This window comes from Stenotrophomonas geniculata, from assembly GCF_034508895.1.
Classification (GTDB): domain Bacteria; phylum Pseudomonadota; class Gammaproteobacteria; order Xanthomonadales; family Xanthomonadaceae; genus Stenotrophomonas; species Stenotrophomonas geniculata.
The window spans coordinates 1,358,932-1,413,986 of sequence record NZ_CP140571.1 but is presented as its reverse complement, the minus strand read 5'-3'; the positions used below and the strand labels follow the sequence as shown (position 1 = coordinate 1,413,986).

Sequence of the window (55,055 nt, the reverse complement as noted above, 5' to 3'; positions counted from 1 at the left end):
CCTGCCGCTGTTCCTGCCTGATGGCAGTGCGTTCCCGGCACGTGACCTGGTGATCTTCCTGGCTGCGTCGGTGATCCTGTTCTCGCTGCTGGGCGCCAGCATCGCGCTGCCGCAGCTGCTGAAGGGCCTGCAGCTGCCGGCCGACTCGGGCGAGCGCAAGGAAGAAGACCTGGCGCGCCGGCTGTCGTCGAAGGCGGCGCTGGCCGGGGTCGAGCGCATGCGCCAGCAGATGGTGATGAACCAGAACACCGAGAACGTGCAGCTGTACAACGACGCCGCCTCGCGGGTCAGCCTGCTGTACCAGCGCCACCTGGAGAAGGACAGCGACGGGCCCGACGTGGACCCGGAGAAGGTGCGACGCATGGAAATGGGCTACCGCCAGCTGCGCAGCGCCGGCCTCAATGCCGAGCGCGAGGAGCTGTTCCGGTTGACCCGGCGCGGGGTGATCTCCGATGAGATCTCGCGGCGCCTGATCCGCAACCTGGACCTGCTGGAATCGCGCAAGCGCGAATGATGCCTGGGACCGGGCGTTGCTGACGCTGACGCGGATTCCGCCCTGGCATGTAGAGCCGAGCCCATGCTCGGCTACGCTTGCTTCAGGCGTCATGAACCCGGAACGAAAAGCAGCCGAGCACAGGCTCGGCTCTACATGCCGGTGCCGGTTATTCCGGTTTCTGGTCCAGGAAATACGCCTCGACCTTGCCCTTGACCTTGATGGTCATCGGGTTGCCGCGGCGGTCGCGGGCCTTGCCGGCCTGCACGCGGATCCAGCCTTCGCTGACCGAGTATTCCTCGACGTTGTCGCGCTCGACGTCGTTGAAACGCACGCCGACGCCGCGCTCCAGCGCCTGCGCATCATGGAAGGGGCTGGCCGGGTTGATCGCCAGGTGGTCGGGAGGGGTATCGCTCATCGCTTCATTCACAGTGACGGCCACCAAGGCCGGCTTCAGCGGCACAGGATAAACCGTAGAATGCCGGCCTGCCCCAGAGGAAGTTCCGCCATGCCCGACAACAGCGACTATTTCGACTTCGAGGAAGACATCCACGACTTCGACGAAGACGGCTTCGAGGCCCGGGTCTGGAACCTGCTGGTGCTGATCAACCCGGGCGACGAAGAGCTTGCCCTGCAGCAGTTCAACCGCTGGCGCGAGCACCTGGCCGAGGACGGGCAGCCGCTGGAGGCAGACAGTGACTGGCTGCCGGCCCTGTTCACGGCCATCGCCTGGCAGTCCGGTTTCGAGGTGGAACGTGATGATCTGGATTCGCTGCAGTCGGCGGTGAACGAGCTGTCTGCGCGCTTCAACCTGCAGCTGGACTGGGGTGGCGACCTGGACGACGAGGATTTCGCCGAAGACCTGGACGGCGTGCAGCTGATGTCCACCGCCTTCGACCGCCTGCGCGAGCACAACTACACGCTGTGGAGCGTGGATGCCGGCAGCGACGGCTTCACCGGTGTGATGGCGCTGACCCGCGACGACGACGCGATGCTGGCGCTGTGCTCGCTGCTGAACGTGGAAATCCGCCTGGGCAGCGACCCGTTCTGAACGGGCCGGCAGCGCTGCGCATGTAGAGCCGAGCCCGCGCTCGGCTGCAGTCCGCGTAGAGCAGCCGAGCATGGGCTCGGCTCTACAGGAGGCAAACGGCAGCGCGCCTACGGCCGGTACTGCGCCCTGGCGTTGGCAATCACCGCTTTGACCAGGTCACGGTCGGCGTGCCGGGAAATCGCCCGCGCACCGAGCGCGATGGCCTGCGCGCGCAGCTCGGCGGTGACGTCGTAGTGGGCACCGCTGGCCTTGTTCTGGAAGGCCAGCGGTGGAATGCCGAGCTGCGCCGCCATCGCGTGCAGCTCGGCCAGGGTGTCGGCCATCAGGTGCGCCCAGCGCTGTCCGCGCCAGGGATGCACCGCGTCATCGACGTAGACCGTCACCGCCGCGGCCGGTTCAGGCCTGCGGCTTGCTGTCGCTGTCAGCGGCCGGGGTGGCCTCGGCAGCAGCTTCAACCACTTCGCCTTCGGCGGCCTCAGCGGCTTCTTCGCCTTCTTCGGCTTCCACGGTCTCGAACTCGGCGACCAGCTTGTCCAGGTACTCGTCAGCGGTCTGCTCGGATTCGGCTGCCAGGGTGTCCAGCAGCTTCTGCAGCAGCTCGGAGTACTCCAGGTTGACCTTGCGGCCTTCCTTTTCCTGCACGTTGGACAGGTGCTTGAGCATGGCCAGCATCGGCACCGGGTTTTCGGCGTTGCCCATGGTCTGGCCGCCGATGGCCAGCAGCCACTCACGGCCCTGCAGGCCGATGGCGGCGACCACCTGGCCGTCTTCGTTGGTCAGCACGGCATGGTTCTGCACCTGCTGCTGGGCGTTCAGGCGCAGGAACGGACGCTTGGCCTGCTGCTTCTTGCGCTTGTCGCGCTTGGCCTTGGAGTTCTGGGACATGGGGTGGGGTCACCTGGAAACGGAAAGACCGCCATTGTAGCGGCCGCACGCAGGTGGGGTCAGATCCCTTTCCAGGGGAAAGGGATCTGACCCCGGTTCAGTGCGCCTCACCCTGCGCGGCCTGCACGTCCGGGTCGGCGGTCGGCGCCGACAGCCCCACCTGTGGCCCGGCACCGGCCAGGGCGGCCGCTTCGGCGGCCTGGGTCATCACCACGATGCTGATGCGGCGGTTGATCGGGTTCTGCGGGTCGACCTTGTCGAACAGCACTGACGAAGACAGGCCGACCACGCGGGTGATCTTGCTGTCGTCCAGGCCACCATCGATCAGCGCGCGGCGTGCGGCATTTGCACGGTCGGCGCTCAGTTCCCAGTTGCCATAGCCGCGAGCGGCGGAATAGGCGGTGATGTCGGTGTGACCGGTCAGGCTGATCCGGTTCGGCACATGGTTCAGGTACTCGGCCAGCTCGTGCAGGATCTGCTGCGTGTACGGCTTCAGCGTGGCGCTGCCAAGGTCGAACATCGGCCGGTTCTGCTTGTCCACGATCTGGATGCGCAGGCCCTCCGGGGTCAGGTCCAGCAGCAGCTGGTCCTTGAACGGTTCCAGCGCCTGGCTCCTGCTGATCGCTTCCTGCAGCTCCTTCATCAGCTGTTCCAGCTGCTGCTTGTCGCGCTGCTGCTGGTCCACCGGCTGCGGTACTGCTTCCTTCTGGTTCTGGAAGGGATCGTTGCTGTTGCCACGCGAAACGTCGGTGGCACCGCCCAGCTTGATCATCGAGGTGCTGGCGCCGCCCGGGCCGGCCATGCCGGGTGCCGGCGTGGCGTTCTGCCCGCTCAGCGGGCTGGGGTTGCGGAAGTACTCGGAAATGGCGGCACGGTCGTTCTTGTTGGTGGTGGCCATCAGCCACAGCACCAGGAAGAACGCCATCATCGCAGTCACGAAGTCGGCATAGGCCACCTTCCACGAACCGCCATGATGGGCGGCGTGGCCGGCCTTCTTGACCCGGCGGACGATGACGGTGGGCTTGGTCTCGGCCATGGCTTACTTGACCGTCTTCAGGTGCTGCTCGAAATCGGAGAAGGCCGGGCGCACGTTCGACGGCAGCGTCTTGCGGGCGAATTCCAGCGCGATCTTCGGGTTGTAGCCGCGCAGGCAGGCCAGCAGGGCGGTCTTCACCGATTCGTAGATGCGGCTGTCCTGCTCGGCGCGGGCCTCCATCGCCGCTGCCATCGGGCCGACGAAGCCATAGCCCAGCAGGATGCCGAGGAAGGTGCCGACCAGCGCGCCGGCCACGTGGCCACCGACCTCGACGATGTCGCCACCGATCGAGCCCATGGTGATGACGATGCCCAGCACCGCCGCCACGATGCCGAAACCGGGCAATCCGTCGGCGACCTTGGTCAGCACCTGCGACGGCGCCATGGCCTCGGCGTGGTGCTTTTCCAGCTCCAGTTCCAGCAGCGGCTCCAGCTCGTGCGGCTCGATGTTGCTGCCGATCATCAGGCGCAGGCAGTCGGTGATGAAGTCGATCAGGTGGTGGTCGGCCTGCACCTTGGGGTAGTTGCCGAACAGCGCGCTCTCGGCCGGCCGCTCGACATGGTCTTCCAGCGCCATGAAGCCTTCGCGGCGGGCCTTGTTGAGCAGTTCATAGAGCAGGCTGAGGACATCGATGTAGTCCTGCTGCTTGTAGCGCGGGCCCTTGAACACGCCGACCATGGCCTGCAGGGTCTGCTTGACCGTCTTGGCCGGGGTACCGACCAGGAAGGCGCCGAGCGCGGCGCCGCCGATGATGACCAGCTCGTAGGGCTGCCAGAGGGCACCCAGGCGGCCGTGGGCACCGAGATAGCCCCCGATCACGCTGATGATGACGACCAGGAATCCAACGATGATGAGCATGGGGCGACGCAAGGAGAGGGGATATCTCCTTGTCGGCCCGTCGCCCGGTTTTCTGAAGAGGGAATTCTGTGAAACCGGTCAGCGGAATGTTTCAGCCCGCCACGCCGCTTTCCGCGCCGCCACGCTGCAACGGGTCGGGCCAGGGCTCGCCATTGCCGGTGAACGAAAGTGAGACGGAGTTCAGGCAGTGGCGCTCGTAGGTGGGCGGCGGACCGTCCGGGAACACGTGGCCCAGATGGCTGCCGCAGCGCGCGCAGGTGATCTCGGTGCGCACCATGCCGTGGCTGGTATCGCGGATCTCGCGCACGTGCGCCGGGTCGAACGGGGCAAAGAAGCTGGGCCAGCCGGTGCCGGAATCGAACTTGGTGCTGGAGCGGAACAGCGGCAGTGCGCACAGACGGCAGCAGTAGACGCCCTCGCGCTTGTTGTCGAGGAATACGCCGCAGAACGGCGCCTCGGTGCCGTGCTGCAGCAGCACGCGGCGTTCCTCGCCGCTGAGACCGGCGACCAGCGCCTCGGTCTGGGTGGCGGTGGGGGGCGTCAGGTCGAAGGCGGTCATGGCGGCGCTCCGTGGGGTCGATGGCCTGGGGATGCCGGAAAACGTGGGGGTGCCGGCGCGCGCTTGCAAGTGTGATGGCCGTTCATGGGCGGCACACAGGTGCAGGCGCAAGGTGAATGCGATCCACGCCGGAGCGTGACATGAAACCGAGCCTTCCCCTGCTGTTGATGGGCCTGCTGCCCCTGGTTGCGCAGGCCCAGGTACCGACGTCGTCGAGCCCGACCGCCACCCGCAGTGCCACCACCGTGGCACCGCAACCGGTGGCACCTCCGCCACAGGCTGCCCGCCCGCAGCCGCAGGTGCTGCCGTCGCCGCAGCCGGCACAGCCGATCAAGTCCACCGGCCCCGCCCGGATCGCGCCGGCGCCGGTACCGAAGCCGGCCGACAAGGTCTATGACCGCAATGGCCGCATCGTGCCTGGCGTGCGCCCGGCCGGCCCGAACCGCGTGTTCGACTCGCGTACAGGCCGTTATTACGACAGCGTGCCTGCCGGTGATGGCCAGCAGATCAAGCGCTGACCTATGGGCCAAGCAAGGTTGGCAGCTCCTGCGCGTCGTGCGGGCTGAACGCACGAAAACAGCCTCTTGGCGATCACTGCTTTTTCGCCTGCGGTTAACCGTTCCGGGACCACCGTGGCCCTGCGCTGGCATTCCGCCGCCGCATGTCCTTCGTCCACTGGATCGCGATCATGAAAAACCAGCAGAACCGTCATCCCGGCAAGGAACCGCAGGGCCGCAACCCGCAGCAGCAACAGCAGCAACAACAGCAGCAGATGGAGCCGCAGCCGCACAAGGGCGGCAAGCAGCAGGAACAGCGCTCGCAGAAGCATCCGCAGCAGCGCTGAGGGACTCCGGGGGTCGGATCCCGCACCGCGGGCTCTGACCCCATCCTGCGAGCGCCTCAATCCGGAATCGGCAGGCTCAGCGTTTCCTTCACTTCTTCCATCACGATGTAGCTCTTCGACTCACGTACATGCGGCAGCGTCAGCAACGTGCTGCCGAGCAGCTTGCGGTAGGAGGCCATTTCGCTGATCCGCGCCTTCAGCAGGTAATCGAAGTCGCCCGATACCAGGTGGCACTCCAGCACGTTGGGCAGCTTCAGCGCCGCGCGCCGGAACTCCTCGAAGATGTCGCCGGACTTGTAGGCCAGGCTGATCTCCACGAACACCAGCAGGCTGGCCTTCACCGCGGCCGGGTCGAGGTGGGCGTGGTAGCCGGTGATCACCCCTTCGCGCTCCAATCGACGCACGCGCTCAGTGCATGGCGTGGTCGACAGGCCGACCCGCTCGCCCAGTTCGGTGAAGGAGATGCGGCCCTCGGCCTGCAGGATGCGCAGGATCTTGCGGTCGATCTTGTCCAGTTCGCGGGTACGGGTGGCCATGGCCGTCAACCTTGGGGAATGAATTGCAGGAGAACATCCTGCCGGTTGATTTCAAAACAGGCAAATCAACTGGTAATGGCTGTCTATACTTCCCCAATTATGGTCCCGGCACGCTCCAGTGCAGGGAATGATCGGGTTGGAGAAGTCCCATGCGAGTCCTAGTTCTCGGCAGCGGCGTGATCGGCACCACCAGTGCCTGGTACCTGCGACAGGCCGGGTTTGAAGTCACGGTCATCGACCGTCAGCCCGGCCCGGCGCTGGAAACCAGCTTCGCCAATGCCGGCCAGCTGTCGTTCGGCTACACCTCGCCGTGGGCGGCCCCGGGCGTGCCGAAGAAGGCCATCGGCTGGCTGTTCGAGAAGCACGCGCCGCTGGCGATCAAGCCGGGCATGGACCTGGCCCAGTACCGTTGGCTGTGGCAGATGCTGCGCAACTGCACCCATGAGCGCTACGCGATCAACAAGGCGCGCATGGTGCGCATGTCCGAGTACAGCCGCGACTGCCTGAACGAGCTGCGTGCGCAGATCGGCATCGAATTCGAAGGCCGCGACCTGGGCACCACCCAGCTGTTCCGTACCCAGCAGCAGCTGGATGCCTCGGCGCAGGACATCGAGATCCTGGCCCAGTACGGCGTGCCGTACGAGGTACTGGACCGCGCCGGCATCATCCAGGCCGAACCGGCCCTGGCCCACGTCGATGGCCTGGTCGGCGCGCTGCGCCTGCCGCGTGACCAGACCGGCGACTGCCAGCTGTTCACCCGCCGCCTGGCGCAGATGTGCGTGGATGCCGGTGTCGAGTTCCGCTTCGACCAGGACATCACCGGCCTGGAGTTCAATGGCGACCGCATCACCGGCGTGCGCATCGACGGCAAGCTGGAAACCGCCGACCGCTTCGTGGTCGCGCTCGGCAGCTATTCGCCGGCGCTGGTCGCATCGCTGGGCATGCGCCTGCCGGTGTACCCGCTGAAGGGCTACTCACTGACCCTGCCGATCACCGACCCGGCGATGGCGCCGACCTCGACCATTCTCGACGAGAGCTACAAGGTGGCGGTGACCCGCTTCGACGACCGTATCCGCGTCGGTGGCATGGCCGAAGTGGCCGGCTTCGACCTGTCGCTGTCGCAGCGCCGCCGCGAAACCCTGGAGCTGGTGGTCAGCGATCTCTACCCGAAGGGCGGCGACCTGTCGCGTGCGCAGTTCTGGACCGGCCTGCGCCCGGCCACGCCGGACGGTACGCCGGTGATCGGCGCCACGCCGTTCCGCAACCTGTACCTCAACACCGGCCACGGCACGCTGGGCTGGACCATGGCCTGCGGCTCGGGTCGCTACCTGGCCGACCTGATGAGCGCGCGCCAGCCGCAGATCAGCACCGAAGGCCTGGATATTTTCCGCTACGGCCAGTACGGTCACGCGCCGCAACAAGAGAACCGCACATGCGTCCTGCCCGCGCGCTGATCGATCTGGGCGCCCTGCGCAGCAACTACCGGCTCGCCCGTGAACTGGGCGGTGGCAAGGCCCTGGCGATCATCAAGGCCGATGCCTATGGGCATGGCGCGGTGCGCTGTGCGCAGGCGCTGGAAGGTGAGGCTGATGGTTTCGGCGTGGCTACCATCGAAGAGGCACTGGAGCTGCGCCAGGCCGGCATCCGTGCGCCGATCCTGCTGCTGGAAGGCATCTTCGAGCCCAGCGACATGGCGCTGGTGGCCGAGCATGACTTCTGGTTCGCCGTCGGTTCGCCGTGGCAACTGGAGGCCGTTGCTGCCTACGACAGCCCGCGCCCGTTGACGGTGTGGCTGAAGCTGGACAGTGGCATGCATCGCCTTGGCCTGGACGTGGACAGCTTCCGTGCCGCGCATGCACGCCTGTCGGCGCTGCCGCAGGTCGAGCGCATCGTGCTGATGACCCACCTGGCGCGCGCCGATGAGCTGGACAGCGAACGCACCCACGAACAGGCCGCGACCTTCGCGCGGGCCATCGACGGCCTGGACGGCGAGACCAGCGTGTGCAACTCGCCGGCGCTGCTGGGCTGGCCGGATGTACGCAGCGACTGGGTGCGCCCGGGCCTGATGCTGTATGGCGCCAATCCGCTGCCGGACAACACGGCACTGACCGAGCGCCTGCGCCCGGTGATGACGATGCAGTCGAAGGTGATCGCCGAGCGCTGGATCGAGGCGGGTGAGCCGGTGGGTTATGGCGCACGCTTCGTGGCCAAGGCACGCACCCGCGTGGGTGTGGTCGCGCTCGGCTATGCCGACGGTTATCCGCAGTTCGCCCCGAATGGCACCCCGGTGCTGATCGACGGCCAGCCCGGTGCGCTGATCGGGCGCGTGTCGATGGACATGCTGACGGTGGACCTGACCGCACATGCGCAGGCCGGCATCGGCAGCGTGGTGGAACTGTGGGGCAGCGCACCGACGCTGTCCGAACTGGCGCCGCGTTGCGGCGTGAGCGCGTACCAGCTGCCGTGCGCGGTCAAGCGCGTGGCCAAGGTGTACGTGTAGAGCCGAGCCCACGCTCGGCTTCGGTAGCGGCCGACCTTGGTCGGCGCCGTCTAATGCGTGTCGACCAAGGTCGACACCTACCGGTGGGTCGCGTTGCCAGGCATTGCCGCGGCAGCCCGGTGGGGCGCGTCGCCCGGCATTACCGCGCAGCGGTGGCCTGGCTGGCCAGCTGGCGCTTCACCCAGTCATCGATCAGGCGCTTCTCGTAGCGCAGCGGATCACTGTCGCTCTTCAGCCCCAGGTTGTGCAGGTAGCCGGTATCGCTGAGGCGCGCATCGCCCTCGCTGACGATACGGCCGCTGGCGTCCTTCAACGTGTACTGCAGGCTGATCCGCGGCGGGTAGATGTCGCGCATGATCCGGATGTCGCGGCCACGCGGGCCGTGCCACGGCTCGTAGTCACCGGCACGCTTGATGTCCACCAGGGTCACATCGAGGGTCTGCCCAGGCTGCAGCGGCTTGGCAGCGGTGGTCTGCAGGTAGCGGGCCAGCTGCTGTACCCAGTCACCGCGTTCGGCCTCGAAGCGGTTGGTGCTCTGGCGGATCTCGGTGAATTTGGCCGGATCCTCCCATTTCACGCTGACCGGGCCATCGGCCTGCAACGCGCGCGGCGCGTCCGCATCGGTCACGGTGCGCGGTGCAGCGTTGGCGCCGCCCGCCACCAGGGCGCCTGCCAGCAGGGCAATCGCGAGTGAGCGTTTCATGACGGTCTCCTGCGTCCCCGCGCTGGGGACGATGTTGATCACAGATCGAGTGTGATCCTGTGGCCGGGCCACCGCAATGGCCGATTGCGTCGTGCGCAAGGGTGGTTGCCGCCAATTCATCGACGTCAACCATGACTGACGGCGCTTGACGCTGTGAATACGCGCTTTGGAAGATGCTGTGCTTCCAATCCGGCCTGCACAGACGCCCCTTGTCCACACTGCCGCCCCTCGTGGAGCGCCCACCGATGATGGTGCCAGCGCCCGAACCCGACCTGCATCATGGCGTGCTTGAGCGCATCAACGCCGGTTTCTGCGTGATCCAGGTGCTGTTCGAGGGCGATCGCGCGGTGGACTACCGTTTCATCGAGGTCAACGATGCGTTCGAGCGCCACACCGGCCTGAAGGACGCGCGTGGCCAGCGCATGACGGCGCTGGAACCGGGCCACGAGCAGGACTGGTTCCGCATCTACGGCGAGGTCGCGCGCAGTGGCCGCCCCGCCCAGTTCGAGATGGAAGCGCGTGCGCTGGGCCGCTCGTTCGCGGTTGATGCGGTGCGCGTGGGCCGTCCGGGCGAAGACAAGGTCGGCATCCTGTTCTTCGACATCACCGCACGCAAGCAGATGGAAGTGGAGCTGGGCGAAAGCGAAGCCCGCTTCAGCGCACTGGCCGACGGCCTGCCGATGCCGGTGTGGGTGCTCGACGAGCGCGGCCATGCCCGTTTCGTCAACAGCGCTTTCAGTGAGTTCTTTGGCGGTGACGAAACACGCGTGCCGGAAGATGTCTGGCGCGGCCTGGTGCATCCGGACGATGCATCGGTGTTCGAGTACGAACTGCAGGAAGCACTGAAGGCGCAGCGGTCGATGCATGCGCTGGTGCGGGCCCGACGCGCCGATGGCGAGTGGCGTTGGCTGGAGATGAACGCACGCCCGCGTTTCTCACGGATGGGCCGCTTCATCGGCCTGGCCGGCAGCAGCCCGGACGTGACCGAACGCCGCGAGATCGAGCTGGCCCGCGAGGAGCTTCTGCAGTCCGAGCGTGCCGCGCGCAGTGCCGCCGAGAACATGGCGCGGTTGAAGGACGAGTTCCTGGCCACGCTGTCGCACGAGCTGCGCACGCCGCTTACCACCATCCTCGGTTGGAGCGAGCTGCTGCTGCAGCGCGTGGACAACACCAGCCCGCTGTACAAGGGCCTGAATGTGATCGCCAACAGCGCCGGTGCGCAGAAGCGGCTGATCTCGGACATGCTCGACCTCAGCAGCATGCTGCTGGGCAAGGTGCAGCTGGAGGTGGAGATACTGGACCTGCGCGACCTGCTGGGCGAAGCCATCGGTGCGCAGGAACTCGTCGCCGAAGGCAAGGCGCTGGACGTGAGCCTGCTGCTGCCGGAGCAGCCCAGCCTGGTGCTGGGCGATGCCACCCGCCTGCAGCAGGTGTTGTGGAACCTGCTGTCGAATGCGATCAAGTTCACCCCGGCCGAAGGCCGCATCGAGCTGCGGCTGCAGGCCGATGGCAACCACTGGGTGATCACCGTGCGTGACACCGGCGACGGCATCGCGCCCGAATTCCTCAATCATCTGTTCAGCCGCTTCCGCCAGGCCGATGGCACCACCACCCGACGCCATGGCGGCCTCGGCCTGGGCCTGGCGATCGTGCAGCAGCTGGTCGAACTGCATGGCGGTACCGTCACCGCCGCCAGCGAAGGCCATGGCCACGGCGCCACCTTCACCGTGCGCCTGCCGCAGCACATTCCCGATGCCGAGCGACGCCCGCTGCGCGAAGTGATCAGCGGGCCGATCCTGGAGCCGGTGATCGTCGAACCGTACCCGCTGCGTGGCATGCATGTGCTGGCAGTGGAAGACCAGCCGGAAGTGCTGGAGTACCTGCGGCGCATGCTGGAAGAGCAGGGCGCGAGTGTGTCGGCCGCCAGCTCGGCCGGTGAAGCGCTGGCGTTGCTGGCCGATACCGGGCATCTGCAGTACCACGTGATGCTGACCGACATCGGCATGCCGGGCATGGATGGCTATGGTCTGGTGCGCACGCTGCGCGAGGACATGGGCGTGGATGCGATGACCCTGCCGGCGGTTGCCGTGACCGCGCTGGCACGCGCCGATGACCGGCGCCGAGCGCTGGCGTCAGGCTTCCAGGAACATGTCGCCAAACCGTACTCGGTGGCACAGCTGGTGGCTGCGGTACGCAAGGTGCAGGTGCCACGCGCGGACAGCGCGCTGCACTGAGCATTCACGTCCGATCGGCGACCCTGCACGCAGGAGGTCGCCGATGTCCCGTATAGCTCCCCGCATCCATACCGATCCGGCGCAGATCGCGCGCCTGGAAGCCCTGTTGCCGCAGCTGGAAGGCGAAACGCAGGTGCAGCTGACCCTGCACGATGGTCGCCGCCTGCTCGGCACCGTGGCGGTGAAACCGACCGTGCAGCAGTACCGCAACGACGCCGGCGACGAAGGCAGCAACGGCCAGTTGCGCCTGGATGACTACGACACGCCGGTGCAGCAGCACCATGTGTGGCTGGACGAGATCGCCAGCGTCAACCGTCTGCCACCCAGGGCGCCTTGATCGGATGTAGAGCCGATCCCACGCTCGGCTGCGCCGTCGCCCGAGCGTGGGCTCGGGCGCTACCGGTGTGTCAGTGCTCGAACAAGGTCGGTGTCGCCTCGAACCGGCGCGCATAGGCGCGTTCTTCCGCCACCCGGGCCACCTCGTCATCGGCCAGGTCCGGTGCGCCGTACACCGCATAGGCCACGCTGCCGTCGGCGCCATGACCGACCTGGTGCAGCCGATAGCGCGAGTGGCCGCCGCCGGTGTCCTCGGGGTAATGCACGGGCGGATGGCTGCCTTCCAGGTCCATTTCACTGTTGTCGACCACGCCACCGACGAACAAGGCTCGCATGCAGGTTCTCCTGGGTTTCCGGGGGAGCCTCTACCCTGAACGTTTCAATGTTGCTGGCAGATCAAGGCCCCGTTCGGGTTTCGCAAAGCGGCATACCGGGGCCGGTCCGGCCAAGCCGGTACAATGGACGGCCCTCACGCTTGAAGTACCCGCGCCGATGGCCTCCAGCGACGACGCCCCCCTGCAGACCCTGTTCCTGCCGTTCTCCCAAGGCGACCTGCGCTGGCCGGAGGGCCCGGTGGCCTTCCTGCGTGCCCGCGACGGCTGGCCGCTCCGTGAAGCGGCCGGCAGCCGCGAGGTCCACTGCGAGCAGAGCTTCGCCCCGTTCGCGCAGCCGCTGCAGCAGGCCGCCGGCTGGACCGTCAGTGGCCAGCTGGATGATGTGGCCGGCAAGGGCCGTTACCCGCTGGTGCTGGTGCTGCCGCCGCGCCAGCGTGAAGAAGCCCGCGCGCTGTTTGCCCGTGCGCTGGCGCTGGTCGCCGACGGCGGCCGCATCGTTGCCTGCCAGTCCAACAACGAAGGTGCACGCTCGGGCGAGGGCGACCTCAAGCAACTGACCGGCCTCGGCGGCAGCCTGACCAAGAACCACTGCCGCGTGTACTGGACCGCCCCGATGCAGGGCCAGCACGACGCCGACCTGGCCAAGCGCTGGTCGGCACTGGATGCGGTGCGGCCGATCGTCGGCGGCCGTTTCCTCAGCCGCCCGGGCGTGTTCGCCTGGGACCGCATCGATCCGGCCTCGGCGCTGCTGGCCGAGCACCTGCCGGCCGACCTGGCCGGCCGCGCCGCCGACCTCGGTGCCGGCTACGGCTACCTGTCGCGCGAGCTGCTGGAGCGCTGCCCGAAGATCACCGCGCTGGACCTGTACGAAGCGGAGCAGCGCGCGTTGGCACTGGCCGAGCTGAACCTGGCACCGCCGCCGCGTCCGCTGCCGCTGCGCTTCCTGTGGCAGGACGTCACCGCCGGCATCGAGCCGGGCTACGACGTCATCATCAGCAATCCGCCATTCCACACGCCCTCGCGCGCCGATCGCCCGGACATCGGCCAGCGCTTCATCGCCGTGGCCGCGCAGGCGCTGCGCCCGGGCGGACGCCTGTACGTGGTGGCCAACCGCCACCTGCCGTACGAGTACACGCTCAACGAGAGCTTTGGCGCGGTGCGCGTGATCGCCGAGCGTGATGGCTTCAAGCTGGTGGAAGCGGTGAAGGGGAAGGGCAAGTGAAGCTGGTCAAGCACATCGCCAACCTGGGCTATGGCAGCCGCAAGCAGGTGCAGTGGATGTTCCGCGAAGGCCGCGTCACCGACGCCGACGGCGAGGTGCTGTATGCCGACGACCAGGTGCCGCACGAGGCGATCCGCGTCGACGGCGAGCCGCTGGACCCGCCGGTGGGCCTGTCGATCGCGCTGCACAAGCCGGCCGGCTACACCTGCTCGACCAAGGACACCGGCCGCCTGATCTACGACCTGCTGCCGCCGCGCTTCCGCGACCGCGATCCGGTGCTGTCCACAGTGGGCCGCCTCGACCGCGAGACCAGTGGCCTGCTGCTGCTGACCGACGACGGTGGCCTGCTGCACCGGATCATCTCGCCGAAGTCGAAGCTGCCGAAAGTCTATGAGGTCGAGTTGAGCGAGGACCTGCGCGGCGACGAGGTGGCGCTGTTCGCCAGCGGCACGCTGATGCTGGAGTCCGAGAAGACGCCCCTGCTGCCGGCTGAACTGGAAGTGGTGGATGCGCGTCGCGCGCGCCTGGTGCTGCATGAAGGCCGCTACCATCAGGTACGCCGCATGTTCGCCGCCACCGGCAACCACGTGCAGGCCCTGCACCGCAGCCGCGTCGGCGGGCTGGACCTGCAGGGGCTGGACGAAGGGCAATGGCGGCAGCTCACTTCCACCGACTTGGATACGCTGTTCGCTCCATGACCACCATCGCTGCGCTGCCGTTCCTCCCCGACGCCGTCATCTTCGACATGGACGGCCTGATGATCGACAGCGAGCGGGTCTCGCTGGCCTGTTGGAGCGAGGCCGCCGACGAATTCGGACTGGGCCTGGACGAGGCAGTGTTCCTGCGCATGGTCGGCCTCGGTGACCGCGACACGCACGCGCTGCTGCGTGCGCAGGGGATCGATGACAGCGTGATCGAGGCGGTGGCTGCACGCTGCCATGAGCTGTACGAAGCACGCACGCAGACCGGCCTGCCGCTGCGGCCGGGCATCCTGGAGCTGCTGGAGCTGTTGAAGGCGCACGCGGTACCGCGTGCGGTGGCAACCACCACGCGGCAGCCGCGGGCCAACCGCAAGCTGACGGCCGCTGGCCTGCTGCCGTACTTCGATGCGGTGATCACCAGTGGCGACGTGGCGCGGCCGAAGCCGGCGCCGGATATCTACCTGCTGGCCGCGCAGCGGCTGGGCCAGGCCCCGGAACGCTGCCTGGCGCTGGAAGACTCACCGGCCGGTACGCGCGCAGCATTGGCGGCCGGCATGACCGTGATCCAGGTGCCGGACCTGGTGCATCCTGATGAAGAGCTGCGCGCACTGGGCCACCGCATCGTGGGCTCGTTGGTGGACGCGCACGCATTGCTGGTGCCGTTGTTGCCGAAATAAGCGGTAGGTGCCGACCGTTGGCCGGCACTGAGCCGAGCATGGCTCGGCTCTGCATCTATTGGTGGGTGCCGACCGTTGGTCGGCACACCTGCCCCCATCACACCCGCCCGAACACCAGCGCGGCGTTGGTGCCACCGAAGCCGAAGCTGTTGGACATCACCGTATCCAGCTTCTGCTCGCGGCTTTCGCGCAGGATCGGGAAGCTCTCCACCTTCGGGTCCAGTTCGCCGATGTTGGCCGAACCGGCAACGAAGCCATCGCGCATCATCAGCAGGCAGTAGATCGCCTCGTGCACGCTGGCCGCACCCAGCGAATGGCCCGACAGCGCCTTGGTCGAGGACAGCGGCGGCACCGCATCGCCGAACACTTCGCGGATCGCATTGAGCTCGGTGACGTCGCCCAGCGGCGTGGAGGTGCCGTGGGTGTTGAGGTAGTCCAGCGGACGATCGACGCCCTGCAGCGCCATCTTCATGCAGCGCACCGCACCTTCGCCGGACGGGGCGACCATGTCGGCGCCGTCGGAGGTGACGCCATAGCCGATCAGTTCGGCGTGGATGTGTGCGCCGCGTGCAACGGCGTGGTCGTAGTCCTCCAGCACCAGCATGCCGCCGCCGCCGGCGATGACGAAGCCGTCGCGGTCCTTGTCGTACGGACGCGAGGCGCTGGCCGGGGTCTCGTTGAAGCTGGTCGACAGCGCGCCCATCGCATCGAACATCACACTCATCGACCAGTGCAGGTCTTCGCCACCACCGGCGAACATGATGTCCTGCGCGCCATGGCGGATCATGTCCGCGGCAGCGCCGATGCAGTGCGCCGAGGTCGCGCAGGCGGCCGACAGCGAATAGCTGACGCCCTTGATCTGGTAGGCCGTGGCCAGGCAGGCCGAAACGGTCGAGCACATCGTGCGCGGCACCATGTACGGGCCGACCTTGCGTACGCCACGTTCGCGCAGCAGGTCGACCGCGCCGATCTGCCACTCGCTGGAGCCGCCACCGGAACCGGCGATCAGGCCGGTACGCAGATTGCTGACCTGCTCGGCGCTGAGCCCGGCATCGGCGATGGCATCGCGCATGGCCAGATAGGCGAAGGCCGCCGCATCGCTCATGAAGCGCTTCTGCTTGCGGTCGATCAGCGCGTCCAGATCGAGGTCGACGCGGCCGCCGACCTGGCTGCGCAGGCCCGCTTCGGCGTGGTCGGCCAGGGCGGTGATGCCCGAGCGCCCTTCGCGCAGCGCAGCCGAAACGGTATCCAGATCATTGCCGAGGCAGGACGTGATGCCCATGCCAGTGATGACGACGCGACGCATCAGAAGCTCCCGGTTTCAGTGAACAGGCCGACGCGCAGGTCGCGCGCGCTGTAGATTTCGCGGTCATCCACGTACATGCGCGCGTCCGACTGGGCCATCACCAGCTTGCGGTTGATGACACGGCTGATATCGATCTCGTAGCGCACCAGCTTGGCGTCCGGCAGCACCTGGCCGGTGAACTTCACTTCGCCACAGCCCAGCGCGCGGCCCTTGCCGGGGGCGCCCAGCCAGGTCAGGAAGAAGCCGGTCAGCTGCCACATGGCATCCAGGCCCAGGCAGCCGGGCATCACCGGGTCGCCGATGAAGTGGCAGCCGAAGAACCACAGGTCCGGGCGGATATCCAGTTCGGCGCGTACCATGCCTTTGCCATGCGGTCCGCCGTCCTCGCGGATGTCGGTGATGCGGTCGAACATCAGCATCGGATCGTTGGGCAAACGGCCGGCGGCGGCGCCGAACAGTTCACCGCGTGCGCTGGCCAGCAGCTGTTCGCGGTTGAACGCGTGGAGACGGGTCATGAAGCACAATCCTGGAAGCGGGGAAACAGGGAAACAAGCGCTCGAGGATGCCCGTGGAAACTGCGCCGATCAAACATTTCAACCGTACGCAACCGTAGTGTTTTCAATGGAATACGCGCATCCTGTTGATGTGCAACGACCATACTTCGGCGTGTGGCCCGTCCGGCACGCCCCCGCCCTTTCCGCCTGACATGACCCGACTGCGCAAGATCATCCACGTCGACATGGACGCGTTCTACGCGTCGGTGGAGCAGCGCGACGATCCGTCACTGCGCGGCAAGCCGGTGGTTGTGGCATGGCGTGGCGCGCGTTCGGTGGTGTGCGCGGCCTCGTACGAGGCACGCGTGTTCGGCGTGCGTTCGGCGATGCCCGCCGTGCGTGCCGAGCGCCTGTGCCCGGATGCGATCTTCGTGCCGCCGGACTTCGCACGTTACAAGGCGGTGTCACAGCAGGTGCGCGCGATCTTCCTGCGGCATACCGACCTGGTCGAACCGTTGTCGCTGGACGAGGCCTACCTCGATGTGACCGAGCCGAAGAGCGGCATCGAACTGGCCACCGACATCGCCCGCACCATCCGCGCGCAGATCCGCGAGGAAACGAACCTGACTGCTTCAGCTGGCATCGCGCCAAACAAGTTCCTGGCCAAGATCGCCTCGGACTGGCGCAAACCTGATGGCCAGTTCGTGATCCCCCCGCAGCGGGTGGACGCGTTCCTGCAGCCGTTGCCAGTGAACCGGGTGCCCGGCGTCGGCAAGGTGATGGAAGGAAAACTTGCCGCGCGCGGCATCGTCACCTGCGGCGATCTGCGGCAGTGGGCGCTGATCGACCTGGAAGAAGCATTCGGCAGCTTCGGCCGCAGCCTGTACAACCGTGCACGCGGCATCGACGAGCGGCCGGTGGAGCCGGACCAGCAGGTGCAGTCGATTTCCTCGGAGGACACCTTCGCCGAAGACCTGCCGCTGGAAGACCTGGGCGAAGCGATCGTGCAGCTGGCGGAGAAGACCTGGAAGGCCACGCGCAAGACCGAACGCGTCGGCCACACCGTGGTGCTGAAACTGAAGACCGCGCAGTTCCGCATCCTCACCCGCAGCTTCACCCCGGAGCGCCCACCGGAATCGATGGAAGAACTGCGCGACATCGCACTGGCCCTGCGCGCCCGCGTCGACCTGCCGGCGGAGACCCGTTACCGTTTGGTCGGCGTCGGGCTCGGCGGCTTCCGCGAGAAGGAGCCGGTGGTGCAGGGGGAATTGTTCGAGCACGACATGAACAAACCCACAGATACCTAATCATCAAACAGTGGGGTCAGAGCCCGTTGCGCAGCAACGGGCTCTGACCCCGTGCCGACCAACGGTCGGCACCCACCATCAGCAGCAGGTTCCGACAGATAGCGGGAAACTGTCGAAGGCGGGGTGGGTCCGGTTGCGGGGGCGTGAGCCGCATGGATGCGGCGACCGAGCTTACATGGACGTACTTGCAGCGCCCCCCGCAACCGGACCCACCCCGCCAACCCTCAGGAGACCAGCTTTTGCTGTTGCTTCGGCTGTTGCCGTTGCATTGAGCAGGTGCAGGGCGCAGCCCTGCAAAAGAAAACTCCCTACCTCATGGCCACTGCATCTCGCCCTTGGCCACCTTCGCACTCAGCTCCAGCGATGCGACGCCATCCAGCTTCGGGTAGCGCGACTGCATTGCTTTCACCAGTGCCGCACTGTCCTTGGCCTTCGCCGCCTCGGCATCGAACGCGCGGATGTAATCTGCGGTGAAGCGCAGCGCACTCGAATCCAGTGCGGCACCCGGTGCGTAATGCCCCGGTACCACTACTTTCGGCTTCAACGCCTGCAACCGCTGCAGGGTCTGCAGCCAGTCGGTGTGCGACTTCGGCGTCTGCGTGTCGGCCATCCACACGTGCTCGCCCGCCACCACCGGAATGCCACCGACGATCGCACGCAGCGACGGCACCCACAGCACCGTGCGGTCCGGGGTCGGTCCGTCCAGGCCGATCAGCGGCAGGCGCTGGCCTTCCAGCTGCAGGGCATCGCCATCCAGCACCTGCGGCACCACGATGCGGGCCGGCACGTCGGCACCCATCTTCGGGCCCCAGTAGGCCAGCTTGCCGGCCTGTGTCTGCTGGATGTGGGCAACGGTCTGCGCGGTAGCGACGATGCGCGCCTTCGGGAACGCATCCTGCAGCGTGGCCAGGCCGAAGTAGTAGTCCGGATCGCCGTGGCTGATGTAGATCGTGGTCAGCTGCTTGCCGCTGGCGCGGATCAGCTCGACCAGCTTGCGCGCGTCGCTGGCACCGAACTGCGCATTGACCAGGATCGCGTCGTGGCGGCCTTCGATCAGCACCGAGGACACCGAGAACATTGCCTGCGGACCGGGATGGAAGGTCTGCAGGTGCAGCTGGGATTTCGTTGCCGTGGCCGGCACCGGGGTGGCCGATGCGGCCATCAGCGGCGCACTGGTGAAGCTGGCGGCCAGGGCGAGGGGAAGCAGCAGGGCAGCGGTACGCATGGGAATTCCTTGTGTAGAGCCGGGCCAATGCCCGGCTGCATATTCGCGTAGAGCCGAGCGTGGGCTTGGCTCTACAAGGGGCGTAGCTGGATCAGTACGCGGCGGTGATGATCTGCTTCGGGTACTGGTGCGCTTCCAGCTCGGCGACGAACGCCGCGCCATAGTCGGCGTAGCTGATGCGGCTGTGGCCGCTGGTATCGGCCAGGAACGCTTTGGGCTGCACGCGGTACTGGCCGCGCTCTTCGCCCGGGCCGATTTCTGCGGCCGGCGAGAAGAAGGTCCAGTCCAGGTCGTCCACTGCCTGCAGGCGGTTGAACGCCTCGCGATGGGCCAGCGCGTACGGCTTGTAGGCCTCCGGGAAGTCGGGGGTATCGACCAGCTGCACGCCGGGCGCGACTTCCAGGCTACCGGCACCACCGACCACCACCAGGCGCGGTACACCGGCCTTGCGTGCGGCGGCGGCCAGCTGCGCGGCGACCTCGCCCACACGGCCGATGTCATCGCCGGGGCGCGGGCCATAGGCACTGGCCAGCACGTCGTGGCCGGCAATGGCGGCGACCAGCGCATCCAGGTCGTCCAGCGAGGCGACCACCGGATGCGCACCGGCCAGTTCAGCCGGAAGGTCCTGCGCGCTGCGCACGATGACAGTGAGTTCGTGGCCGCGGGCCAGCGCGTGGCGGGCGATCTGGCGGCCGATGTTGCCGGTGGAACCAACGAGGGCGATTTTCATGGCAGGACTCCGTGGGGTGGTGTGGGGTGGGAATGGGGCCACTCTAGGCTGCTGCAGTTGATCGAAAAACAGCGTATAACGCGCTTGTTTGTTGCATGAATCGAGCAGATGGACCGACTGACCGCCATGACCGTGTTCGTCGAGGTCGCCGAGCGCGGCAGCCTCACCGCCGCTGCCGAGGTGCTGGACATGTCGCGGGCGATGGTCACCCGCTACCTGGCCGAGGTTGAAGGGTGGCTGGGTGCGCGCCTGCTGCACCGGACCACGCGCCGGATCAGCCTGACCGGCCCCGGCGAGGCGGCGCTGGCGCGCTTCCGGCAGATGTTGGCGATCGGCGAAGAACTGCAGGGCGAGCTGGCCAGTGATGATCCCGAGCCGCACGGAACGCTGCGGGTGACCGCCAGCGTCTCATTCGGGCAGAGTCACCTGGCACGGGCCGTGGCCGGCTTCGTTGCGCGCCATCCGGCGGCACGCATCGAGCTGCTGCTGGTCGACCGCACGGTGAACCTGGTGGAAGAGCGGGTGGACCTGGCCGTGCGCATCGCGCGCCAGATCGACCCCAGCCTGATCGCACGGCGCCTGGCCACCTGCCGCTCGGTGTTGTGCGCGACGCCGTCCTACCTGCAGGCGCGTGGCACGCCGACCGCCCCCGAGCACCTGGCCGCGCACAACTGCCTGACCCACCATTACGTCGGTAAAAGCCTGTGGCAGCTGCACCGCGATGGACGTTCGCTGTCGGTGGCGGTGGGCGGCAACATCAGCGCGAACGAGGCCTCGCTGCTGCTGGAGGCGGTGCGGGCCGGTGCCGGTATCGCCATGCTGCCGACCTACCAGGTGGCGCCGCTGCTGCGCAGTGGCGAGCTGATCGAACTGCTGCCCGAATTCAGCCTGGACGAACTCGGCATTCATGCCGTGTACGCGTCACGGCGCCAGCAGCCCGCTATCATGCGGCGATTCCTGGATTTCCTGGGCGAGTGTTTCGCCAGCCCGGCCTTCCAGGATCTGGATTGGCGCCCACCGGGCAAGGAGAACACATGAACCATGGACAGGCCTTGATCGACCACAACCGTGCTGCCTGGGACCGCCAGGCCAGCGAAGTGCGCGAATGGTCGCGCCCGGTGGAAAGTTCAACGATTGCCGCCGCGCGCGAAGGCCGCTGGCAGGTGCACCTGACGCCCCGCGCGCTGCCGCTGGACTGGATGGGTGATGTGCGCGGCCGTCGCATCCTGTGCCTGGCCTCGGGCGGTGGCCAGCAGGCACCGGTGCTGGCCGCTGCGGGCGCTGACGTCACCGTGTTCGACCTGTCCGACGGGCAGCTGGAACAGGACCGCAGGGTCGCTGCGCGCGATGGCCTGCAGCTGCGCACCGTGCAGGGTGACATGCGCGATCTGCACGTGTTCGCCAACGACAGTTTCGACGTGGTGTTCCACCCGATCTCGAACCTGTACGTGCCTGACGTGCGCCCGGTGTGGACCGAATGCCGCCGTGTGCTGGCACGCGATGGCATGCTGATGGCCAGCTTCTACAACCCGGTGCTGTTCGTCGGTGCGCGCGATCCGCAGCTGGATGCACAGGGCCTGATCCGGCCGCAGTACGCCATTCCCTATTCGGACCTGGAAGACCTGCCGCCAGCCGAGCGCGAGGCGAAGCTGGCACGGGGCGATGCACTGACCTTCGGCCACAGCCTGACCGAACTGATCGGTGGCCAGCTGGATGCCGGCTTCATCATCGATCGCTTCATGGAGGACTGGCAGCCGCAGCCGCGTTTCCTGATCGACCGTTACCTGCCCACGTTCCTGGCTACCCGCGCGCGCCGGATCGGCTGAGGCGGATCGGTGCAAAAACCAGCGGCGTACAATGGACGGCCCCACGTCATGCAGGTGCCGTCCCTTGTCGTATCCGTATCCACTGGTCGTGTTCGACCTTGATGGCACGCTGGTCAACAGCGCAGCTGATATCGCCGAAGCGCTGAACCGCACGCTGGAGGGCATCGGTGTGTCACGCGTACCGGAAGCCACGGTGCTGGGCTGGATCGGCGACGGTGTGCGCCGCCTGGTCGAACAGGCCGTGCATGCCACCGGCCGCGAAGTCGACCTGGCCGAGGTCATGCCGGTCTTCATGGTGCACTACCGCGAATGCCTGCTGCGCAGCCCGCGCCTGTTCGATGGCGTGGGTGAAGCGCTGGCGCAACTGCGTGCACGCAACGTGCCGCTGGCGATCTGCACCAACAAGCCCGAAGCGCTGGTGCCACCGCTGCTGCAGCACCTGGGCATCGGTGATGCGTTCGCGCTGATACTGGGCGGCGATTCGCTGCCGCAGCGCAAGCCCAGTGGCGAACCGCTGCGACACATCGCTGCGCACTTCGGGCTGCCGGTGGATGCCTGCCTGATGGTGGGTGATTCGTTGACCGACTACCGCGCCGCCGAAGATGCAGGCATGCCGATCGCGCTGGTGCGTTACGGCTACCCGCGCGGCCTGGACATGGCCACCGCGCATGCCGTGGCGGTGATCGACGATCTGCGTGAATTGCCGGGGTTGGCCGCCGGCGTCCCGGTGTAGAGCCGAGCCCATGCTCGGCTGCTTTGCTGCCTGAGCCGAGCATGGGCTCGGCTCTACAGAGAAAGCGCCGGGAATGCCCGGCGCGTTTCCTCATTTCGGCTGGTAACGCACGCTCAACTGGTACTCACGGCCCGGCTGGTTGAACCACGCCACCGTCTCATACCTGCGGTCGAAAACGTTGGCGGCACGCGCCAGCAGCGACCACTCCGGTGTCAGCGCGTACTCGGTGCGCAGGTCCAGCGTGCCGTAGCCGCCAACCTTCACCGAGTTGCTGGCGTTGTCAAAGCGCTTGCCCGCGCCCTGTACGGTCAGGCCGGCGCGGAAATCGCCGAAGCGACGGTCAATGTCCAGGCGCGCAGTCTGCTGTGCACGGCGCGGCAGCCAGTTGTCAAACTGGGTGCTGCCGTGGGTGCGGTTGCGCGGGTCGGTGTAGCTCAGCTGCGCGTTGATGTCGAAGCCGGCCAGCAGCACGCCACCGGTCAGCTCGGCACCACGGATGCGCGCCTTCTCCACCTGCTGCATTTTCATCGTGGACGCATCGTAGGTGATCAGGTCATCGATGCGGGTTTCGTACACATCCATGCCCCAGTGCCAGCCCTGGCCCTGCTGCGAAACGCCGAGGTTGGCGCTCTTGGACTTCTCCGGATTCAACGTCGGCACGCCGCTCCACGGGTCGTACAGGTCGCTGAAGGTCGGTGCCTTGAACGCGGTGCCGTAGCTGGCGTTGACGCGCAGGCCGTGGCCCAGTTCCATCGCCCAGCCAACGCTGCCGGTGGCGTGGTTGCCGAACTGCTGGTTGTCGTCGTTGCGGGCGCTGGCCTGCAGTTGGTGGCGGCCGAAGCGGCCCTGGTACTGCACGAACACGCCGGTGTTGCGGCGGCTGTCGACGAGATACCCGGCGCTGCTGCCGTCCAGATTGTCTTCGCTCCAGTCCACGCCGGCACTCAGCAGCTGGCCCTCGGCCACACCGAAGTCACCCTGCAGCGAGGCGCTGTCACGATGGGTCTGCGCGCTGCCAAACACCCCCGGTGCGCCGAAGTTGTCGGATTCATTGTCGCTGCGGCCGACGTTGGCGGTGAACGCCAGGCGCTCCGACGGGGTGTAGCGCACCTTGCCGGCCAGCACCTGCTGGCGGGTCTCGGAGTAGTTGTAGTAGCCGTCGTAATGGTTCTTGCCATCGGCGCGCAGTGCGCTGCCTTCCACGTTCCACTGGTCGTTGAAGCTGTAACCGCCGCGCAGGCTCTTGGACAGGTTGCGGTAGCCGTCGCGGTCGTGCTCGTCGGCAAAGCAGCCCGCGGTGAACACCGAGGAAGAACCGCGGCAGGCATCGATGCCGTCGGAATGCTGGTAGGCGATGTCGGCACCGAACCAGCCGCGCTCAGTGCCGCCACCAATGCCGCCGCTGGCTTCGCGCAGCCCGTTGCTGCCGCCGCCGAGCTGGAAGTGCGGAGCGAAATCGCCCTGGTTGCGACGGGTGAAGATCTGGATCACGCCACCGATGGCGTCGGCACCGTACAGACTGGACTGCGGGCCGCGAACGATTTCGACGCGCTCGATCTGCGCCAGCGGCAGGTCCTGGTACATGGCCAGGCCGAGGTCGGCACTGTTGATGCGCACGCCGTCGACCAGCACCACGGTGTGGCCCGAGTTGGTGCCGCGCAGGAACAGCGAGCTCTGCTTGCCGAGGCCGCCGGCATTGGTCAGGTTGATGCCGGCGCGGCCGCGCAGCAGCTCCTGCAGCGAGGTGGCCTGGCTGGATTCGATCTGCGCGCGGTCGATCACCTGCGCCGGCGCGATACTGTCCTGCAGCGCGATCGGGGTGCGGGTGGCAGTGACCAGGATCTGGTCGAGCGCAGTGGTGTCATCGGCGGCCTGGGCCAGCGCGGGCAGGGTGGCCAGCACGGCCAGGGACAGCATTCGGGACTGCAGCTTCATGGGGGACTCCAGGTGCCACGCACGCCCGCGTGGCGAAGGGGAGGAGCCGCGAAGGCAGGCATGCGCCGACGCCGCAGCGCAGGCTGCGGTCATCCAGCGCCATGCCCACCGCATCGCGACCTGAGGCTTCCGGGCCGGTCTCCGGGCTTGCCGCCGGGTGGCCTGGGGCCACCGTCCAGGCGCCTTCCCATGCCTGCGGCACAGTGGCGGTGTTGCCTGGAACTGACGTGCTTACCGTTGCGGGGGCAGCGCCGGCCTGGCGTGGAATCACGCGTCACCGGCTTCCCGTTTCAACCTGCCGGCCACGGCCGCAGGTCACCTGGAAGTGCGCGCAGTCTACGGCATCGCAGGCGGCCCGTAGCGCCGCGCGTGCTCGACTGCCTTTGCCGTGCCTTTAGAATGGCCCCTTGATCCCGTGGTGCCGTTGCCGATGTCCGCCTGTTTTCCGCTGTTCCCGCGTCGCCTGTACAGGACGCGCGCATGATCCTCGACCTGGTCCGCCATGCCGGCAACGGTCGCGATGAGTTCCTCGATGGCCGCAGCGATCCACCGCAGCTGGCCCGCCTGCCGCAGGAACTGGTCGACGCCTACGCCGCGCAGCCCTGGGAGCGGGTGATCAGTTCGCCACGGCTGCGCTCGCTGCACACGGCGATGGCCCTGGCCACCCCGCGTGGGCTGGACGTGGAAGCGGACGAGGAATGGGAAGAGCTGGATTTCGGCGATTGGGACGGGCAGTCGCTGTTCGACCTGCCGGAGGATGCACTGGCGGCCTTCCACGCCGATCCGCATGCATTCCCGCCGCCCAACGGCGAAAGCTGGGGCCACTTTGAACGGCGCATCGCGCGCGCGCTCGATCGCCTGCTCGATGAGGACGATCCGGTGCCGACGCTGGTGGTCAGCCATGGTGGCCCGCTGCGCATGGTGCTGTCGCAGGTCTGCGGCCTGCCAATGTCGTTGTGCTGGGCCCTGCGCATCGACCACGGCACGCGGCTGCGGGTGTGGCTGGAACGCGGTGAGGTCGGGCTGGTGGGCGAGCTGCTGGAGCTGCAGCAGCCCTGATCTGCTCTTGTAGAGCCGAGCCATGCTCGGCTGCATTTCGATCAGAAAAGCCAGCCGAGCGTGGGCTCGGCGCTACAGAAGGGCGCGGCTCAATCCTCGTCCGCGCCCTCGGCAACGCTGTCTTCAGCGTCATCGTCGGCATCGAAGCGCTGCTCATGTACCGGGCCCGACGCCGGGCCGGCCGCCTTCAGCGGATGCGCGGCGATGCGCGCTTCATAGTCCTGCACCAGCGCATCGCGCTGCGGCTCGCTCAGTTCCTGCCAGTGGCAGTCCAGCAGCGCGCCTTCCAGGGAATACAGCAGGTTCAGGCTGGGCTTGAAGCCCGCGCGCTTGACCTTGACGAAGGCGCCCACGGCACCGATCGCAACCAGGTCTTCGCGGCTGCGCAGGCCGACCTGGCGCAGCCACGCGGCACTTTTCGGGCCGATGTTGCGCAGCTTCGGTGCGCTCATCCCAGCGCCTCGACGAACACGCGGGCGATGGCTTCCAGGCCGGCCTGGTCGTCGGCATCGAAGCGTCCGACCTTCGGGCTGTCGATATCGAACACGCCGATCAGTTCATCACCGCGCAGCAGCGGCACCACCAGCTCCGAACGCGAGGCAGAATCGCAGGCGATGTGGCCGGGGAAGGCATCGACGTCGTCCACGCGCTGGGTCACGCGCTGGCTGGCGGCGGCACCACACACGCCCTTGTCCAGCGGAATGCGCACGCAGGCCGGCAGGCCCTGGAACGGGCCGACCACCAGCTCCTTGCCGTCGTACAGGTAGAAGCCCACCCAGTTCAGGTCGGGCAGGGCGTGGTAGACCAGTGCCGAGAGGTTGGCCGCGTTGGCGATGCGGTCGGACTCGGCGTAGACCAGGCCACGGGCCTGTTCCAGCAGCTGGGCGTATTGTTCCGGCTTGCTGCCGGTGAGCGAGGCATTGGCGAACATGCCTGCAGTCTAGCAAGCGCGCCGGGCCGGCGATAATGCACGCACTGTTGCCCTGTTGGAGCCCATCGATGCCGTTGCCCGCTACGCTGCCGCCCGCCCTGTTCGTTACCGGCACCGACACCGAAATCGGCAAGACCGCGGCCAGCACCGCGCTGCTGCATGCACTGCGCCAGCGTGGCCTGCGCGCGGTGGGCATGAAGCCCGTGGCCAGCGGCAGCGAGGATCTGGGGCAGGGCCTGCGCAACGAGGACGCGCTGGCGCTGCAGGCGGCCAGCTGGCCGGTGCCGGACTATGCCGACCTGAATCCCTATGCGCTGCGGCAGCCGCTGGCACCGGAGCTGGCCGCTGCCGAGGACGGCGTGCAGGTGGCGCTGGCGCCGATCGTGGCCGCGTTCGAACGCCTGCGCGCGAAGGCCGATATCGTCGTGGTGGAGGGTGTTGGCGGTTGGCTGGCGCCGGTCTCGGCCACGCTGGATCAGCTCGACCTGGTGCGCGCGCTGAAGTTGCCGGTGCTGCTGGTGGTGGGCATGCGGCTGGGCTGCGTCAACCACGCGCGATTGACCGCGCAGTCGCTGCAGGCCAGCGGCGTGGAGTGCCTGGGCTGGATCGGCAACCACATCGACCCGGCGATGCAGCGGCAGGATGAAAACTTCGCCACGCTGCGGCAGCGCCTGCCGATGCCGTGCTGGGGGCGGCTGCCGCATCTTCCGGGGGCGGATGGCCAGATCCTGAGCACGCACCTGCTCGATTGACCTGCTTCCTGTAGAGCCTAGCCCATGCTCGGCTCAGCGGGGACCATTGGCGAAGGGCAGCCGAGCGTAGGCCCGGCTCTACAGGAGCTGACGCGCCGCCAGCTCCCGCGCAATCGCACCCAGCCGCTCCACCGCGCCGATGAAGCGCGCATCCAGCGTCTGGCAGCACGACAGCCGCAGGCAATGCCGGTAGCGCGCGCCGCGCGAATACACCTGGCCGGGCATGAACACGATATCCTCCTGCAGTGCACGCTCGAACAGCTCGCGCGTATCCACGCCCGGCAGTTCCAGCCACAGCAGGAACCCGCCCTGTGGTTCGGTGGCGCGGGTACCGGGCGGGAAATGTTCGGCCACCAGCTGGCGCAGCCGCCCCACCTGTTCGCGATACAGACGACGCATGCGATGCAGGTGGTGCTCGTAGCTGCCCGCTTCCAGATAGGCCGCCACCGCGTCGCCAAGCAGCTGCGGCTCGCCACCGGTGGACTGGAATTTCAGCAGCGCAATGCGCTCGGCGAAGCGGCCGCCATCCAGCCAGCCGATGCGGTAATCCGGCGCCAGCGTCTTGGAGAAACCACCGACCACCATCACCCAGCCGTCGCGATCAAAGGCCTTCAGCAAGGGCGCCGGCGGTTCGCAGAACTGCAGCTCGGCATACACCGCATCTTCGATCAGTGGCAGCTGGCGCGCGTTGACCAGTTCTGCCAGGCGTTGCTTGGCCACTGTCGGCATGGTGCAGCCCAGCGGGTTGTGCACGGTCGGCATCACCACCAGTGCGGCCAGCGGCGTGTGCTCGAGCAGCGCATCCAGCGCATCCACGTCGAGCCCGTGCTGCGGGTGGGTGGGCAGTTCGATGGCCTGCAGGCCCAGGTTGGCCAACAACGGGTAGAGGTTGAAGTAGGACGGCGCCTCGATGCCCACCGCATCACCTGGCTGGGTGACTGCACGCAACGCCAGCTGCAGCGCTTCCATTGCACCGTGGGTCAGCAGCAGGCGCTCGGCGTGGGTGTGCAGGCCCATGCGCGGACCACGGCGCACGATCTGCGCCAGCAGCCGCGGCGAACCATTCGGGCGCGCGTAGGTCTCCACCGTCTGCTGGCCATGGCGCAGTACCTGCGCGGTGTGCCTGGCCAACTGCGCGCCGGGGTAGAACTGGCGACCGCGCGGGCCGGCGAAGGCCAGGTCGATCACGCCCGGGCGGCGCTGTGCTTCCAGCACGCGGGCCATCAGTACCTGCTGCAGTGGTGCGGTGGGCGCGGACGGGGTGTCACGCAGCGAACGTTCCGGCACCGACAGTCGTGGCGCCACCTCGAAACCGGCCTTGGGCCGCGGAATCACCAGGCCGGCATCTTCCAGCTGGCGATAGGCGGCAATCACCGTGTTCAGGCTGAGCCTGCGCTGCAGGGCCATCTGCCGCAGCGAGGGCAGGCGGCTGCCTACTGGAAGCCGGCCGCCGTGGATGGCCTCGGCCAGTTCGTCGGACAGCCGTTGGTAGCGGGGTGGGATCATCGCGCTCTGGTCATCTGTATCCATCGAATTTCCCGCCATCTGGTGCTGTACCCATGATGATGGCGAGACTAGCATGTCGTTGTCGGCCGGGCCTGATCGGGGCGCGGCCGATACTTCCCAAGCGCACGGCTGGATGGCCGTGCGTCTTTTTTTTTGTGTGTAGAGCCGAGCCCATGCTCGGCTGTACCTCCGCCAACGGCAGCCGAGCATGGGCTCGGCTCTACAGAAGAGCAGCGCCGAGCATCGATCAGCCCTAGGGGAAATGCCGTCAGCGCATCGGCACCAGCGCCGCATCGCGCCGGTACAACGCCGGGAACTGCTTGCCCAGCGCGGCCAGCTTCGGTGCGTCGTAGTAGCGGATGTAGGCCGCCTGCGGGTAGTTCGTCATGTAGTTCTGGTGGTAGCTCTCGGCCGGGTAGAAGTGCTGGCCGCTGACCAGCTGGGTGACGATCGGCGCGCGGTAGCTGCCGGTCTGGCCGAGCTGGGCAATGTAGGCGCGGCTGGCAGCCTGCTGGCGTGCGTCGTCAGTGAAAATCGCCGATCGGTACTGGCTGCCGTGGTCCGGCCCCTGGCGGTTGAGCTGGGTCGGGTCGTGCACTACCGAGAAGAACACCTGCATCAGCTGCCCGTAGCTGACCTGGCGCGGGTCGTAGTCGATTTTCACCGCTTCTGCGTGACCGGTACGTCCGCTACTGACGCGCTCGTAGCGTGCATCGGCGCCGCTGCCACCGATGTAGCCGGACACCGCATTGCTCACGCCTTTGACGTGCTGGAACACACCCTGCACGCCCCAGAAGCAACCACCGGCGAACACCACGCTGGCGTGGGGGGCGTCATCGCGGAACGCGGCGTCGCCCGTGGGTGCCGGTAGTGCCTGGGTCTGCGCGCTGGCTTCGAGCGGTGCCGCGATGGCGCCGTGGTCAACGAGTAGCACACCGGCGATCAATGCCGTGGCCACCAGACCTGCAACACCGGCGGCGATGCCCTGTTCAAAGGAGAGTTTCATCGTGTCCTCCCGGTTCAACCGAAGGTGAAGGCATAGGCCTGCACGCCCGCGTCGAGGAACTCGATCTCGAAGCGGTGCGGGCCGACCGTGCCGCGTTGGCGCACCAGCTGGTACAGGCGGTGCTCGTTGACCACACCGCTGCCATCGGCACCGACATCGCTGCCGGCATCGGCGGCAGGCAGTGGCTTGCCGTCCAACAACACGCGGAAGCGCACCGGCTTTCCTTCCTGGGTCGGCGCCAGCACCAGGTGCAGGTCGCGCGCATGGAACTGGAAGGCGATGCGGCCACCGGCCTGCTGCAACTGCGCAGCCTCGTCGGTGACGGTCCAGCGCCCCGACAGTCCCCACTGGTTCAACGCCAGGGTGGCCGGCAAGGTGTAGTCGAATGCCGCATCGTTGCGCTGCCCGCCGGGCGAGGCGAACTGCTCGGCGCGGGCGTGGCCCAGATAGGTTTCCGGTGAGCGCAGATTGCCCATGTCGGCCTGCGCGGCCACGCCCTTCAGGTCGGCGGCAGCGGGATCGGCCGGTGGTGGCAGATTCGTCTGTCCGGCTTCGGTCAGCAGTCGACGGATCATCTGTTCCGAGCGCGCGTAGTTGCCTTCGCCGAACTGGTGGCCGCGGATGTTGCCCTGCGCGTCGACGAAGTACTGCGCCGGCCAGTAGCGGTTGTTGAACGCACGCCAGATCGTGTACTGGTTGTCGAGCGCTACCGGGTACTCGACCTTGAGTTGCTGCACGGCCTTCATCACATTGCGCGGGTCACGTTCGAAAGCGAACTCCGGCGTGTGCACGCCGACCACCACCAGGCCGTGGTCACGGTAGCGGCGTTCCCATTCGTGCACGAACGGCATCGCGCGCAGGCAGTTGATGCAGGAGTACGTCCAGAAATCGACCAGTACCACCTTGCCGCGCAGCTGCTGGGCCGTCAGCGGTGGGCTGTTGAGCCAGCCGGTGGCGCCGTCCAGCGCGGGCAGGGTGCCTTCCACCGGCAGCGGTGCATCGGCTGCGGCGTTGGCACCGGCCATCATCATCATCGGCGGTGCGGCCGGCTGCGCGCCGGGTACCGCATCCAGCAGGCCCTGCTCGATGCGTGCGGTGCTGACCGTCGAAAGACGGGTGAGCAGGCCGGTATCCCAGCCCAGACCAATCGCCACCACCGCCAGCAGTGCGGCTACGCCCAGCACCTTGCGCAGTGCGTCGCCAAGGCCAAGCCGCGCCTGCAGCGCACGGAACACACGACCGCCCACCCACACCGCCAGTGCCAGCGCGGTGATCGCGCCCAGCGCATACGCCAGCAGCAGGGTGCTGGTGCCGACGCTGGCACCGTGCAGGGCGGCGCCGGTCAGCACCAGGCCGAGGATCGGCCCGGCGCACGGTGCCCACAGCAGGCCAGTGGCGATGCCGATCAGCAGCGAGGTCCACGCGCCGCCACGCCCGGCGGCATCGGCCGCATCGGCGCGCGCGCTCAGCCGTGCGCCCACCCGCTGGAACGGTGCCAGCAGATGGTCGGCCAGTCGTGGCCACAGCAGGGCGACTGCGAACAACGCCATCAGCAGCAGCGCGATCCAGCGTCCAACCTGGTTGGCCTGCGCCACCCATTGGCTGCCCACGGCGGCGAGGCTGGCGACCACGGTGAAGGTCAGTGCCATGCCCAGCAGCAACGGCAGCGTGCTGCGCAGGAACGGGCGGTCGGCACGCGCGAACACGAACGGCAGCACCGGCAGGATGCAGGGGCTGAGCAGGGTCAGCGCGCCCCCGAGGTAGGCAAGCAGCAACAGCAGCATCGTCAGGCTCCGGAAGCAGGGGAAGAACCGACCGGCACCCGCCAGCCGTCGGCGGTGCCATCCGTGGCGCCGGGAACGAACACCATCGCCGCACCGTTCATGCAGTAGCGCAGCCCGGTCGGGCGCGGACCATCGTTGAACACATGGCCGAGGTGGCCGCCACAGCGGCGGCAGTGCACCTCCACCCGCAGCATCCCGAAGGTGACGTCCCGGTCTTCGCCGATGGCGTTGTGCAGCGGCGCCCAGAAGCTGGGCCAGCCGGTGCCGCTCTCGAACTTGGTGGACGAGGAGAACAGCGGCAGCGCACAACCGGCGCAGGCGAAGGTGCCCTGGCGGTGTTCCTTGTTGAGCGGGCTGCTGTAGGGGCGCTCGGTGGCCTGCTGGCGCAGTACGGCGTACTGCGCCGGGGTCAGCTGCCGGCGCCACTGTGCATCGCTGTGCATGACCTCGAACTGTCGCGACGGGCGCGCTTCGGCGGCCGCCGGGGCGGCGCGGCTGCAGGCCCCCAGGCCGAACAGGCCGGCGGCGGTGGCAACACCGCCCAGGCCCAGCAGATGGCGGCGGGACAGGGACATGGCGTACTCCGGGAAGGGGCGACGGGGCCATGCTGCGCCCGCCCGGGTCAACGAATCCTCACGCAGGATTCAATTTTTCGTGAGGTATCGGCGGCCGTCCCGCGCCACAATGCAGCCAGCCTCCCCACTGGCCCCGAGCTGCCGATGTCGACCAAACGCGTGCTGATCGTTGAAGACGATGCCCACATCGCCGACCTGCTGCGCATGCATCTGGGCGATGAGGGTTACGACGTCGCCCATGCCGCCAGTGGCGATGCCGGCCTGCGCCTGCTTGAGCAGGATGGTCCGTGGGATGCGCTGGTGCTGGACGTGATGCTGCCCGGCGTGGACGGCCTGCAGGTCTGCCAGCGTGCACGCGCGATGGCGCGCTATGTGCCGATCATCATCATCAGCGCGCGCGGCAGCGAAACGCAGCGCATCGTTGGCCTGGAACTAGGCGCGGACGACTACCTGGCCAAGCCCTTCTCGATGCCGGAACTGGTGGCACGGGTGCGCGCATTGCTGCGCCGCGCCGAGGCGATGGCGCAGAGCGCACGCATCGATGCCGGCGCGATCGAGCTGGGTGGGCTGCAGCTGGACCCGGTTGCACGCACCGCCTCGGTGGACGGCAACGCGCTGGAGCTGACCCCGCGCGAGTTCGACCTGCTGCTGTTCTTCGCCCGCCATCCAGACCAGGTGTTCGCACGCATGGAACTGCTCAACCAGGTCTGGGGCTACCAGCACGATGGCTACGAACACACGGTCAATACCCACATCAACCGACTGCGCAGCAAGATCGAGCCCGATCCGGCCAATCCGCGGCGGCTGCTGACGGTGTGGGGGCGCGGCTACAAGCTGGTCGACCCGGCCGGGGCGGCGGCATGATCAAGCCGAACCTGTGGCAGAAGCTGGCAGCGGTGATCGCCGCGCTGATGCTGATGTGCTGCATGGCGCTGCTGGCACTGCAGATGCGTGCCAACACCCGCCACGAGCAGGAGGTGGTGCAGCGGCTGTCGCTGGGCCTGGCCGAGCACATCGCCCAGCGCAGCGAGCTGATGGATACCAGCGGCATGCGCGACGCCGCGGTGCGCGCGCTGTTCGGCCAGTTGATGGCGGTCAACCCCAGCGTCGAGGTCTACCTGCTGGACGACCAGGGCCGCATCCTCGGCCACGATGCGCCCAGTGGGCACCTGGTGCGCAACCGGGTGGACGTGGCGCCACTGCGCCGCCTGCTGGCCGGTGCGCCGTTGCCGATCCTGGGCGATGACCCGCGCAGTGCGGATGGGCGCAAGGTGTTCAGTGCAGCACCGCTGATCGTGCAGGGCCGGCAGGCCGGCTATGTGTACGTGGTGCTGGTCGGCGAGCACCGGCAGATGCTGGCCGACGATCTTGCCGCCGGCAGCCAGTGGAACACCACCTGGTGGTCGGTGGTGCTGGTCGGCAGCCTGGGCCTGCTGGCCGGGCTGGTGGCGTTCTACTGGGTGACCCGCCCGCTGCGACGGCTGACCCGGCGCATCCAGGCGTTCGACATCGACGCACCCACGCCATTGCCGCCGCCGGAGCCGCTGCGCCCCGGCGAGCGCGACGAACTGGTGATCCTCGAACACGCGCACGCACAGATGGCGCAGCGGCTGGGAGAGCAATGGCAGCAGCTGCGCCAGCAGGACCTGCAGCGCCGCGAGCTGGTCGCCAACATCTCCCATGACCTGCGTACGCCGTTGTCGTCACTGCACGGCTATCTGGAAACGCTGGCATTGAAGGACGCCACGCTGTCGCCGGATGAGCGCCGCCGCTACCTCGGTATCGCGCTGGCGCAGAGTGCCAAGGTAGGTCGGCTTGCGCGTGCACTGTTCGAGCTGGCGCGGCTGGAACATGGCGAAGTGCGCCTGGAGTGGGAAGTGTTCGCGCTGCCGGAACTGCTGCAGGACGTACTGCAGAAGTTCGAGCTGGCCGCGCAGGCGCGCAACCAGCGCCTGCACGCCGGGTTCCCGCCGGGCCTGCCGCTGGTGCGTGCCGATCTGGGCCTGGTCGAGCGGGTGCTGACCAACCTGCTCGACAACGCGTTGCGGCATGCGCCGGAGGGTGGCCGGATCGAGGTGTGCCTGCGCGCGACGCCGGACAGCGTGGAGGTGAGTGTTGCCGACGACGGCCCCGGCGTAGCCCCCGCGCTGCGTGCGCAGCTGTTCCAGGCGCCGGCCGCGCTGGGCGCACGACGCGGTGACAACGGTGGCCTCGGCTTGCTGATCGTGCAGCGCATCGTGCAGCTGCATGGGCGCCGGATCGAACTGCGCGACAGCGAGCGGGGTGCGCTGTTCGTGTTTGCCTTGCCGCGCGCGGAACCGGCGGTCTAGCAGGTCGTCTCGCTCTCCACGGCACCGCCGCTTTCCAGTGGCAGGTGCAGGCGGATGCAGGCACCGCCCAGTTCGGAGTCGATCACTTCAACGTGGCCGCCATGCTTGTCGGCCACCACCTGCACCAGCGCCAGGCCGAGGCCGAAACCGGGGCTGCCCGGATCCAACCGCACATAGGGTTGCAGCACCTGGCCGCGCAGTTCGGGCGCGATGCCGGGGCCGTCGTCCTCCACCTGCAGGCACAGCCAGCCATCGTTGACGGTGCTGGCGATGCGGATCTGCCGCCGCGCGTAGCGCAGGGCATTGCCGAGCAGGTTGCGCAACGCCAGTTCCAGCATGTGCCGGTTGACGTTGACCAGCCCTGCCGGCGACAGCGCCTGCTGCACGGGCATCGGCAGCGGCGCGAACTGGGCCACCACGCCGCGCACCAGTGCCGCCAACTGCAGGCGCTGGCGTGTCAGCTGGTGACAGCGACCGAGTGCGGCGTACTCGACGCCGGCGTCGGTGAGGTGCTGCAGCCGATCGACATCGGTGCGCAGGCCGCCCAGCGCGTCGCGCTGTATCTCGTCCAGCGCAGTGTCCTCCAGGTCGGCCAGGCCGAAGCGCATCCGTGCCAGCGGCGTGCGGACCTCGTGTGCCACCGCCTGGGCCAGCACGCGCTGGCTTTCCAGCAGCTGCTGCAGCTGCTCGGCCATGTGATTGAAGGCATTGGCCAGCGGCCGCACCAGCGCGGTGCCGGCGCGTGGCGCGCGCGTGTCCAGCTGGCCGTCGCGCATCTGCCGGGCGGCCTGGGCCAGCTGCGAGACGTCGCGCCACAGGCGGTAGACCATCACGTACATCGGCAGCGCCACGGCCACCATCAGGATCAGCAGCAGGATCGCCACGCCGGACACTTCGCTGTCCTGCCACCCCTCATCGGGCAGTGCTTCGTCCAGTGGCCCGAGCATCACGGCATAGTCGCTGTCACCGATCCGCTGCAGGCTGCGCATGTGTTCGAGGTCGATCTGCACCCGGCCGTTGTTGAGCGGCGGTCGCTGGCTGGCCGACAGCTCTTTTTCCGCGTCTGCCAGCGGCACCATCCGCAGGGCATAGGCGAAGTCGGCGTCGAGCCCGCGTGCCAGCGCCGGCCATTGCTCGCGCGGTGTTTCCGCGAAGCGTTGCTGCAGCAGCGCATGGGTGCCACGCATCTCGGCCAGCAGGCTGGCTTCGGTGCGGTCTTCCAGCAGCGCATCCCAGGCCCACAGGCCCAGCACGATCAGCAGCAGGTGGGCGACCAGGAAGCCGATGCCGTAGCGCAGGAAGTGGAAGGCGTGGCCGCGCATCGCCGAAGGCGTGCGCTTCATCCCCATGCCGAGCGGCTGAACAGGTAGCCGCGTCCACGCACGGTCTTGATCCGCTCCGGTTGTTCAGGGTTGTCGCCCAGCTTGCGGCGCAGGCGCGAGATGCGTGCATCGATCGAACGGTCCAGGCCATCAAAGGCGATGCCACGCAGGCCGCGCAGCAGTGCATCGCGGTCCAGGATCTGGCCGGCGTTGCTGGCCAGCAGGAACAGCAGGTCGAACTCGGCCGTGGTCAGCTCCAACAGGCCGCCCTGCAGGTGCACATTGCGGGTGGACGGGTCGATGTTCAGCTCGCCGAAGCGCAGGCTGCCGTCGCGCGGTTCGACCCGGCGATGGCGGCGCAGGTGCGCACGCAGGCGGGCCAGCAGCACCCGCGGTTCGATGGGTTTGCCGATGTAATCGTCGGCCCCCAGCTCCAGTCCCAGCACCTGGTCGATGTTGTCGGTGCGGGCGGTCAGCACACAGATGATGCCGTCATAGTGGGGCCGGATCTGCCGACACACTTCGAAACCATCCTGGTCGGGCAGGCCGACATCGAGCAGGACCAGGGCCGGCTTCTCGGCCAGGATCCGGGCCACCGCGCGCTCACCACTGCGCTCATGGGCCACCTGGTAGCCATGCCGCTGCAGATAGTCGCTGACCATCGTACCCAGGCGGGCATCGTCTTCGACCAGTACGATATCCAGCATTTTCAAGGCCTCCGTGGGGCATACGTACCGCCACGGCACGAGCGCGGCGATGCTATCCCAGCCTTCGGGCCACCCGGGTCCAGGGGGCGGGCGCCATTCAGCCGGGGTTGCTGGCGCGCGGGCCGGGCCTCAGGCCTGGCAACAACTTGGCGTCCAGCATAGCTTGTTGCCGTTACAAAACGTTACCTTCGTGATACGTCTGGTGACCATCGCTGACAGCAAAGCGACTGACGCGGGGCAGGTGCGGCGCCGAGCATGGAGTCTCCTCCGCTCCGCGTGCCGTTCCCATGTCGCCCGCCGCCCCCTGCCTGCTGAACCCGTCCCGCCGCTGCCGCTGCGGAGGTGCCCGATGAGCGGCGTGGTCGGCGCCTGGCTGCCCCCCGCCGAGGACGAACAGCTGCTGCAGCAGCTGGCGCCGATGCTGCGCGCCCTGCAGCAGCGCGGCCGGGGCCGCATCGGCTACTGGACCGACGCCGAGGCCGGCCTCGCGCTGGGCCACTGCCGGGCACCCACCGATACGCCGTTGCAGCCGCTGAGCTCGGACTGCGGCCGTTACGTGCTGTGCCTGGACGGCCGGCTGTACAACCGTGGCGACCTGCAGGCGCAGCTGCGCGATCTGCCGCGCAGCTGCAGCGATGCTCGGCTGCTGCTGCAGGCGATCGTTGAATGGGGCGTGGAGCGCGCGCTGTCGCGTGTCGAAGGCGCCTTCGGTTTCAGCGTATGGGACCGTGAGTCGCGCGCGTTGTGGTTGGCGCGTGATCCGGTCGGTGAGCGGCCGCTGTACTACGGCTGGTTCCAGGGCCAGTTCCTGTTCGCCTCGGAAATGAAGGCGCTGCAGGCCTTCGCCGGCTTCGCGCCGAGCATCGACCAGGATGCGCTGAGCCTGCTGCTGCGCCACGACTATGTGCCGGCGCCGCACACCATCTACCGGGGCATCCACAAGCTGGTGGCAGGCGCGATGCTGCGCGTCGATCTGGATGACCACGCTGCCGGCGGTTCCAGCCAGGCGACGGAAGGGGGGACGCGCTACTGGTGTGCACGCGATGCGATGCAGCGTGCGCTGCAGGAGCCCCTGCAGCCGACGCCGAGCCTGGAACAGGCCACCGACCAGCTGGAAGCCGTACTGCAAAAGGCCATTGCCGCACGCATGCATTCGCCATTGGCGTGTGGCGCGTTCCTGTCCGGCGGCACCGACTCGTCGCTGGTGACCGCGATGATGCAGGCCCAATCGACCTTGCCGATCGAGGCGTGGACGGTCGGTTTCGACGATCCCGGCCATGACGAAAGCGATTGGGCCTCGCAGGTCGCGCGCCATCTGGGCGTGCAGCATCATCTGCACCGGATGGATGCGCGGCAGGGCCTGGACCTGCTGCAGCGGCTGCCGCAGGTCTGGTGCGAGCCGTTCGCTGATGCCTCGCAGCTGCCGACCCTGCTGGCCAGTGAACTGCTGGGTGCGCGCAAGCCGGTGGCGCTGACCGGTGACGGCGGCGATGAGCTGTTCTTCGGTCACCCGAGCTATGGCCGCGCGCTGCGCAATGCACGCCTGTGCGGTGGCCTGCCGGACTGGGTGCGCGACCTGGCACGGCGCAGCGGCAACCGCATGAACGTGGAGCGTGGCCGCCTCGGCGGTTGGCGTGCGCTGGTGGCCGAGGTCGCTGCCAACGATGTGGAAGGGCATTACCTGCAGCGGGTCACCCGCTGGCGCCAGCCGGCGCAGGTGGTGCTGGGCGCGCGCGAACCGATCACGATCTTCCAGCAGCAGGACACTGCGCTCCCGGCTGAGGCGCGTATCCAGCTGCTGGATTTCCGCATGGACCTGGCCGAGGGCATTCTCGCCAAGGTCGATCGTGCCGGCATGGCAGCGGGCGTTGAAACGCGTGCGCCGCTGCTGGACATGGAGGTGGTGCGCTTGGCCTGGCGCCTGCCGCAGCATCTGAAGTACCACGACGGCGAGCACAAGCGGATTCTCAAGCACCTGCTGGCACGCTACCTGCCCGAGCCGCTGGTGTACCGCCCCAAGCGCGGTTTCGGTCCGCCGATGGCACGTTGGTTGGCAGGCCCGCTGCGCGATTGGGCGGAGGCGCTGCTGGATCCGCAGCTGCTGCGCAACCAGGGCTGCTTCGATGCGGCGCGCGTGCGCGGTATCTGGGAAGCGTTCCTGCGCGGCGAGCGCAAGTGGCACACGCACCTGTGGAACGTGCTGATGTTCCAGGCGTGGCACCAGCACTGGCACGGTGGTCGCGGGCGCTGAGGTTCCTTTGCGGTGTGTTCTGCGTGGCGTGTGGCGGATTCGTTCTGCGTGGCGCAGGGCGGAGACCCTTGCGTACGAATGTCCTCCGGCGCCGGCCGTTGGCCGTCACCTCCCCCTTTACTTCGTACGCAAGGGCCTCCGCCCTGCGTTCGGAGTTCGTCGGTGCCTCATTGAAAAGTTGCCATGAGCACTGAGCTTTAGCTGCCGTAAGCCGAGCCTCGTCGGGGCGGGCAGGGGCCTGGGCAAAGTAAAGGAGGAGGTGACGGCCAACGACCGGCGCCGGGGGACATTTGCCCAGGCCCCTGCCCGCCCCGGCGGGGCCCATCAGCTCGCAGGAAATCCAGACGAGGAAGCGCTCTTGAATCCAGACAACGGGCAAAAAAAGACCCGGCAGAGGGAGGGATCTGCCGGGTCCGGATTGCGTGGGGGGAGGGACCCACGCAATGAGCGTTGCGTCGCGTCAGTGGTTGTTCGCGTCCGCCGTTGATTCGTTGTAGCCCTGTGCCAGTTCGGACCAGGCCTTGCTGGCCTGCAGGCCGAGCCCGACCATGTCCTGCTGGGCCTGACCCAGCCGCTGCAGGTTGTCCTGCCACAGTTGCGCGCCCTTGGAGAGCGTACCGGCCGCGTCTTCACTGCGGGCCAGTTCGCCCAGCCAACCGCTGGTCGCGGTCAGGTTGCGCTCCATTACCTTCAGCTGCACGCCGAACATGCTTTCCGCGTTCTCCAACGCCAACCGGTTCGCGCGCGTTGCCGCGGCGGCGAGCTGGCGGGTGGCATCACTGAAGCGATCGCTGAAGGCGGCGGCCATGGGGCATCAGGAAGTGGCTTGATGCATTGCAGCATACGCCCTTGATGCCGCATTGCAACAAAAATAACAAAGGCGCCCAAGGCGCCTTTGAAAAACCTTTCAGATCAATGGGTTGATCAGATCTCGGGGCCGCGGTAGCGGCAGCCCGACGTGCAGGTTTCGTGCACGGTGATCTCGCTCAGCGCTGGCAGGCTGGGCTTGAGTTCGTTCCAGATCCACACCGCCAGGTTCTCGCTGGTCGGATTCTCCAGGCCGGGGATGTCATTGAGGTAGTGATGGTCCAGGCGGTCGTAGATCGGCTGGAAGGCCGCCTTCACGTCGCCGAAGTCCATGATCCAGCCGGTCTGCGCACCCGGCTCGCCCTCGACCTTCAGTTCCACCCGGAACGAGTGGCCGTGCAGGCGCGCGCACTTGTGCCCCGGCGGCACGTTGGGGAGGCGGTGCGCCGCCTCGAGCATGAAGACTTTGAAGATTTCCATGGCGCGATTGTACGCCGCAGGTGGCCGGCCATCCTGAGCGGATGTTGGCCTTTCGTGAAGTGACTCTTTCCATCCGGATGAAGAGATGATAGTTTCTCTTATATCCGTATGAAGAGATGTTATTGGCCGGACCCCGGCCAGGCATGGACTACTGCGGAACTTCGTCGTCCTTACCACCTCCCCACATCGTCATGCCCAAGCACACCCTGCTCGTGGCGGCCCTGGCCGTCGCTCTGGCCGCGCCTTTGCCTGCCGCCGCCGAAACCTCCGCCGACGCCAGTGGCGAAGCCAGCACCCTGGCCGCCGTGCGCGTCACCGGTTCCAACATCAAGCGTACCGACACCGAGGCCTCCAACCCGGTGCAGGTGATCGGCCGGCAGCAGCTGGAACAGACCGGCAAGGCCACCGTGGCCGATGTGCTGCGTTCGATCTCGGCCAACACCGGCAACGCCAGCAACGAAACCACCAACAACGGTTGGGCCTCGGGCTCGGCCGGCATCGGCCTGCGCGGCCTGTCGCAGAAGAACACGCTGGTGCTGCTCAACGGCCGCCGCCTGGCCAACTACGGCTTCCCGGCCGGTGGCCTGTCCGACACCTTCGTCGATCTCAACGCGCTGCCGCTGGTGGCCGTCGAGCGCATCGAAGTGCTCAAGGACGGCGCCTCGGCGGTGTACGGCTCCGATGCCGTGGCCGGCGTGGTCAACATCATCACCCGGCAGAACTTCGAAGGCGCCGAGATCGGCGGCAGCTTCGGCGGTGCCGACCAGGGCGGCCTGCACGAGCAGAACCTGAAGTTCGTCGGCGGCCTGGGTGATCTCGACACCGATGGCTACAACATCCTCTTCAGCCTGCAGGGGTACAACCGTGAGCGCCTGGACCAGGACGAACGCAACCTGACCAGGAGCGGCATCTACACCGACAAGCCGGGTGGCCGCTGGAACGGCTGGTCGGCCAAGGGTGCGCGCTACCTGGTCAACGGCGTGTCGGTACCGATGCTCGACGCCAACGGCAACTGCCCGGCCGGCACCACCCGCGTTGCCAGCGCGCCGATTGATGGCCTGTCCGGTGACACCTGCGGTTTCAACCAGGCGCCGTTCACCACGCTGATCCCCTCGACCAAGCGTTACCAGGCCTATGCCAACGGCACCTTCCGCCTGAACGACAACGTCGAGGCCTTCGGCGAAGTGCTGTACAGCCAGATCAAGAGCGCCGCGTGGTTCGGCAGCAGCCCGTTCTTCACCCTGGAAAGCGGCCGCTTCGCACTGAACGCCAACAGCGGCCTGGCCGAGCCGGTGTCGTCGCTGCTGCCGGCCAACAATCCGTACAACCCGTACGGCCGTGCGATCCCGATCGAGTACACGTTCTTCGACCTTGGCGGCACCATCAAGACCAACCGATCCACGGCCTATCGCGGCGTGTTCGGCCTGCGCGGCACCACCGCCAACTGGGACTGGGAAGTGGCTGCATTCGGTGCGCGCAGCAGCGAACGCGAGAGCGTGTCCGGCGGCTTCGCCAACCGCTGGGCGCTGGCCGATGCGCTGGCCACGGGCAGCTACAACCTGCTCAACCCGGCGGCGACGCCGCAGTCGGTGCGCGACTCGATCAACATCGCCACGCTGCGTCCGGCCGAATCCAAGCTGCAGGGCATCGATGCAAAGATTTCCGGCAGCCTGGGCCACACCTGGGCCGGCGAGATCGGCTTCGCTGCCGGTGCCGAGTGGCGCCGCGAGAAGCTTGATTCCAACAACCCATGGCAGATCGATGCCGGCCTGCAGGTGCGCCCGGCCATCGCCGAAGTGCACGGCAAGCGCCAGGTCAGTGCGGCCTATGCCGAAGTGAACGTGCCGCTGGCCTCGACGCTGGAGCTGTCCGCCGCCGCGCGTGCCGACCATTACGATGATTTCGGCGATGCCTTCTCGCCGAAGATCGGCCTGCGCTGGCAGCCGCTGGACTTCCTGCTGGTACGTGCATCGGCCTCGAAGGGCTTCCGTGCGCCGTCGCTGTCGGAGAACTCCAACAGCACCAGCATCGCCTACGGCAGCGTGGTCGATCCGCGTGATCCTGACGTGCCGGGCTCGCGGCAGAACCCGACCTTCTTCACCGTCGGCAACAACGCGCTGAAGCCCGAGCGCACCAGGAGCGTGAACTTCGGCGTGGTGCTGTCGCCGTGGGCCAACACCAACCTGAGCGTGGACTACTACCGCATCCAGCTGGACAACCTGGTTGGCACCAACAACACCCAGACCCTGGTCAACGACAACGTGGCCGGCGCGGTGCAGCGCGATGAACGCGGCAAGCTGCAGGCGGTCTACAACCGCTACCAGAACCTGAGCGAGCTGAAGACCTCGGGCATCGACGTCGAGCTGCGCCAGCGCATCCCGACCGCAGCACTGGGTGACTTCACCGTGTCCTCGGCCTACACCCACGTGCGCGACTACCGCCGCCCGACCGTGGTCGGCGGCCCGCTGGTGGATTACGCCGGCAGCAACCTGGGCGCGACCCTGCCCAAGGACAAGGCCACCACCACGCTGGACTGGAAGTACGGTGATTTCAACGCCGCCGTGACCTGGTACTACACCAGCAGCTACCGCCAGGAAGCCAGCACCGCCGCCAAGGCCGTGCAGCAGCGCGTCGGCAGCTACAGCCAGTACGACCTGTACCTGGCCTACACCGGCATCGACAAGCTGACCGTGTACGCAAAAGTCCAGAACCTGGCCGACAAGACGCCGCCGTACGACGCCTCGTTCCCGGGCATCCGCGCGCCGTACGACTTCAGCCAGTACGACCTGCGTGGCCGCTACTTCACGCTGGGCTTCGATTACCGCTTCTGATCCATCCGCCGCGGCCGGTCACCTGAAGGGACCGGCCGCGCGACTGTCTGCCGTTGTGTTCCAGGGGAGTCACCGTGTCCTTGCATCGCCGTGCCGTTCTTCCGTTGCTGCTTGCCGCCGCCACCGCACTGTCCTCGCCGCAGCCGGTGCAGGCACAGAGCGCGTACTTCTTTCCGCAGGTCACCGACGCAGCGGCGTTCGATGCAGCGGTGCCCACGCCGGAGCAGTTCCTCGGCTACCCGATCGGCAGCCGTTACACCCGGCACGACCAGCTGGTGGCGTACTTCCAGGAACTGGCGAAGCGTTCCGACAAAATCAGCGTGCGCGAGATCGGTCGCAGCTATGAGGGCCGCCCGCTGCTGATCGCCACCGTCACTGCTGCAGGCAATCATGCGCGGCTGGAGCAGATCCGCCAGCAGCACGCGACCCTGGCCGATCCGGCGCAGCCGCGCAGCGCCGCCGGTGACAGCCCGGTGGTGGTATGGCTGGGCTACAGCGTGCACGGCAATGAGACGTCCAGTGCCGAAGCGGCGATGCTGACCGCTTACTACCTGGTGGCCAACCGCAGCGCGGAAACCCAGCAGTGGCTGCAGCAGGCGGTGGTGCTGTTCGACCCGGCGCAGAACCCGGACGGCCGTGATCGTGCCGCCAACTGGCACAACGCCTGGGCCTCTGACCCGGCCTCGGCCGACCCGGCCGACAAGGAGCACGTCGAGCCGTTTCCGCAGGGCCGCACCAATCACTACTTCACCGATCTCAACCGCGACTGGCTGGCCCTGACCCAGCAGGACTCGCGGCCGAAGGTGGAAGTGTTCCACCAGTGGTACCCGAACGTGCAGATCGACTTCCACGAAATGGGCAAGGACAGCACCTACTACTTCGAGCCTTCGCCGAAGAGCATGCACAGCCCGCTGATTCCGGCGGCATCGTATGAATTCAACAAGACCCTGGCCAAGTACCACGCGCAGGCGCTGGATGCCTTGGGTTCGCTGTACTACACCGGCGAGAATTTCGACAATTTTTCGCCGGTGTACGGCTCCACCTACCCGGACTTCCATGGCGCTGTCGGCGTTACCGTCGAGCAGGCCAGCTCGCGCGGTCGCGTGCAGGAATCGGTGAATGGCCTGCTGACCTTCCCGTTCACCATCCGCAACCAGGTCGCCACCGGTCTGGGCACGGTGCGCGGCGCGGTGACCGAACGCAACGGCCTGTTCGACCTGCAGAAGCAGTTCTTCCAGAGCGCGTTGAAGCAGGCTGCGCAGCAGCCGGTGAAGAGCTTCGTGTTCGGCGACGCGCATGACCCGGCACTGACCCGTCGCCTGCTGGAACTGTTGCTGTTGCATCGCATCGAGGTGCGCGCGCTGGATCGTGCAGTCACTGTCGATGGGCAGCGCTTCGATGCCGGCAGCGCCTACGTGGTGCCGGTGCAGCAGGCGCAGTTCCGCCTGGTGCATTCGATCTTTGCCGAAACGCCGCCGATCAAGGGGGATGTGTTCTACGGCAGCACCAGCTATGCGATCGCACCGGCCTACGGTGTGGCCTTCGCCGGCAGCCGCAGTCGTATCGATGGTGGCGCCCGCGTGGCCGCGCTGCCGGAGGAGCAGGGCGCGGTCTTGGGTGGCCAGGCCGGCTTCGCCTATGTCATCGACTGGCGCGACTACAACGCCGGGCGTGCGCTGGCGGTGCTGCAGGCCAAAGGTTTGAGCACACGCGCAACGTTCCAGCCATTTACCGCTTCGACTGCACAGGGCGAGGCCGATTTCGCCGCTGGCAGCATCGTTGTTCCGGTGGCCGGGCAACCGCTGCAGGGCGCGGCGCTGCGGGATGCGGTGAGTGCTGCTGCACGCGATGCCGGCGTACGCGTACATGCATTGTCCAGCGGCCGCAGCCGCGAAGGCATCGACCTCGGCAGTGATGGCGTCAAGGCGCTGCGCAAGCCAGCGGTGGCACTGGTGATGGGCGAGGGCGTGGCCGCCACCGAGATCGGCTCGGCCTGGTTCCTGCTCGACCAGCAGCTGCACCTGCCGGCCAGCAAGCTGGACCCGCAGCAGCTGGGCAAGGTGCCGCTGGACCGCTACACCACGATTGTGTTGTCCGGCGGTACCTATACGGGCGTCGATGCCACGGCAGTGGCTGCACTGAAGCGCTGGGTGCTGGCCGGTGGTTCGCTGGTGACCTACGGCAGTGCCTCGAAGTGGGCGATCGAACAGAAGCTGGCCGACGGCGAGAAGCTCGGCAAGGAAGAAGACGCTGCTGACGAAAGCCGCCGCGCGTTCGGCGACCAGCGCGACATCGCCGCGATCGAGCGGGTGAGCGGCAACATCCTCAGTGCCGATGTTGATACCAGCCATCCGCTGGCATTCGGCGTGCCGCGCCGGCAGCTGGCGATCAACAAGGAGAACACGGTGACGCTGCAGCCGAGCACGAATCCGTTCTCGACGGTGGTGCGCATTGATACGCCACCGCGGGTGAATGGTTACCTGTCCGAGCGCAACCGTACGCGGGTGGCGGGCAGTGCATGGTTGCTGGTGTCGGCGCAGGGGCAGGGCAATGTGGTGCTGTTCGCCGATGATCCGGCGCATCGCAAGTACTGGCACGTCACGGATCGCCTGCTGATCAACGCGATCTTCTTCGGGAATCTGGTGAATCCGAGTAAAGCGCGGGGTTGAGGCGTTTGGCGCCGAGTCGTTGTTGTGCTTGGGAGGCAGGGGGCCTCAGCCAGGACACGCCGTGAACCCATCCATGGGGGCTCGATGGCGCCATCCTTGGCGCCAACGGTCCTGGCTGAGGCCCCCTGCCTCCCATGACAGTTTCCTGCGGGCGCGGACGCATCAGACCCCAAGGCGGGAGCAAGGGCAAAAGCAAAGGCAAAGGCAAAGCCAGGAATTGCGGCTTCGGCTTTTGACTTTGAATTTGAATTTGAATTTGAATTTGATCTTTCTTCTCCCGGCTACCCGGCGGGAGAAGAAGGCGCGGGCAATGCTTGAAGCGGATGGGCGTGGGGCCAGCGCAAAACCGTGAGGCGCATGGATGCGCCGACCTAGCCCCCATGGATGGGTTTACGGCGTGTTTTGCGCTGGCCCCACGCCCATCCGCCCTCAGCGCAGCACACCGCCGGCTTCTACTCACGGTAGCCAGCAACAAAAAAGGACGGCGCGTCAGCGCCGTCCCTCGATAAGCCCCCGCGCAGCGGGAGACGTCATCCACTTCAGCTGGGATCAGCCGGCGCGACCGCCGCCGTTGCCACCCTGGCCACGACCACGGCCACCACCATTGCCACCACCGCCACGGCGCTGGCCCTGGCCGGCACCGGCACGCTGCTGGCCATTGCCACCGCCCTCGCGACGGCCGCCTCCGGCCTTCTTCGGGCCGGCATGCGCATGGCGCGGCGCATCGCCGTGCGGACGGCGTGCGTGGCTCTTGCGCGGTGCGCGCTCGCCGGTATCGTGCTCGGCCTTGCCCGGTGCGCTGTTGCCCCAGCGGATCGGCGTCTGCAGCTCGAAGCCCGGCACGTCGCGGATGTCCATGTCGCGGCCCAGCAGGCGAGTGATCGCACGCAGCAGCTTCACTTCGTCCTGCGCCACCAGCGAGATCGCCTGGCCGGTGGCACCGTTACGGCCGGTACGGCCGATGCGGTGCACGTAGTCCTCGGCCACCATCGGCAGATCGAAGTTGATCACCTTCGGCAGCTCGTTGATGTCGATGCCGCGCGCGGCGATGTCGGTGGCCACCAGCACGGTCACGCGACCGGCCTTGAAGTCACCCAGTGCACGCAGGCGCTGGCCCTGGCTCTTGTTGCCGTGGATCGCCGCGGTCTTGATGCCGGACTTTTCCAGGAACGTGGCCAGCTTGTCGCTGCCGTGCTTGGTACGGGCGAAGACCAGGGTCTGCTCGCGGCTGTCCTGCGCCAGCAGGTGCAGCAGCAGGTCACGCTTGCGGCTGCCGTCGACCGGGTGCACGCGGTGGGTGATGGTCTCGGCCACGGTGTTCTTCGGCGTCACCTGGATCTGTTCCGGGTTGCGCATGAACTCCAGCGCCAGCTGGCGGATGTTGTCCTCGAAGGTGGCCGAGAACAGCAGGGTCTGGCGGTTCTGCTTCGGCAGCTTGGCCAGGATGCGCTTGATCGACGGCAGGAAGCCCATGTCGAGCATGCGGTCGGCTTCGTCCAGCACCAGCAGTTCAATGCCGGACAGGTCGATGCTGCGACGCTCCAGGTGGTCGATCAGGCGGCCCGGGCAGGCCACCAGCAGGTCCACGCCACGGCGCAGGATGTCCAGCTGGTTGCCCATGCCGACGCCGCCGTAGATGCAGGCGCTGGGGATGCGCAGGTACTTGCTGTAGCCGCGCAGGCTGTCGTGCACCTGGGTGGCCAGCTCGCGGGTCGGGGCCAGGATCAGCGCGCGCGGCTTGCGCGGGCCACTGCGCACTTCCTGCGAGGCGGTGCCCAGGTGCTGCAGCAGCGGCAGGCCGAAGGCGGCGGTCTTGCCGGTGCCGGTCTGTGCGCCGGCCAGCAGGTCGCGACCGGCCAGCGCCAGCGGGATCGCCTGCTGCTGGATCGGGGTCGGGTTTTCGTAGCCCTGCTCGGCAAGCGCACGCAGCAGGAAGGGCGCCAGGCCCAGCGATTCAAAAGACATTGAGATTGCTCCAAGTACAAGAAACGCCTGTCCAAACGGACAGACGGGGGCAGATCAAACTGATCGGCTGACTCGGAGCGTTCCCGTGAACCGCGCTGCGAGAATTGGGTGCAGCCGGCACGAAGCGCAGGCTGGAATGCGTGACGAACGGCGTCGGAGTGGGGGCGGGCGAAGAGGGCGGACCCTGGTCGCCGGCGATCCCGGAGGGAAACGGACGGCCGCTGCAGACCCCGCAAGTCTAAACGATGTTTGAGACTTCACGCAAAAAGGCCTGTTCAGGTAAGGGGCTCTCTGCAGGGCTGCGCCCTGCACCCGCAGACGCCCGAGCCAAGGCCAGAGCAACGTCAGAAGCCGGGTTCCTGCGGGTAGGCGGGGTGGGTCCGGTGGCAGGGGACGCTGCAAGTACGTCCATGTAAGCTCGGTCGCCGCATCCATGCGGCTCACGCCCCTGCCACCGGACCCACCCCGCCTTCGACAGTTTCCTGCGATCTGTCGGAATGGCATGGGGTCAGATCCGTTACCCGCAGGAAAACGGATCTGACCCCGGAATTTCATTCGATATCTGACAGATTTCATCCACGCATGGCGTGGACCTACTGACCACCGGCCTACTGTCGAAGGCGGGGTACTGTGGGTTTGCGGGGTGTGAGCGGCATGGATGCCGCGACCAAGCCCCCATGGACGGGTTTACGGCGTCCCCGCAAACCCACAGTGACCCGCCATCCCACGAAATGCCCGCTGTTGCTGTTGCTTCGGCTGTTGCCCTGGCTTGACGCAGGTGCAGGGCTGCAAGCCCTGCCGACCCCCCACTACGGTAGGGTGGACCGATGCCGCGCTGCAGCTTGGCGCCGCCGCAGATTTGATTACACTTGAAACTTGTTTGCCCACGACTCCGGACACCCACCCATGAAGCTTGGTTCTTTGAAGGAAGGCGGCCGCGACGGCACCCTGATCGTCGTCTCGCGCGACCTGCGCCACGGCGTGCGCGCCACCGGCATTGCCGCCACCCTGCAGCAGGCCCTGGAAGACTGGAGCCACATCGCGCCGCGCCTGAACGCCCTGTACGAATCGCTCAACGCCGGCGACGCCGATGGCGTGTTCGACCTTGACCCGCAGGCACTGGCCGCGCCGATGCCGCGCGCCTATGAGTTCGTCGATGGCAGCGCGTACCTGCCGCACGTCGAACGCGTGCGCCGTGCCCGTGGCGCCGAGGTGCCGGAGAGCTTCTACACCGATCCGCTGATGTACCAGGCCACCAGTGCCGGCTTCCACGGCCCGAGCGATGCGGTCAAGGTGGTCAGCGAGGACTACGGCATCGACCTGGAAGCGGAGATCGTGGTGATCACCGACGACGTGCCGATGGCCGCCACCCCGGAGCAGGCGGCGGGCCATATCCAGCTGGTCGGCCTGGTCAACGATGTCTCGCTGCGCAACCTGATCCCGGGCGAGCTGGCCAAGGGCTTCGGCTTCCTGCAGTCCAAGCCGCGTTCGGCGCTGTCGCCGGTGTTCGTCACCCCGGATGAGCTGGGTGCGGCCTGGCAGGACAGCAAGGTGCACCTGCCGCTGCTGACCCACATCAACGGTAAGTGGTTCGGTGCGCCGGAAGCGGGCGTGGACATGCAGTTCAACTTCGCCGAGCTGGTCGCGCATGCGGCCAAGACCCGTCCGCTGGGCGCCGGCACCATCGTCGGCTCGGGCACCATCGCCAACGAAGACACCAGCAAGGGTGCATCGTGCTTCGCCGAGCAGCGCGTGGTGGAAACTCTGCGCGACGGCAAGCCGAGCACACCGTTCATGTCCTTCGGCGACGTGGTCCGCATCGAGATGCTTGATGCCGCGGGCAACAGCATCTTCGGCGCGATCGAGCAGCGCATCGAACAGGCGGCCAAGCCCTGAGCATGGAGGCGGCGATGGAGATCCTGGTTGACGACGGCCCGGTCGACGACGGCATCGTGCTGTACACCTACTGGCGATCCAGCGCCGCCTACCGCGTGCGCATCGGCCTGGAGCTGAAGGGCCTGGCCTGGGAGGCCCGGCCGGTGCACCTGGTCCGCGAGGGCGGCGAACAACACCTCGACGCCTATCGCACGCTCAATCCGCAGCAGCTGGTGCCGACGCTGCTGCATGACGGTCAGGTGCTGACCCAGTCACTGGCGATCGTGGAATACCTGGATGAGCGCTTCCCGCAGGTACCGCTGCTGCCGGCCGACGCCGCCGGCCGCGCGCGGGTGCGGGCGCTGGCCCAGCTGGTGGCCTGCGATATCCATCCGATCAACAACCTGCGGGTGATGCAGTACCTGGAGCGCGACCTGCAGCTGCCGGCCGACGCCCGCGCGCAGTGGACCCTGCACTGGATGGCCGAAGGCTTCCAGGCCATGGAAACGCTGCTGGCCAACAGCGGTGACACAGGCACGTTCTGCCACGGCGATCGTCCGGGCCTGGCCGACCTCTGCCTGCTGCCGCAGCTCTACAACGCACACCGCTTCGGCCTGGACCTGACGCCGTACCCGACCCTGCGCCGCATCGAAGCGGCCTGCCAGGCGCTGGACGCGTTCGACCGCGCCCGCCCGGAAAACCAGCCCGACGCCGCCTGAACCCAAAAAAAGGGGGCGGAGGGGATTACGTCGTAAATGCATATACGACTTAATCCCCTCCGTCCCCTTCTTGCAGCAGTTGCGCGAGATCATCGCGGAACAGCGCATAGGCTTGTTCGCGACGGGCGCCATCGCCCTGCCGCAGCACCCACGCCGGATGCACGGTGGCGTAGCCGCGGGTGCCGTCCTCCAGCGTGTGCCAGCGTCCACGGTCGCGTGACAGATTGACATCACGGCCAAATACCGAGGCTGCCGCGGTTGCGCCGAGGCAGACGATGACCTGCGGCCGCACCCGCGCGATCTCGCCCATCAGCCATGGCCGGCAGGCCTGGATGTGGCGGCTTTCCGGACGCTTGTGCAGCCGGATCTTGCCGCGGCGCTCATGGTGGAAGTGCTTCACCGCATTGGTCAGGTACAGTGCCGCGCGATCGATTCCCAGTTCAGCCAGCGCACGGTCCAGCAACTGGCCGGCCGGGCCGGCGAATGGCTGGCCGCGCAGATCCTCGACGTCGCCCGGCTGCTCGCCGACCACCATGATCCGGGCATCGACCGGGCCTTCACCGAACACCACCTGCGTGGCCGCTTCCCACAGCGGGCATTGGCGCCAGCGCCCGCGCAGGTATCTTCCGTTGCGGTGCCTGCGCGGGCCGGTCATGCATTTCCTGCACGCGATCGCCCGCATCGCGCACCAGGCGCGGCAGCAGCTGCGCCTCGGGCAGGTGGCGCCAGTACTTGGCTGGCATCTCCTGCATCATCATCCGGGTATTGAGCCGGGCCGGATTGAAGATGCTGGCGTAATAGGTCTGCCACAACGCCTCCCGTGCATCCTCTGCCGGGGCGTCCTCGCGCCGTGCGCCGGGGCCGAAGGCCAGCGCTTGTCCATCCCATGCCACGCTGCGTGACGGCGTCAGTATGGCCCAGTGCATGCCGGTGAAGCGACGCGCGAAAAACGGCGCCACCCGATCGACGATGTGGTGCTGTGGCTCGAACCACGCGATGAACGCCTCGGGCTGGCCGGGCACCTCGCGGAAGCGCACGTACGCCTTCATCTTGTGGGTATCGCGGCGAACGGCCTGGGCGAGCGCGGTTGCGCGCAGCACGTCGGTATCGGCGGGATTCGACAGCACCGAGCGCTCGCCATGGGTGATGCGCCACAGCAGCCGGTACAACAGGGCCATGCGCTGCATATCGCGGTGGCACAGGCAGGTGGCCGCCAGTTCAAGGAAGTCGCGCGGTACGTTCGGCACGCCGGCATCGGCCAGCACGGGCGCGGAGCTGACCGCCGGCGCATCCAGCAGTGATGCGTCGCTGCCCTCCAGCCAGTCGAGCTGGTCCGGTGCGATGCCGCGCAACAGGGCATCGCGCGCACCGTTGCGCCAGGCCTCCAGCGACCACGGCGGGTCCACCCGCAGCGACCAGCGCTGTGCGTCAGGCTGGCGGTGGGGCATCGAACAGCGATCCCTGACGGGGCGGTGGGGCCAATTGGGCGCGCAGCGCCGCCGGATCGTCCAGCGCCCTGCGCGGGTGGTGGTCGGCCAGCAGCACGAATGGCAGCAGTTTGCTCATCGGCGCCTTCAGGCGTGCCACATCGGCAACCCGCAGGCGACCGTGGCGGCGCGCCATCAGCACCCGCTTCACATTGCGCACGCCCAGCCCGGGTACGCGCAGCAGCATTTCCTTCGGCGCGCGGTTGAGATCCACGGGGAAGCGTTCGGGGTGGCGGATCGCCCAGGCCATCTTCGGGTCGATGTCCAGATCGAGCATGCCGGCCTGGGTGGTATCGGTGATTTCATCCACGCCATAGCCGTAGAAGCGCAGCAGCCAGTCGGCCTGGTACAGGCGGTGCTCGCGCTGCAGGGGCGGCGGCTGCAGCGGCAGCTGGCGGCTGGCATCCGGAATCGGGCTGAAGGCGGAGTAGTACACCCGGCGCATGCGGTAGTTGCCGTACAGGCTGTCGGCGCTTGCCAGGATCTGCTGGTCGTTGGCCCCGTCCGCGCCGACAATCATCTGCGTGCTCTGCCCGGCCGGTGCGAAGCGGGGAGGGCGCGGGCGTGCGCTGCGGGTGGACACCGGCGCGACCACCGCTGGCACCTTGCGCGCTTCCTTCGCTTCCTCGATGCGCCAGCGCAGCTCGCCCATCGCACCGCGGATGGACTGTACGGTCTTCTCCGGTGCCAGCGCGCTCAGCCCGGCTTCGGTGGGCAGCTCCACGTTGATCGACAGCCGGTCGGCGTAACGCCCGGCGCTGGCCAGCAGTTCCGGCGACGCTTCGGGAATGGTCTTGAGGTGGATGTAACCGGCGTAGCGGTGTTCCTCGCGCAGTTGCCGTGCTACTTCCACCATCTGCTCCATGGTGTAGTCCGCATTGCGGATGATGCCGCTGGAAAGGAACAGGCCCTCGATGTAGTTGCGCTTGTAGAAGTCCAGGGTGAGCGCGACGACCTCGTCCACGCTGAAGCGCGCACGGGGCACGTTGCTGGATACCCGGTTCACGCAGTACGCGCAGTCGTAGACGCAGAAGTTGGTCAGCAGGATCTTCAACAGCGAAACGCAACGGCCATCCGGCGTATAGCTGTGGCAGATGCCCATGCCTTCGGTGCTGCCGATGCCGCCGCTGGCGCGTGAGTCGCGCTTGCCCGAGCCGCTGGAGGCGCAGGAGGCATCGTATTTGGCGGCGTCAGCCAGGATGGCGAGCTTGCGGATGGTTTCCATTGCGGAAACCTACGGATCGGCGGTCTCATTGGATGAGACCGCCCCTGAACCCTTCAGGTCAGAACCCGTGGGTGATGCTCGGCGCGCCGGCCGAGAAATCCGCGTACGGGTCGTGTTCGCCGCTGCTGCCTTCGGACAGACGGAACTTCAGCGCCAGGCCATCGCGCGAGTCGGCCGCGCGCAGGGCCTCCTCCTGCTCGATGGTGCCAGCCTTGGCCAACCGGAACAGGCACTGGTCGAAGCTCTCCATGCCTTCCTCCAGCGAGCCTTCCATTGCCGCCTTGATCTCGTGCACCTGGCCACGACGCAGCAGGTCGCGGATCATCGGCGTGTTGATCAGCACTTCGGTGGCCGGCAGGCGACGGCCTTCCTTGTTCTTCACCAGGCGCTGGCTGATCACCGCACGCAGGTTCAGCGCCAGGTTCATCAGCACGTTCTTGTGCGCGCTTTCCGGGAAGAAGTTGAGGATGCGCTCGATGGTCTGGTCGGCGTTGTTGGAATGCAGGGTGGCCAGGCACAGGTGGCCGGTCTCGGCGAAGGCGATGGCCGCCTCCATCGTCTCCGCGTCCAGGATCTCGCCGATCAGGATCACGTCCGGCGCTTCACGCATGGCGTTCTTCAGCGCGTTGTGGAAAGCATGGGTATCCAGCCCGACCTCGCGCTGGTTGACGATCGACATCTTGTGCTTGTGCAGGTACTCGATCGGGTCCTCGATGGTGAGGATGTGACCGGTGGTGGTGCTGTTGCGGTGGTCGATCATCGACGCCAGCGAGGTGGACTTGCCGGAACCGGTGGACCCCACCACCAGCACCAGCCCGCGCGGGGTCATGATGACGTCCTTCAGCACCTGCGGCAGGTTCAGCTCCTCGATGCTCGGGATGCGGCTGCGGATGGCGCGGATGACCATGCCGACCTCGCCCCGCTGCTTGAACACGTTGACGCGGAAGCGCCCGGCATCGGGCAGGGCGATGGCCATGTTGAGCTCCAGCTCGCGCTCGAACTGCGGCACCTGGCCTTCGTCCATCAGCGAGTAGGCGATCTTCTTGACCATGCCCGGCGGCAGGCCGGTGTTGCCCAGCGGATAAAGCTTCCCCTCGATCTTGATGTAGACCGGTGCTCCGGTGGTCAGGAACATGTCCGAAGCGTTCTTTTCGGTCATCAGCTTCAGGAAGTAGCCGATATCCATTGCGAATTTTCCCCAACGAAACGGCCGACGCCCGTTGCCAGCACGGTGTCGGCTTGACGACAATGGCCGTGAACCGACAACCGGTACGGCCTCCCCAATGAAACGACTTAGCTTCGCACGAATGCGCCATGGCCTGTATGTGATGGCGTTTGCATTCGCACTGTCTGCCCCCGCCTGGGCGCAGGACGGCGCACTGGAACTGGCCCAGGCCCGGCAGGCGGTCGACAAGGCCACCCAGGCCGATGCCGACCAGTACGCCCCGGACCTGATCGGGCTGGCCCGGCAGGGGCTGGAGCAGGCCCAGCGCGCCGCCGGCGACCGCCGCGAGCGCAAGAACGCCCCGGCGATCGCCCTGCGCGCCGCTGCCGATGCCGACCTGGCCCGCGTCCGCAGCGAGGAAGCCACCGTGACCGCGCAGCTGCAGCTGCGCCGCAACGAGGTCAACCAGCTGCAACGCCAGCTGTCGACCGGGGAGGACCGCCGGTGAAGCCGATGACTGCCGCAACCCTGGCCGCGCTGCTGGCGCTGCCGCCCCTGTCCATGGCCGCCGACAACCCGATGGTGGCGCAGCTGAGCCAGCGCCTGATGGCCATCCAGGCCAATCCCGACACCGCTGAGCTGGGCGCCTTCGAGCGCATGCAGGCCCAGCAGGCCATCGCCACCCTGGACAAGGCCAAGCGCCGCGACCAGGAGCTGGCCACCTACCTGGCCGAGCGCCGGGTGGAGATCGCCGAGACCGCTGTGCGCACCGCCCTGGCCGCGCGCGAGGTCGACCGCCTGGAGCGGACCCGCAGCGACCTGCTGATCGAGGCCAGCCGCCGCGACGCCGCCCGCGCCCGCCAGGAAGCCGAGCAGCTGCGCATGCAGGCGCAGATGCAGGCGGAGGAGGCCGAGCGCCTGCGCCAGGCCGCCGAGGCCGAAACCCTGGCCCGCCAGGACGCCGAGAACGCCCTGACCAGCGTGGCCGGCAAGCAGCAGCAGCGCCTCAGCGCTGCCCAGCAGAACGCCGCCAAGCTGGCCCGCGAGGAAGCCGAGCTGGTGTCCGGTCAGAAACTGCCGGCC

General features: G+C 67.5%; 53 protein-coding genes, 1 pseudogene and 1 riboswitch (2 of these 55 only partly in view). Of the genes and pseudogenes, 26 read left to right on the top strand and 28 right to left on the bottom strand.

The features are described 5' to 3' along the window. Positions 1–514: the final stretch of a Na+/H+ antiporter gene (locus RI032_RS06685; protein ID WP_197579334.1), read on the top strand. The gene continues 1,136 nt to the left of window position 1, outside the view; the window shows 514 of its 1,650 coding nt (coding positions 1,137–1,650); the start codon falls outside the window, past its left edge; the stop codon is at positions 512–514. Between the two features lie 148 nt (positions 515–662). Here the strand turns inward: RI032_RS06685 and RI032_RS06680 are convergent, their stop codons facing one another. Further along, a complete protein-coding gene (locus tag RI032_RS06680; protein ID WP_032128750.1) occupies positions 663–911 on the bottom strand; it encodes a DUF3297 family protein in 249 nt (82 codons plus the stop codon). A gap of 90 nt (positions 912–1,001) precedes the next feature. Here RI032_RS06680 and RI032_RS06675 point away from each other — a divergent pair, with 90 nt between their 5' ends. Beyond that, complete coding sequence (locus RI032_RS06675; protein WP_010484126.1) at positions 1,002–1,544, top strand: DUF6630 family protein; 543 nt, start codon at positions 1,002–1,004, stop codon at positions 1,542–1,544. A 107-nt stretch (positions 1,545–1,651) separates the two neighbouring features. Here RI032_RS06675 and RI032_RS06670 read toward each other — a convergent pair whose 3' ends face one another. The 5 genes from RI032_RS06670 to msrB (RI032_RS06650) all read right to left on the bottom strand — a co-directional run bounded on the left by RI032_RS06670 (position 1,652) and on the right by msrB (RI032_RS06650) (position 4,882). Continuing rightward, complete coding sequence (locus RI032_RS06670) at positions 1,652–1,927, bottom strand: DUF4031 domain-containing protein (protein ID WP_322548022.1); 276 nt, start codon at positions 1,925–1,927, stop codon at positions 1,652–1,654. 13 nt (positions 1,928–1,940) lie between these two features. Beyond that, positions 1,941–2,429, bottom strand: a complete 489-nt coding sequence (locus RI032_RS06665) for a hypothetical protein (RefSeq protein WP_010484124.1) — start codon at positions 2,427–2,429, stop codon at positions 1,941–1,943. Between the two features lie 97 nt (positions 2,430–2,526). Next, complete coding sequence (gene motB / locus RI032_RS06660; RefSeq protein ID WP_010484123.1) at positions 2,527–3,465, bottom strand: flagellar motor protein MotB; 939 nt, start codon at positions 3,463–3,465, stop codon at positions 2,527–2,529. 3 nt (positions 3,466–3,468) lie between these two features. Then, on the bottom strand, positions 3,469–4,323 hold the full coding sequence (motA, locus tag RI032_RS06655; protein ID WP_005407915.1) for a flagellar motor stator protein MotA: 855 nt from the start codon (positions 4,321–4,323) through the stop codon (positions 3,469–3,471). Between the two features lie 91 nt (positions 4,324–4,414). Further along, positions 4,415–4,882: a peptide-methionine (R)-S-oxide reductase MsrB gene (gene msrB / locus RI032_RS06650; RefSeq protein WP_010484122.1), complete on the bottom strand. Its 468-nt coding sequence runs from the start codon at positions 4,880–4,882 to the stop codon at positions 4,415–4,417. A gap of 140 nt (positions 4,883–5,022) precedes the next feature. Between msrB (RI032_RS06650) and RI032_RS06645 the strand changes: the two genes are divergently transcribed. After that, positions 5,023–5,400 carry a hypothetical protein gene (locus RI032_RS06645; protein ID WP_019337991.1) on the top strand — a complete coding sequence of 126 codons (378 nt, stop codon included), beginning with the start codon at positions 5,023–5,025 and terminating at the stop codon, positions 5,398–5,400. A 143-nt stretch (positions 5,401–5,543) separates the two neighbouring features. Then, positions 5,544–5,726: a hypothetical protein gene (locus tag RI032_RS06640; RefSeq protein ID WP_010484120.1), complete on the top strand. Its 183-nt coding sequence runs from the start codon at positions 5,544–5,546 to the stop codon at positions 5,724–5,726. A gap of 56 nt (positions 5,727–5,782) precedes the next feature. Here RI032_RS06640 and RI032_RS06635 read toward each other — a convergent pair whose 3' ends face one another. Continuing rightward, positions 5,783–6,262 (bottom strand): winged helix-turn-helix transcriptional regulator, encoded by a 480-nt coding sequence (locus RI032_RS06635; protein WP_005407919.1) that lies wholly within the window; start codon positions 6,260–6,262, stop codon positions 5,783–5,785. Between the two features lie 149 nt (positions 6,263–6,411). Between RI032_RS06635 and RI032_RS06630 the strand changes: the two genes are divergently transcribed. Both RI032_RS06630 and alr read left to right on the top strand, forming a co-directional pair. Further along, positions 6,412–7,716 carry a D-amino acid dehydrogenase gene (locus RI032_RS06630; RefSeq protein WP_057503516.1) on the top strand — a complete coding sequence of 435 codons (1,305 nt, stop codon included), beginning with the start codon at positions 6,412–6,414 and terminating at the stop codon, positions 7,714–7,716. Continuing rightward, positions 7,695–8,762, top strand: a complete 1,068-nt coding sequence (gene alr, locus RI032_RS06625) for an alanine racemase (RefSeq protein WP_010484118.1) — start codon at positions 7,695–7,697, stop codon at positions 8,760–8,762. Before RI032_RS06630 ends, alr begins: the two co-directional genes overlap by 22 nt. A 139-nt stretch (positions 8,763–8,901) precedes the next feature. Here alr and RI032_RS06620 read toward each other — a convergent pair whose 3' ends face one another. Then, positions 8,902–9,465, bottom strand: coding sequence for a DUF3016 domain-containing protein (locus RI032_RS06620; protein ID WP_010484117.1), 564 nt, complete (start codon positions 9,463–9,465; stop codon positions 8,902–8,904). Positions 9,466–9,710: 245 nt separating this feature from the next. Between RI032_RS06620 and RI032_RS06615 the strand changes: the two genes are divergently transcribed. Next, the gene (locus tag RI032_RS06615; RefSeq protein ID WP_126559672.1) at positions 9,711–11,699 is read left to right on the top strand and encodes a hybrid sensor histidine kinase/response regulator; all 1,989 of its coding nucleotides are present in this window, start codon (positions 9,711–9,713) and stop codon (positions 11,697–11,699) included. Positions 11,700–11,742: 43 nt separating this feature from the next. Further along, positions 11,743–12,036 (top strand): DUF3247 family protein, encoded by a 294-nt coding sequence (locus tag RI032_RS06610; RefSeq protein ID WP_010484115.1) that lies wholly within the window; start codon positions 11,743–11,745, stop codon positions 12,034–12,036. Between the two features lie 70 nt (positions 12,037–12,106). Here the strand turns inward: RI032_RS06610 and RI032_RS06605 are convergent, their stop codons facing one another. Further along, on the bottom strand, positions 12,107–12,370 hold the full coding sequence (locus RI032_RS06605; RefSeq protein WP_005407925.1) for a hypothetical protein: 264 nt from the start codon (positions 12,368–12,370) through the stop codon (positions 12,107–12,109). Positions 12,371–12,527: 157 nt separating this feature from the next. Between RI032_RS06605 and RI032_RS06600 the strand changes: the two genes are divergently transcribed. The 3 genes from RI032_RS06600 to RI032_RS06590 are packed head-to-tail and all read left to right on the top strand — an operon-like array spanning position 12,528 to position 14,970. After that, positions 12,528–13,592: a methyltransferase gene (locus tag RI032_RS06600; protein WP_197657386.1), complete on the top strand. Its 1,065-nt coding sequence runs from the start codon at positions 12,528–12,530 to the stop codon at positions 13,590–13,592. Next, positions 13,589–14,290: a pseudouridine synthase gene (locus tag RI032_RS06595; protein ID WP_134958089.1), complete on the top strand. Its 702-nt coding sequence runs from the start codon at positions 13,589–13,591 to the stop codon at positions 14,288–14,290. The genes RI032_RS06600 and RI032_RS06595 overlap by 4 nt, the downstream gene beginning before the upstream one ends. Next, positions 14,287–14,970 carry an HAD-IA family hydrolase gene (locus RI032_RS06590; protein ID WP_197657385.1) on the top strand — a complete coding sequence of 228 codons (684 nt, stop codon included), beginning with the start codon at positions 14,287–14,289 and terminating at the stop codon, positions 14,968–14,970. The genes RI032_RS06595 and RI032_RS06590 overlap by 4 nt, the downstream gene beginning before the upstream one ends. A 97-nt stretch (positions 14,971–15,067) precedes the next feature. On the opposite strand, the gene fabB is transcribed toward RI032_RS06590, so the two are convergent. Both fabB and fabA read right to left on the bottom strand, forming a co-directional pair. Beyond that, complete coding sequence (gene fabB, locus RI032_RS06585; protein ID WP_049410445.1) at positions 15,068–16,276, bottom strand: beta-ketoacyl-ACP synthase I; 1,209 nt, start codon at positions 16,274–16,276, stop codon at positions 15,068–15,070. Beyond that, positions 16,276–16,791 carry a 3-hydroxyacyl-[acyl-carrier-protein] dehydratase FabA gene (fabA, locus tag RI032_RS06580; protein WP_010484110.1) on the bottom strand — a complete coding sequence of 172 codons (516 nt, stop codon included), beginning with the start codon at positions 16,789–16,791 and terminating at the stop codon, positions 16,276–16,278. Before fabA ends, fabB begins: the two co-directional genes overlap by 1 nt. Positions 16,792–16,982: 191 nt before the next feature. On the opposite strand from fabA, the gene dinB reads away from it, so the two are divergent. Continuing rightward, the gene (dinB, locus tag RI032_RS06575; RefSeq protein ID WP_043398884.1) at positions 16,983–18,077 is read left to right on the top strand and encodes a DNA polymerase IV; all 1,095 of its coding nucleotides are present in this window, start codon (positions 16,983–16,985) and stop codon (positions 18,075–18,077) included. A 313-nt stretch (positions 18,078–18,390) separates the two neighbouring features. Here the strand turns inward: dinB and RI032_RS06570 are convergent, their stop codons facing one another. Together RI032_RS06570 and RI032_RS06565 are read right to left on the bottom strand one after the other, a co-directional pair. After that, positions 18,391–19,302 (bottom strand): MBL fold metallo-hydrolase, encoded by a 912-nt coding sequence (locus RI032_RS06570; protein ID WP_053442471.1) that lies wholly within the window; start codon positions 19,300–19,302, stop codon positions 18,391–18,393. Between the two features lie 91 nt (positions 19,303–19,393). Next, positions 19,394–20,032: an NAD(P)-dependent oxidoreductase gene (locus RI032_RS06565; protein WP_019337999.1), complete on the bottom strand. Its 639-nt coding sequence runs from the start codon at positions 20,030–20,032 to the stop codon at positions 19,394–19,396. A 108-nt stretch (positions 20,033–20,140) separates the two neighbouring features. On the opposite strand from RI032_RS06565, the gene RI032_RS06560 reads away from it, so the two are divergent. From RI032_RS06560 to gph, 3 genes are all read left to right on the top strand, one after another. Then, positions 20,141–21,070 carry a LysR family transcriptional regulator gene (locus RI032_RS06560; RefSeq protein WP_010484105.1) on the top strand — a complete coding sequence of 310 codons (930 nt, stop codon included), beginning with the start codon at positions 20,141–20,143 and terminating at the stop codon, positions 21,068–21,070. Further along, on the top strand, positions 21,067–21,858 hold the full coding sequence (locus tag RI032_RS06555; RefSeq protein WP_019338001.1) for a class I SAM-dependent methyltransferase: 792 nt from the start codon (positions 21,067–21,069) through the stop codon (positions 21,856–21,858). Before RI032_RS06560 ends, RI032_RS06555 begins: the two co-directional genes overlap by 4 nt. Positions 21,859–21,922: 64 nt before the next feature. Beyond that, a complete protein-coding gene (gph, locus tag RI032_RS06550; RefSeq protein WP_322548021.1) occupies positions 21,923–22,591 on the top strand; it encodes a phosphoglycolate phosphatase in 669 nt (222 codons plus the stop codon). A 90-nt stretch (positions 22,592–22,681) separates the two neighbouring features. Here gph and btuB read toward each other — a convergent pair whose 3' ends face one another. After that, positions 22,682–24,526: a TonB-dependent vitamin B12 receptor gene (gene btuB, locus RI032_RS06545; protein ID WP_057503354.1), complete on the bottom strand. Its 1,845-nt coding sequence runs from the start codon at positions 24,524–24,526 to the stop codon at positions 22,682–22,684. Between the two features lie 115 nt (positions 24,527–24,641). Then, positions 24,642–24,864, bottom strand: a riboswitch (cobalamin riboswitch). Between the two features lie 142 nt (positions 24,865–25,006). On the opposite strand from btuB, the gene RI032_RS06540 reads away from it, so the two are divergent. Continuing rightward, complete coding sequence (locus RI032_RS06540; RefSeq protein WP_049453290.1) at positions 25,007–25,585, top strand: histidine phosphatase family protein; 579 nt, start codon at positions 25,007–25,009, stop codon at positions 25,583–25,585. Positions 25,586–25,674: 89 nt separating this feature from the next. On the opposite strand, the gene RI032_RS06535 is transcribed toward RI032_RS06540, so the two are convergent. Further along, complete coding sequence (locus tag RI032_RS06535) at positions 25,675–26,037, bottom strand: TfoX/Sxy family protein (protein ID WP_049453288.1); 363 nt, start codon at positions 26,035–26,037, stop codon at positions 25,675–25,677. Beyond that, complete coding sequence (locus tag RI032_RS06530; protein ID WP_004140850.1) at positions 26,034–26,516, bottom strand: GAF domain-containing protein; 483 nt, start codon at positions 26,514–26,516, stop codon at positions 26,034–26,036. The genes RI032_RS06535 and RI032_RS06530 overlap by 4 nt, the downstream gene beginning before the upstream one ends. A 68-nt stretch (positions 26,517–26,584) precedes the next feature. Between RI032_RS06530 and bioD the strand changes: the two genes are divergently transcribed. Then, positions 26,585–27,268: a dethiobiotin synthase gene (bioD, locus tag RI032_RS06525; RefSeq protein WP_049453286.1), complete on the top strand. Its 684-nt coding sequence runs from the start codon at positions 26,585–26,587 to the stop codon at positions 27,266–27,268. A gap of 78 nt (positions 27,269–27,346) precedes the next feature. Here bioD and RI032_RS06520 read toward each other — a convergent pair whose 3' ends face one another. The 4 genes from RI032_RS06520 to msrB (RI032_RS06505) form a co-directional block, all read right to left on the bottom strand. Beyond that, the gene (locus RI032_RS06520) at positions 27,347–28,798 is read right to left on the bottom strand and encodes an aminotransferase-like domain-containing protein (RefSeq protein ID WP_057503353.1); all 1,452 of its coding nucleotides are present in this window, start codon (positions 28,796–28,798) and stop codon (positions 27,347–27,349) included. Between the two features lie 244 nt (positions 28,799–29,042). Then, complete coding sequence (gene msrA, locus RI032_RS06515; RefSeq protein WP_010484097.1) at positions 29,043–29,780, bottom strand: peptide-methionine (S)-S-oxide reductase MsrA; 738 nt, start codon at positions 29,778–29,780, stop codon at positions 29,043–29,045. 14 nt (positions 29,781–29,794) lie between these two features. Beyond that, positions 29,795–31,564, bottom strand: a complete 1,770-nt coding sequence (locus RI032_RS06510) for a cytochrome c biogenesis protein DipZ (RefSeq protein WP_191863302.1) — start codon at positions 31,562–31,564, stop codon at positions 29,795–29,797. A gap of 2 nt (positions 31,565–31,566) precedes the next feature. Further along, positions 31,567–32,139, bottom strand: a complete 573-nt coding sequence (gene msrB, locus RI032_RS06505) for a peptide-methionine (R)-S-oxide reductase MsrB (RefSeq protein ID WP_057503809.1) — start codon at positions 32,137–32,139, stop codon at positions 31,567–31,569. A gap of 144 nt (positions 32,140–32,283) precedes the next feature. Between msrB (RI032_RS06505) and RI032_RS06500 the strand changes: the two genes are divergently transcribed. Both RI032_RS06500 and RI032_RS06495 read left to right on the top strand, forming a co-directional pair. Then, positions 32,284–33,003 (top strand): response regulator transcription factor, encoded by a 720-nt coding sequence (locus tag RI032_RS06500; RefSeq protein WP_014035866.1) that lies wholly within the window; start codon positions 32,284–32,286, stop codon positions 33,001–33,003. Beyond that, positions 33,000–34,469, top strand: coding sequence for a sensor histidine kinase (locus tag RI032_RS06495; protein ID WP_019338004.1), 1,470 nt, complete (start codon positions 33,000–33,002; stop codon positions 34,467–34,469). The genes RI032_RS06500 and RI032_RS06495 overlap by 4 nt, the downstream gene beginning before the upstream one ends. Here RI032_RS06495 and RI032_RS06490 read toward each other — a convergent pair. Together RI032_RS06490 and RI032_RS06485 are read right to left on the bottom strand one after the other, a co-directional pair. Further along, the gene (locus RI032_RS06490) at positions 34,466–35,812 is read right to left on the bottom strand and encodes an ATP-binding protein (protein WP_197657314.1); all 1,347 of its coding nucleotides are present in this window, start codon (positions 35,810–35,812) and stop codon (positions 34,466–34,468) included. The genes RI032_RS06495 and RI032_RS06490 overlap by 4 nt on opposite strands. Continuing rightward, positions 35,809–36,498, bottom strand: a complete 690-nt coding sequence (locus tag RI032_RS06485) for a winged helix-turn-helix domain-containing protein (RefSeq protein WP_010484092.1) — start codon at positions 36,496–36,498, stop codon at positions 35,809–35,811. Before RI032_RS06485 ends, RI032_RS06490 begins: the two co-directional genes overlap by 4 nt. Before the next feature lie 349 nt (positions 36,499–36,847). Here RI032_RS06485 and asnB point away from each other — a divergent pair, with 349 nt between their 5' ends. After that, positions 36,848–38,749, top strand: a complete 1,902-nt coding sequence (gene asnB, locus RI032_RS06480; protein ID WP_010484091.1) for an asparagine synthase (glutamine-hydrolyzing) — start codon at positions 36,848–36,850, stop codon at positions 38,747–38,749. 460 nt (positions 38,750–39,209) lie between these two features. Here the strand turns inward: asnB and RI032_RS06475 are convergent, their stop codons facing one another. Beyond that, positions 39,210–39,557, bottom strand: coding sequence for a phasin family protein (locus tag RI032_RS06475; RefSeq protein ID WP_019338007.1), 348 nt, complete (start codon positions 39,555–39,557; stop codon positions 39,210–39,212). Positions 39,558–39,673: 116 nt separating this feature from the next. Then, entirely contained in the window at positions 39,674–40,036 is a 363-nt protein-coding gene (gene queD, locus RI032_RS06470) for a 6-carboxytetrahydropterin synthase QueD (protein WP_010484089.1), read from the bottom strand. 191 nt (positions 40,037–40,227) lie between these two features. Here queD and RI032_RS06465 point away from each other — a divergent pair, with 191 nt between their 5' ends. Both RI032_RS06465 and RI032_RS06460 read left to right on the top strand, forming a co-directional pair. Next, the gene (locus RI032_RS06465; RefSeq protein ID WP_099560182.1) at positions 40,228–42,867 is read left to right on the top strand and encodes a TonB-dependent receptor; all 2,640 of its coding nucleotides are present in this window, start codon (positions 40,228–40,230) and stop codon (positions 42,865–42,867) included. A gap of 74 nt (positions 42,868–42,941) precedes the next feature. Next, positions 42,942–45,536 carry a M14 family zinc carboxypeptidase gene (locus RI032_RS06460; RefSeq protein ID WP_322548020.1) on the top strand — a complete coding sequence of 865 codons (2,595 nt, stop codon included), beginning with the start codon at positions 42,942–42,944 and terminating at the stop codon, positions 45,534–45,536. Between the two features lie 549 nt (positions 45,537–46,085). Here RI032_RS06460 and RI032_RS06455 read toward each other — a convergent pair. Continuing rightward, positions 46,086–47,501 (bottom strand): DEAD/DEAH box helicase, encoded by a 1,416-nt coding sequence (locus RI032_RS06455; RefSeq protein WP_010484086.1) that lies wholly within the window; start codon positions 47,499–47,501, stop codon positions 46,086–46,088. A 906-nt stretch (positions 47,502–48,407) separates the two neighbouring features. Here RI032_RS06455 and RI032_RS06450 point away from each other — a divergent pair. Together RI032_RS06450 and maiA are read left to right on the top strand one after the other, a co-directional pair. Then, positions 48,408–49,397, top strand: a complete 990-nt coding sequence (locus RI032_RS06450; protein WP_322548019.1) for a fumarylacetoacetate hydrolase family protein — start codon at positions 48,408–48,410, stop codon at positions 49,395–49,397. Between the two features lie 14 nt (positions 49,398–49,411). Continuing rightward, the gene (gene maiA / locus RI032_RS06445) at positions 49,412–50,095 is read left to right on the top strand and encodes a maleylacetoacetate isomerase (protein ID WP_010480627.1); all 684 of its coding nucleotides are present in this window, start codon (positions 49,412–49,414) and stop codon (positions 50,093–50,095) included. A 49-nt stretch (positions 50,096–50,144) separates the two neighbouring features. Here maiA and RI032_RS06440 read toward each other — a convergent pair. The 3 genes and pseudogenes from RI032_RS06440 to RI032_RS06430 form a co-directional block, all read right to left on the bottom strand. Further along, positions 50,145–51,543, bottom strand: a pseudogene (locus RI032_RS06440) (UdgX family uracil-DNA binding protein). Beyond that, positions 51,524–52,807 (bottom strand): putative DNA modification/repair radical SAM protein, encoded by a 1,284-nt coding sequence (locus RI032_RS06435; RefSeq protein ID WP_049480776.1) that lies wholly within the window; start codon positions 52,805–52,807, stop codon positions 51,524–51,526. The pseudogene RI032_RS06440 and the gene RI032_RS06435 overlap by 20 nt, the downstream one beginning before the upstream one ends. 58 nt (positions 52,808–52,865) lie before the next feature. Beyond that, the gene (locus RI032_RS06430) at positions 52,866–53,993 is read right to left on the bottom strand and encodes a PilT/PilU family type 4a pilus ATPase (RefSeq protein WP_043398800.1); all 1,128 of its coding nucleotides are present in this window, start codon (positions 53,991–53,993) and stop codon (positions 52,866–52,868) included. Between the two features lie 121 nt (positions 53,994–54,114). Between RI032_RS06430 and RI032_RS06425 the strand changes: the two genes are divergently transcribed. Together RI032_RS06425 and RI032_RS06420 are read left to right on the top strand one after the other, a co-directional pair. Next, positions 54,115–54,480 (top strand): DUF4398 domain-containing protein, encoded by a 366-nt coding sequence (locus RI032_RS06425; RefSeq protein WP_010480631.1) that lies wholly within the window; start codon positions 54,115–54,117, stop codon positions 54,478–54,480. After that, positions 54,477–55,055 carry the 5' portion of an OmpA family protein gene (locus RI032_RS06420; RefSeq protein WP_109814926.1) on the top strand. It continues 306 nt past the right edge of the window, so 579 of the gene's 885 nt are visible here — the first part of the coding sequence; the start codon lies at positions 54,477–54,479; the stop codon falls past the right edge of the window. Before RI032_RS06425 ends, RI032_RS06420 begins: the two co-directional genes overlap by 4 nt.

What these genes read in the sequence shown, in the direction of transcription:
- RI032_RS06680 (WP_032128750.1), bottom strand. Translation starts at nt 911, where the DNA reads ATGAGCGATACCCCTCCCGACCACCTGGCGATCAACCCGGCCAGCCCC.
- RI032_RS06675 (WP_010484126.1), top strand. Translation starts at nt 1,002, where the DNA reads ATGCCCGACAACAGCGACTATTTCGACTTCGAGGAAGACATCCACGAC.
- RI032_RS06665 (WP_010484124.1), bottom strand. Translation starts at nt 2,429, where the DNA reads ATGTCCCAGAACTCCAAGGCCAAGCGCGACAAGCGCAAGAAGCAGCAG.
- motB (WP_010484123.1), bottom strand. Translation starts at nt 3,465, where the DNA reads ATGGCCGAGACCAAGCCCACCGTCATCGTCCGCCGGGTCAAGAAGGCC.
- motA (WP_005407915.1), bottom strand. Translation starts at nt 4,323, where the DNA reads ATGCTCATCATCGTTGGATTCCTGGTCGTCATCATCAGCGTGATCGGG.
- msrB (WP_010484122.1), bottom strand. Translation starts at nt 4,882, where the DNA reads ATGACCGCCTTCGACCTGACGCCCCCCACCGCCACCCAGACCGAGGCG.
- RI032_RS06645 (WP_019337991.1), top strand. Translation starts at nt 5,023, where the DNA reads ATGAAACCGAGCCTTCCCCTGCTGTTGATGGGCCTGCTGCCCCTGGTT.
- RI032_RS06640 (WP_010484120.1), top strand. Translation starts at nt 5,544, where the DNA reads ATGTCCTTCGTCCACTGGATCGCGATCATGAAAAACCAGCAGAACCGT.
- RI032_RS06635 (WP_005407919.1), bottom strand. Translation starts at nt 6,262, where the DNA reads ATGGCCACCCGTACCCGCGAACTGGACAAGATCGACCGCAAGATCCTG.
- RI032_RS06630 (WP_057503516.1), top strand. Translation starts at nt 6,412, where the DNA reads ATGCGAGTCCTAGTTCTCGGCAGCGGCGTGATCGGCACCACCAGTGCC.
- alr (WP_010484118.1), top strand. Translation starts at nt 7,695, where the DNA reads ATGCGTCCTGCCCGCGCGCTGATCGATCTGGGCGCCCTGCGCAGCAAC.
- RI032_RS06620 (WP_010484117.1), bottom strand. Translation starts at nt 9,465, where the DNA reads ATGAAACGCTCACTCGCGATTGCCCTGCTGGCAGGCGCCCTGGTGGCG.
- RI032_RS06615 (WP_126559672.1), top strand. Translation starts at nt 9,711, where the DNA reads ATGATGGTGCCAGCGCCCGAACCCGACCTGCATCATGGCGTGCTTGAG.
- RI032_RS06610 (WP_010484115.1), top strand. Translation starts at nt 11,743, where the DNA reads ATGTCCCGTATAGCTCCCCGCATCCATACCGATCCGGCGCAGATCGCG.
- RI032_RS06605 (WP_005407925.1), bottom strand. Translation starts at nt 12,370, where the DNA reads ATGCGAGCCTTGTTCGTCGGTGGCGTGGTCGACAACAGTGAAATGGAC.
- RI032_RS06600 (WP_197657386.1), top strand. Translation starts at nt 12,528, where the DNA reads ATGGCCTCCAGCGACGACGCCCCCCTGCAGACCCTGTTCCTGCCGTTC.
- RI032_RS06590 (WP_197657385.1), top strand. Translation starts at nt 14,287, where the DNA reads ATGACCACCATCGCTGCGCTGCCGTTCCTCCCCGACGCCGTCATCTTC.
- fabB (WP_049410445.1), bottom strand. Translation starts at nt 16,276, where the DNA reads ATGCGTCGCGTCGTCATCACTGGCATGGGCATCACGTCCTGCCTCGGC.
- fabA (WP_010484110.1), bottom strand. Translation starts at nt 16,791, where the DNA reads ATGACCCGTCTCCACGCGTTCAACCGCGAACAGCTGCTGGCCAGCGCA.
- dinB (WP_043398884.1), top strand. Translation starts at nt 16,983, where the DNA reads ATGACCCGACTGCGCAAGATCATCCACGTCGACATGGACGCGTTCTAC.
- RI032_RS06570 (WP_053442471.1), bottom strand. Translation starts at nt 19,302, where the DNA reads ATGCGTACCGCTGCCCTGCTGCTTCCCCTCGCCCTGGCCGCCAGCTTC.
- RI032_RS06565 (WP_019337999.1), bottom strand. Translation starts at nt 20,032, where the DNA reads ATGAAAATCGCCCTCGTTGGTTCCACCGGCAACATCGGCCGCCAGATC.
- RI032_RS06560 (WP_010484105.1), top strand. Translation starts at nt 20,141, where the DNA reads ATGGACCGACTGACCGCCATGACCGTGTTCGTCGAGGTCGCCGAGCGC.
- RI032_RS06555 (WP_019338001.1), top strand. Translation starts at nt 21,067, where the DNA reads ATGAACCATGGACAGGCCTTGATCGACCACAACCGTGCTGCCTGGGAC.
- btuB (WP_057503354.1), bottom strand. Translation starts at nt 24,526, where the DNA reads ATGAAGCTGCAGTCCCGAATGCTGTCCCTGGCCGTGCTGGCCACCCTG.
- RI032_RS06540 (WP_049453290.1), top strand. Translation starts at nt 25,007, where the DNA reads ATGATCCTCGACCTGGTCCGCCATGCCGGCAACGGTCGCGATGAGTTC.
- RI032_RS06535 (WP_049453288.1), bottom strand. Translation starts at nt 26,037, where the DNA reads ATGAGCGCACCGAAGCTGCGCAACATCGGCCCGAAAAGTGCCGCGTGG.
- RI032_RS06530 (WP_004140850.1), bottom strand. Translation starts at nt 26,516, where the DNA reads ATGTTCGCCAATGCCTCGCTCACCGGCAGCAAGCCGGAACAATACGCC.
- bioD (WP_049453286.1), top strand. Translation starts at nt 26,585, where the DNA reads ATGCCGTTGCCCGCTACGCTGCCGCCCGCCCTGTTCGTTACCGGCACC.
- RI032_RS06520 (WP_057503353.1), bottom strand. Translation starts at nt 28,798, where the DNA reads ATGGATACAGATGACCAGAGCGCGATGATCCCACCCCGCTACCAACGG.
- msrA (WP_010484097.1), bottom strand. Translation starts at nt 29,780, where the DNA reads ATGAAACTCTCCTTTGAACAGGGCATCGCCGCCGGTGTTGCAGGTCTG.
- RI032_RS06510 (WP_191863302.1), bottom strand. Translation starts at nt 31,564, where the DNA reads ATGCTGCTGTTGCTGCTTGCCTACCTCGGGGGCGCGCTGACCCTGCTC.
- msrB (WP_057503809.1), bottom strand. Translation starts at nt 32,139, where the DNA reads ATGTCCCTGTCCCGCCGCCATCTGCTGGGCCTGGGCGGTGTTGCCACC.
- RI032_RS06500 (WP_014035866.1), top strand. Translation starts at nt 32,284, where the DNA reads ATGTCGACCAAACGCGTGCTGATCGTTGAAGACGATGCCCACATCGCC.
- RI032_RS06495 (WP_019338004.1), top strand. Translation starts at nt 33,000, where the DNA reads ATGATCAAGCCGAACCTGTGGCAGAAGCTGGCAGCGGTGATCGCCGCG.
- RI032_RS06490 (WP_197657314.1), bottom strand. Translation starts at nt 35,812, where the DNA reads ATGAAGCGCACGCCTTCGGCGATGCGCGGCCACGCCTTCCACTTCCTG.
- RI032_RS06485 (WP_010484092.1), bottom strand. Translation starts at nt 36,498, where the DNA reads ATGCTGGATATCGTACTGGTCGAAGACGATGCCCGCCTGGGTACGATG.
- asnB (WP_010484091.1), top strand. Translation starts at nt 36,848, where the DNA reads ATGAGCGGCGTGGTCGGCGCCTGGCTGCCCCCCGCCGAGGACGAACAG.
- RI032_RS06475 (WP_019338007.1), bottom strand. Translation starts at nt 39,557, where the DNA reads ATGGCCGCCGCCTTCAGCGATCGCTTCAGTGATGCCACCCGCCAGCTC.
- queD (WP_010484089.1), bottom strand. Translation starts at nt 40,036, where the DNA reads ATGGAAATCTTCAAAGTCTTCATGCTCGAGGCGGCGCACCGCCTCCCC.
- RI032_RS06465 (WP_099560182.1), top strand. Translation starts at nt 40,228, where the DNA reads ATGCCCAAGCACACCCTGCTCGTGGCGGCCCTGGCCGTCGCTCTGGCC.
- RI032_RS06455 (WP_010484086.1), bottom strand. Translation starts at nt 47,501, where the DNA reads ATGTCTTTTGAATCGCTGGGCCTGGCGCCCTTCCTGCTGCGTGCGCTT.
- RI032_RS06450 (WP_322548019.1), top strand. Translation starts at nt 48,408, where the DNA reads ATGAAGCTTGGTTCTTTGAAGGAAGGCGGCCGCGACGGCACCCTGATC.
- maiA (WP_010480627.1), top strand. Translation starts at nt 49,412, where the DNA reads ATGGAGATCCTGGTTGACGACGGCCCGGTCGACGACGGCATCGTGCTG.
- RI032_RS06435 (WP_049480776.1), bottom strand. Translation starts at nt 52,807, where the DNA reads ATGGAAACCATCCGCAAGCTCGCCATCCTGGCTGACGCCGCCAAATAC.
- RI032_RS06430 (WP_043398800.1), bottom strand. Translation starts at nt 53,993, where the DNA reads ATGGATATCGGCTACTTCCTGAAGCTGATGACCGAAAAGAACGCTTCG.
- RI032_RS06425 (WP_010480631.1), top strand. Translation starts at nt 54,115, where the DNA reads ATGCGCCATGGCCTGTATGTGATGGCGTTTGCATTCGCACTGTCTGCC.